The sequence below is a fragment of the Streptomyces sp. NPDC045701 genome (genome assembly GCF_056432045.1).
This window is the reverse complement of the sequence record NZ_JBWKJV010000017.1, coordinates 90950-147955: the sequence shown is the minus strand read 5'-3', so window position 1 is coordinate 147955 and position 57006 is coordinate 90950. Positions and strand designations below refer to the sequence as shown.

General features: G+C 73.1%; 36 protein-coding genes (1 of these 36 running past the window's edge). 11 read left to right on the top strand and 25 right to left on the bottom strand.

The genetic code is table 11. The features are described 5' to 3' along the window. The first annotated feature begins 127 nt into the window (after window positions 1-127). From AC07DW_RS19730 to AC07DW_RS19720, 3 genes are read left to right on the top strand one after another with little or no spacing between them, the layout of a single operon-like run. Window positions 128-1693, top strand: a complete 1566-nt coding sequence (locus tag AC07DW_RS19730) for an AMP-binding protein (protein ID WP_478858939.1) — start codon at window positions 128-130, stop codon at window positions 1691-1693. Continuing rightward, complete coding sequence (locus tag AC07DW_RS19725; protein WP_478858938.1) at window positions 1690-3387, top strand: ABC transporter transmembrane domain-containing protein; 1698 nt, start codon at window positions 1690-1692, stop codon at window positions 3385-3387. Before AC07DW_RS19730 ends, AC07DW_RS19725 begins: the two co-directional genes overlap by 4 nt. Then, a complete protein-coding gene (locus AC07DW_RS19720) occupies window positions 3384-5267 on the top strand; it encodes an ABC transporter ATP-binding protein (protein ID WP_478858937.1) in 1884 nt (627 codons plus the stop codon). Before AC07DW_RS19725 ends, AC07DW_RS19720 begins: the two co-directional genes overlap by 4 nt. 167 nt (window positions 5268-5434) lie before the next feature. Here the strand turns inward: AC07DW_RS19720 and sbnB are convergent, their stop codons facing one another. The 12 genes from sbnB to sbnA form a co-directional block, all read right to left on the bottom strand. After that, window positions 5435-6460 carry a 2,3-diaminopropionate biosynthesis protein SbnB gene (gene sbnB, locus AC07DW_RS19715; protein ID WP_478858936.1) on the bottom strand — a complete coding sequence of 342 codons (1026 nt, stop codon included), beginning with the start codon at window positions 6458-6460 and terminating at the stop codon, window positions 5435-5437. Between the two features lie 43 nt (window positions 6461-6503). Beyond that, window positions 6504-7871, bottom strand: a complete 1368-nt coding sequence (locus tag AC07DW_RS19710) for a M20/M25/M40 family metallo-hydrolase (protein ID WP_478858935.1) — start codon at window positions 7869-7871, stop codon at window positions 6504-6506. Continuing rightward, on the bottom strand, window positions 7868-9178 hold the full coding sequence (locus AC07DW_RS19705) for an ATP-grasp domain-containing protein (protein WP_478858934.1): 1311 nt from the start codon (window positions 9176-9178) through the stop codon (window positions 7868-7870). The genes AC07DW_RS19710 and AC07DW_RS19705 overlap by 4 nt, the downstream gene beginning before the upstream one ends. After that, on the bottom strand, window positions 9175-10443 hold the full coding sequence (locus tag AC07DW_RS19700) for a hypothetical protein (RefSeq protein WP_478858933.1): 1269 nt from the start codon (window positions 10441-10443) through the stop codon (window positions 9175-9177). Before AC07DW_RS19700 ends, AC07DW_RS19705 begins: the two co-directional genes overlap by 4 nt. Window positions 10444-10493: 50 nt before the next feature. Beyond that, on the bottom strand, window positions 10494-12758 hold the full coding sequence (locus AC07DW_RS19695; protein WP_478858932.1) for a pyridoxal-phosphate dependent enzyme: 2265 nt from the start codon (window positions 12756-12758) through the stop codon (window positions 10494-10496). Between the two features lie 23 nt (window positions 12759-12781). Then, complete coding sequence (locus AC07DW_RS19690; protein ID WP_478858931.1) at window positions 12782-13702, bottom strand: GHMP family kinase ATP-binding protein; 921 nt, start codon at window positions 13700-13702, stop codon at window positions 12782-12784. Continuing rightward, complete coding sequence (locus AC07DW_RS19685; protein ID WP_478858930.1) at window positions 13699-15249, bottom strand: lyase family protein; 1551 nt, start codon at window positions 15247-15249, stop codon at window positions 13699-13701. Before AC07DW_RS19685 ends, AC07DW_RS19690 begins: the two co-directional genes overlap by 4 nt. Window positions 15250-15436: 187 nt before the next feature. Then, window positions 15437-21985 (bottom strand): amino acid adenylation domain-containing protein, encoded by a 6549-nt coding sequence (locus AC07DW_RS19680; protein WP_478858929.1) that lies wholly within the window; start codon window positions 21983-21985, stop codon window positions 15437-15439. Window positions 21986-22081: 96 nt separating this feature from the next. After that, window positions 22082-22858 carry an AzlC family ABC transporter permease gene (locus tag AC07DW_RS19675; protein WP_478858928.1) on the bottom strand — a complete coding sequence of 259 codons (777 nt, stop codon included), beginning with the start codon at window positions 22856-22858 and terminating at the stop codon, window positions 22082-22084. A gap of 35 nt (window positions 22859-22893) precedes the next feature. Beyond that, window positions 22894-23208: an AzlD domain-containing protein gene (locus tag AC07DW_RS19670; RefSeq protein WP_478858927.1), complete on the bottom strand. Its 315-nt coding sequence runs from the start codon at window positions 23206-23208 to the stop codon at window positions 22894-22896. Window positions 23209-23225: 17 nt separating this feature from the next. Further along, on the bottom strand, window positions 23226-26336 hold the full coding sequence (locus AC07DW_RS19665) for an amino acid adenylation domain-containing protein (RefSeq protein ID WP_478858926.1): 3111 nt from the start codon (window positions 26334-26336) through the stop codon (window positions 23226-23228). Window positions 26337-26350: 14 nt separating this feature from the next. Then, a complete protein-coding gene (sbnA, locus tag AC07DW_RS19660) occupies window positions 26351-27391 on the bottom strand; it encodes a 2,3-diaminopropionate biosynthesis protein SbnA (RefSeq protein ID WP_478858925.1) in 1041 nt (346 codons plus the stop codon). Between the two features lie 632 nt (window positions 27392-28023). On the opposite strand from sbnA, the gene AC07DW_RS19655 reads away from it, so the two are divergent. Further along, window positions 28024-28962, top strand: coding sequence for a hydroxyacid dehydrogenase (locus tag AC07DW_RS19655; RefSeq protein WP_478858924.1), 939 nt, complete (start codon window positions 28024-28026; stop codon window positions 28960-28962). A gap of 752 nt (window positions 28963-29714) precedes the next feature. Here AC07DW_RS19655 and AC07DW_RS19650 read toward each other — a convergent pair. Next, a complete protein-coding gene (locus tag AC07DW_RS19650; protein WP_478858923.1) occupies window positions 29715-30425 on the bottom strand; it encodes a hemerythrin domain-containing protein in 711 nt (236 codons plus the stop codon). 115 nt (window positions 30426-30540) lie between these two features. Here AC07DW_RS19650 and AC07DW_RS19645 point away from each other — a divergent pair, with 115 nt between their 5' ends. Beyond that, the gene (locus tag AC07DW_RS19645) at window positions 30541-31494 is read left to right on the top strand and encodes a Rieske (2Fe-2S) protein (protein ID WP_478858922.1); all 954 of its coding nucleotides are present in this window, start codon (window positions 30541-30543) and stop codon (window positions 31492-31494) included. Window positions 31495-31626: 132 nt separating this feature from the next. Continuing rightward, a complete protein-coding gene (locus tag AC07DW_RS19640) occupies window positions 31627-33042 on the top strand; it encodes an amidase (RefSeq protein WP_478858921.1) in 1416 nt (471 codons plus the stop codon). Between the two features lie 13 nt (window positions 33043-33055). Here AC07DW_RS19640 and AC07DW_RS19635 read toward each other — a convergent pair whose 3' ends face one another. Together AC07DW_RS19635 and AC07DW_RS19630 are read right to left on the bottom strand one after the other, a co-directional pair. After that, the gene (locus tag AC07DW_RS19635) at window positions 33056-37363 is read right to left on the bottom strand and encodes an nSTAND1 domain-containing NTPase (protein WP_478858920.1); all 4308 of its coding nucleotides are present in this window, start codon (window positions 37361-37363) and stop codon (window positions 33056-33058) included. Window positions 37364-37375: 12 nt separating this feature from the next. Beyond that, a complete protein-coding gene (locus AC07DW_RS19630; protein WP_478858919.1) occupies window positions 37376-37747 on the bottom strand; it encodes a CU044_2847 family protein in 372 nt (123 codons plus the stop codon). 190 nt (window positions 37748-37937) lie between these two features. Between AC07DW_RS19630 and AC07DW_RS19625 the strand changes: the two genes are divergently transcribed. Next, a complete protein-coding gene (locus tag AC07DW_RS19625) occupies window positions 37938-38963 on the top strand; it encodes a LacI family DNA-binding transcriptional regulator (protein ID WP_478858918.1) in 1026 nt (341 codons plus the stop codon). Window positions 38964-38998: 35 nt separating this feature from the next. On the opposite strand, the gene AC07DW_RS19620 is transcribed toward AC07DW_RS19625, so the two are convergent. From AC07DW_RS19620 to AC07DW_RS19610, 3 genes are all read right to left on the bottom strand, one after another. Then, a complete protein-coding gene (locus tag AC07DW_RS19620; protein ID WP_478858917.1) occupies window positions 38999-39901 on the bottom strand; it encodes a carbohydrate ABC transporter permease in 903 nt (300 codons plus the stop codon). Then, entirely contained in the window at window positions 39898-40899 is a 1002-nt protein-coding gene (locus AC07DW_RS19615) for a carbohydrate ABC transporter permease (protein WP_478858916.1), read from the bottom strand. The genes AC07DW_RS19620 and AC07DW_RS19615 overlap by 4 nt, the downstream gene beginning before the upstream one ends. A 79-nt stretch (window positions 40900-40978) precedes the next feature. Beyond that, entirely contained in the window at window positions 40979-42298 is a 1320-nt protein-coding gene (locus AC07DW_RS19610) for an ABC transporter substrate-binding protein (RefSeq protein WP_478858915.1), read from the bottom strand. 281 nt (window positions 42299-42579) lie between these two features. Between AC07DW_RS19610 and AC07DW_RS19605 the strand changes: the two genes are divergently transcribed. Further along, a complete protein-coding gene (locus tag AC07DW_RS19605) occupies window positions 42580-44979 on the top strand; it encodes a glycoside hydrolase family 2 protein (RefSeq protein ID WP_478858914.1) in 2400 nt (799 codons plus the stop codon). Continuing rightward, complete coding sequence (locus tag AC07DW_RS19600; RefSeq protein ID WP_478858913.1) at window positions 44976-46004, top strand: LacI family DNA-binding transcriptional regulator; 1029 nt, start codon at window positions 44976-44978, stop codon at window positions 46002-46004. The genes AC07DW_RS19605 and AC07DW_RS19600 overlap by 4 nt, the downstream gene beginning before the upstream one ends. Window positions 46005-46328: 324 nt before the next feature. Here AC07DW_RS19600 and AC07DW_RS19595 read toward each other — a convergent pair whose 3' ends face one another. From AC07DW_RS19595 to AC07DW_RS19585, 3 genes are all read right to left on the bottom strand, one after another. Further along, a complete protein-coding gene (locus AC07DW_RS19595; protein ID WP_478858912.1) occupies window positions 46329-47954 on the bottom strand; it encodes a cellulase family glycosylhydrolase in 1626 nt (541 codons plus the stop codon). Window positions 47955-48302: 348 nt separating this feature from the next. Next, on the bottom strand, window positions 48303-49520 hold the full coding sequence (gene manA / locus AC07DW_RS19590) for a mannose-6-phosphate isomerase, class I (protein WP_478858911.1): 1218 nt from the start codon (window positions 49518-49520) through the stop codon (window positions 48303-48305). Between the two features lie 56 nt (window positions 49521-49576). Beyond that, the gene (locus AC07DW_RS19585; protein WP_478858910.1) at window positions 49577-50548 is read right to left on the bottom strand and encodes an ROK family protein; all 972 of its coding nucleotides are present in this window, start codon (window positions 50546-50548) and stop codon (window positions 49577-49579) included. A 208-nt stretch (window positions 50549-50756) separates the two neighbouring features. Here AC07DW_RS19585 and AC07DW_RS19580 point away from each other — a divergent pair, with 208 nt between their 5' ends. Continuing rightward, window positions 50757-52154 carry a GH1 family beta-glucosidase gene (locus tag AC07DW_RS19580; RefSeq protein ID WP_478858909.1) on the top strand — a complete coding sequence of 466 codons (1398 nt, stop codon included), beginning with the start codon at window positions 50757-50759 and terminating at the stop codon, window positions 52152-52154. A gap of 37 nt (window positions 52155-52191) precedes the next feature. Here the strand turns inward: AC07DW_RS19580 and AC07DW_RS19575 are convergent, their stop codons facing one another. Beyond that, window positions 52192-53175 (bottom strand): LuxR family transcriptional regulator, encoded by a 984-nt coding sequence (locus AC07DW_RS19575; RefSeq protein WP_478858908.1) that lies wholly within the window; start codon window positions 53173-53175, stop codon window positions 52192-52194. Window positions 53176-53325: 150 nt separating this feature from the next. On the opposite strand from AC07DW_RS19575, the gene AC07DW_RS19570 reads away from it, so the two are divergent. Beyond that, window positions 53326-54735 (top strand): aminopeptidase P family protein, encoded by a 1410-nt coding sequence (locus AC07DW_RS19570; RefSeq protein ID WP_478858907.1) that lies wholly within the window; start codon window positions 53326-53328, stop codon window positions 54733-54735. Window positions 54736-54848: 113 nt separating this feature from the next. On the opposite strand, the gene AC07DW_RS19565 is transcribed toward AC07DW_RS19570, so the two are convergent. The 3 genes from AC07DW_RS19565 to AC07DW_RS19555 all read right to left on the bottom strand — a co-directional run. Then, the gene (locus AC07DW_RS19565; RefSeq protein WP_478858906.1) at window positions 54849-55805 is read right to left on the bottom strand and encodes a quinone oxidoreductase family protein; all 957 of its coding nucleotides are present in this window, start codon (window positions 55803-55805) and stop codon (window positions 54849-54851) included. Between the two features lie 119 nt (window positions 55806-55924). Then, a complete protein-coding gene (locus AC07DW_RS19560; RefSeq protein WP_478858905.1) occupies window positions 55925-56788 on the bottom strand; it encodes a phosphatase PAP2 family protein in 864 nt (287 codons plus the stop codon). Window positions 56789-56819: 31 nt separating this feature from the next. After that, window positions 56820-57006, bottom strand: partial view of a YihY/virulence factor BrkB family protein gene (locus AC07DW_RS19555; protein ID WP_478858904.1) — the 3' end only. It continues 719 nt past the right edge of the window; 187 of the gene's 906 nt are visible here — the last part of the coding sequence; its start codon lies beyond the right edge, outside the window — the gene reads right to left on this strand; its stop codon occupies window positions 56820-56822.

Sequence of the window (57006 nt, the reverse complement as noted above, 5' to 3'; positions counted from 1 at the left end):
TCCTCCGACAACACCAGCTCGGCCATCGGCCGCCCCATCTTCGCCATGGAGACAGCTTACTAATTCAACGAATTCCCGGCGCAGGACACTAGACACCTCACGGACGGACAAGAGAAGACGCCCTGCCATGACCCTGCCCAGCGTGCTCGACCCCTTCTTCGCCGTCGCCCGCTCGCACCCCGAGCGGCCGGCGGTCATCGACAACGGAATGACCGTCGGATACGGCCAACTGGCCGCCTGGGCAGGGGTGGTGGCCGACCTGGTCACCACCCGCGCACCGGGGCCGCACCCGCCCGTGGCCGTCGTCGCCCACCACAGCGTCCGTGACATCGCCGCGATCCTCGGCACCCTCGCGGCCGGCCGCGGCTATGTGGTGGTGCCCGGCGAGGCCGGCGACCGCGCGGGCGAGGCGCTGCGCGCCCTGGGCTGCCGGGAGCTGATCGTCACCGCCGAGACCGGCCGGCTGCCCGCCGTCGACCGTGTCCTGCGTCCCCACTGGGGCCCCTCCCGCGCCCCGGTCCGGGACGGCGGCCGGCCCGTCCGCGCCGACGACCCCGCCTACGTGCTGTTCACCTCGGGCTCCACCGGCACCCCCAAGGCCGTGGCGGTGCCGCACGGCGCGCTGCACGCCGTACTGCCCCCGCTGCGCGAGCTGTACGGGGTCGGCCCCGACACCGTGTCGCTGAACTTCACCCGCGCGGACGGCGACACCAGCCTGGAGGAGATCCTGCCGCCGCTGCTGGCGGGCGGGCTGGTCGTCCTCGACGGGGACGCCGAGGCGGATCTCGACCGGGTGTTGACCGAGCACGAGGTCACCCTGGTCAACCTGCCCGTCGACTACTGGCACCTCTATACCGCCCACCTGCTGGAGACCGGCCGGAAGCTCCCCGGCGGCCTGGACACCGTCGTCATCGGCGGAGAGGCGGTCCGCGCGGACATGCTGGAGCGCTGGCACCGGCTCGGCGCCGACGACGTCCGGCTGCTCAACACGTACGGGTCCACCGAGACCGCGCTGGTCACCCACAGCGCCGTCCTCGCCGGCCCGGGCACCGGGGCCGACGGCACCGAACCCCCGGGCCCCGGCGGCCCGTTCCCCGAGGGCGTCCCGATCGGCCGCCCGCTGCCGTCCGTACGGCAGGCCGTCGTACCCCGCCCCGAGGCGCCCGACGGTCCCGGCGAACTGCTCGTGGCCGGCCCCCAGCTCGCCACCGGATACCTCGACGACCCCGGCCGCACCGCCGCCCGCTTCATCGAGGCGGACCTCGGCGGCGGCGCCACCCGCTGGTACCGCACCGGTGATCTCGTCCACGAGGCCGCCGACGGCACCCTCGTCTTCCACGGCCGCGTCGACCACCAGGTCAAGATCCGCGGGTACAGGGTGGACCTGCTGGACGTCGAGGAGGCCATCGGCCGGCTCCCGGGCGTCACCGCGGTCGCCGCCGCCCCCCACGCCAAGGGCGAGCACACCGCCCTGGTCGCCTTCGTGGTCGCCGCCCCGGAGGGCGGCTCCGTGCCGGACGCCGACCCCGCCTTCGACGGCGGCCCCGCCCCCGGGCCGGGCGAGCTGCGGGCGCGGTTGCGTGCCACGCTGCCGGCCCACCTCGTCCCCGACCGGATCGTCGCCGTCCCCGAGCTGGTGCACACCCGCACGGGCAAGGTCGACCGCACGGCCACCCGGGACCGGTACCTGTGACCAACCGGCTCTTCGACCGCTCGGTGGCCCCCGCCGCCCTGCCCGAGGCGGACGTCCGGGGGCCGTGGCGCTACCTGTGGTGGCTGGTACGGGTGCGGCCCTGGCCGCCGGTCCTCGGCGCCGTGCTCGGCACCCTCTGGATGGTCCCGCTCGCCCTGGTCCCGCTCCTCATCGGACGGGCCATCGACGAGGCCGGCCGGCCCGGCGGCGACCAGGCAGGACTCTACCTCTGGTCGCTGCTCGCGCTCGGCCTCGGCGTCCTCCAGGCACTCGCCGGCGCCGGCCTGATCCAGGCCGCCGTGGGCGCCGAGGCGCACGCCCTCTCGTACACCCACCGCGTCCTGATGCGGCACGTGGTCCGGCTCGGCGCCACCCTGCGCGACAAGGCCCGCTCCGGTGACGTGGCCGCCTCGGCCGCCGCCGACGTCGAGAGCATCGGCAACGCCTTCGAGGTCGTCGGCCGCACCGTCGGCGCGGTGGTCGCCGCCGTACTCGTGGCCGTGGCCCTCACCGCCACCTCGCCCGTCCTCGGCCTCGCCGTGCTCATCGGCGTACCGGCCGCCGTCCTCGGGATCGGGCCGCTGCTGCGGCCGTTGCAGGAACGCGACGAGGCCCAGCGCGAGCACATGGGCATCGCCACCTCCCAGGCGGGCGACATCGTCGCCGGTCTGCGCATCCTGCGCGGCATCGGCGGCGAGGCCGGCTTCGCCGAACGCTTCCGCCGCACCAGCCAGGACGTCCGGCGCGCGGGCGAGTCCGCCGGCCGGATGGAGGCGTGGCTCCAGGCGGCGGGCGTCCTCCTGCCCGGTCTCGTCACCGTCGGCATCGTGTGGCTCGGCGCGCGCCTCGCCCTCCAGGGCACCATCACCGCCGGTGAACTGGTCGCGTTCTACGGCGCGTCCGCCTTCCTGACCCTGCCCGTGAGCACCGCGACCGAGGCCGCGGAGACGCTGAGCCTGGCCAAGGTCGCCGCCGGCCGGGTCTGCGCCCTGCTGCGCCTCACCCCGGACGACACCCAGCCCGTGCACCCGGTACCGCTGCCGGGCGGACCGCTGTGTCTGGCGGACCCGCACACCGGCGTCACCGCCGACGCCGGACGGCTCACCGTGGTCGTCGCCCCCGCCGACCGCGCCGGGGACCTCGCCGACCGGCTGACCCGCCCCGGCGGGCCCCGCGACGGCACCCCGGCCGTCCTGCTCGGCGGCGTCCCGCTGGACCGGGTCGACCTGGCCGAACTGCGCTCCCGGGTACTGCGGTCCGGGCCGGCCGACACCCTGTTCAGCGGGACGCTGCGGGAGGAACTGGCCGCGCGGGCCGCCCGCTCCCCCCAGGAGCTGGACCGCGCCCTGTTCGCCGCCGACGCCGCCGACGTGGTCGAAACCCTGCCCGCCGGCCTCGACACCCACGTGGACGAGGGCGGCCGGGCCCTGTCGGGCGGTCAGCGCCAGCGGCTCGTCCTCGCGCGGGCCCTGCTCGCGGCCCCCGACGTCCTGGTACTGGAGGACCCGACCTCCTCCGTGGACGCCCACACCGAGGCCCGGATCGTCGAACGGGTGGCCGCGCTGCGTGCCGGGCGGACCACCGTCGTGTTCAGCGACAGCCCCCTGTGGCGCGGCGTCGCCGACCGGGAGGTCCGCCCCGGCCGGGACCGCGCCCCCGGCAGCCTCCACCGCTCCGCGGGAGTGCCCTCATGACGACGACCCCCACCCAGGCCTCCACCACCGCCGGGGCACCCCCGGCCCCGCCGGCCGCCCCGGCACCCGACGGTGCCCCCGGCCGGCCCGGGCGGCTGCCCCTCGCCGACCGGGCCGACGTCCGCGCCTGGACCGGCGCCTTCCTCCGGGCCGAGGCGCCCCGGCTGATCCTCGCCTTCACCCTGTTCGCCGCCGCCCTGGTGGCGGGCCTCGTCGGCCCCCGGCTCCTCGGCCACCTGGTCGAGTCCGTCAAGGCCGGCACCACCACCGGCCGGGTGGACCGGCTCGCCCTGGCCTTCGTCGCGATCCTCCTCGGCCACGCCCTGCTCGCCCGGGCCGCCCGCACCCAGGCCACCCTGCTCGGCGAGCGGGTCCTGGCCCGTACCCGCGAGAACTTCGTCCGCCGGGTCCTCGGGCTGCCGCTGTCGGAGGTGGAGAGCGTCGGCACCGGCGACCTCCTCAGCCGGGCCACCACCGACGCCGACCGGCTCAACGAGAGCATCCGGCAGGCCGTCCCCCGTATCGCGCTGGCCGCCGTCACCCTGGTGTTCACCTTCGCGGCGATCCTGCTGACATCGCCGCTCCTCGCGCTCGGGCTGCTGGCCGGCGTACCGTTCGCCGTCCTGTCGACCTGGTGGTACCGGCCGCGCGCCACGCGCGCGTACGAACGGCTGCTCGCCCAGGAGGCCGACGTCCTCGCCGTCACGCACGAGACGGCCCGGGGCGCCGCCACCGTCGAGGCCCTCGGGCTCGGCCCCCGTCAGGTGCGGCGCCACGGCGCGGCCGTGGACCAGGTCGTCCGCACCCGGCAGCGCACGACGTGGCTCCAGACGATCTGGTTCCCCAGCCTGGACCTCGCCACCATGGTGCCGATGGCGCTGACCCTGCTGATCGGCGGCCTCGCCTACCAGCGCGGGGCGGTGGGGCTGGGCGAGCTGACCGCCGTGGTGCTGTACGTGCAGGCGCTCGGAGAACCCCTCAACGACCTGCTGACCTGGACCGACGAACTCCAGATCGGCAACGCGGCGCTGCGCCGGATCCTGGGTGTGGACCGGCTGCCGCACGAGGAGCCGCGGCCGCCCGCGGTCACCGAGGGCCACGCCATCCGGCTGGAGGGCGTCGGCTTCGGCTACGGCCCCGGCCGGGAGGTGCTGTCCGGCATCGACCTCGACATCGCCCCCGGCGAGCGCCTGGTCGTGGTCGGCGCCTCCGGCGCGGGCAAGTCCACCCTCGGCAAGCTGCTGGCGGGCGTGCACCATCCGACCCGGGGGACCGTGCGCATCGGCGGCGCCGCGATCGGCACCCTGCCGGTGGGTCAACTGCGGCGCGAGATCGTCCTGGTGACGCAGGAGCAGCACGTGTTCACCGGCACCGTGAAGGACAACCTCACGCTGGCCCGCGACGAGGCTCCGCCGGACGAGCGTCTGTGGGAGGCGCTGGACACCGTCCTGCTGACGGACTGGGCGCGCGCGCTCCCCGACGGCCTGGACAGCGAGATCGGCCCGGGCGCCGCTCCGGTGTCCCCCTCGGAGGCCCAGCAGCTGGCCCTGGCCCGACTGCTGCTGTCCGACCCGCACGCGCTGGTCCTGGACGAGGCCACGGCGCTGCTCGACTCCACCGCCTCGCGGCGGGTCGAGCGGTCGCTCGCGGCGCTGATCGAGGGCCGGACGGTGGTCTCCATCGTGCACCGCCTCGACTCGGTGCGGGACGCCGACCGGATCGCCGTCATGGACCGGGGCCGGATCGTCGAGCTCGGCGGCCACGAGGACCTCCTCGCGGCGAACGGCGCGTACGCCGCCCTGTGGCGGTCCTGGCGGGCGGCCCGGCACCCGGGACCGGCGGCACGGGGCGAGCGCGGGAACGGCGCCCCGAAAGCATGACGGCGGACCCGCCGCGGGCGTGACGGCGGGCGCGCCCGGAAGCGCCGGAGGGCGGCACCCCCGTGGGCCGGGGGTGCCGCCCTCGACCGTGGGGCGCCCGGTGACCGCCCCGGCGCCGTGTCACACGGACCGCGACGGCCGGACGGGATGCCGTCCGGCCGCCGCCGTCACGCGTAACGGCTGAGGTCGTGGAAGAAGTTGTCGATCGGGGTGGCCAGTCCGCGCCGCAGCGCCTCGCGGTAGACCGTGGCGCCGACGGCGAGGTCGAGCACTCCCAGACCGAACGGGGAGAAGATCACCGGCCGGTCGGGGGACGGCTGTACCTTGCCGTTCATCACGTCGTACAGCGTGCCGTCGATGAAGTCACGATGGCCGCAGAGCTGTTCGGCCAGGTGCGGGGAGGTGTCGGCCTTCAGGCAGTGCTCCACGTCGTCCACGACGTTGGTGGAGTTGAGGATGATCTCCGGCGACAGGTCGCGCAGCGAGACGTGCAGGACCGTCGGGTTGTGACCGAACCAGTCGAGGTCGTGCACGTGCGGGGTGCCCGCCGTGGTCGCGAAGACGATCAGGTCGGAGGCGCGGACGGCCTCCTCGGCGCCCGGCGCCACCGTGATCTTCCCGGGACGGCCCAGGTCGGTCAGGTAGCCGCGGAAGGACTCGGCGTACTCGGCGCTGGTGTCGTGGATGGTGATCGTGTCGAACTCCCATCCCGTCGCGGTCAGGTACTTCTCGATGTACCGGGCGATCAGGCCGGTGCCCACGAAGGACACGCTGCGGGGCCTCTCGCGGCCGGTGTGCAACTGCGCGGCGGCCAACGCGGCCGAGGCGGCGGTCCGGGTGGCGCTGATGATGGAGCTCTCGAGGCACGCGAAGGGGTAGCCGGTCTCGTGGTCGTTGAGGATCAGCACGGCGGAGGCGCGGGGCAGGCCGCTGGCGATGTTCGCCGGGAAGCTGGAGATCCACTTGATCCCGTCGACCCCGAACTCCCCGCCCAGCGCCGCCGGCAGGGCGATGATCCGGGAGTCGGGGCGGTCGGGGAAGCGCAGGAAGTAGCTGGGCGGGTTGACGGTCTGCTGCTCGCCGTGGGTCAGGTAGGCGCGGCGTACGACGTCGACGACCGCCTGCGGGTCGCCGTCGAGGATCTCGCTCACCGTGGCTCCGCCGATGACGGAGAACCGGGGTGCTGAGGACATGGAAACTCCAGAACGTGGTGATGGGTGGGTCGGTGGTGGTCGGTCAGCCCGCGTGCCGTTCCGCGAGGCGCCGCAGGAACAGCGCTTCGGCGGTGGCCATGCGGGCCAGCAGAGCGGGGTCGACGCTCTCGTCGACGGAGTGGATGCGTGAGGCGGGGTCCTGCACGCCGAGCAGGAGGAACTCGGCCTCCGGATGGAGGGCCGCGAGGGTGACGCAGACGGGAATCGACCCGCCCTGGCCGGTGTGCGCGGGTTCCGTTCCGAAGACGTCCTTCATGGCGGCGCGCATGACGCGGTGGGCCGGCCCGCCGGTGGCCGCCTCGAACGGCTCCCACACGCCGAGCCGGTCGACGGTGACCTCCGCGCCGCAGGCGTCGGCCGTCTCCAGGTGGCGGGCCAGGGCCTCCTGGGCGTCGGCCGCCGGTGTGCCGGGCGGCACCCGCAGGCTCACCAGGGCCCGGGCCTGTGCCTGGACGGTGGAGGTGGCGCCGGCCACACCGGGGCAGTCGATGCCCAGGACGGTCGCGGCGGGCCGCGCCCACACCAGGTCGGCCGGCTCGCCGCCGCCGGTGAGCGGCACCGCCGGAAGCACCTCGGCGTCCTCCCGGAACCGGTCGGCCGGATAGGGGGCTCCGGCCCAGGCCCGGCGCGCGTCCAGCCCGTCGACGACGGTGCCGCCGTCCTTGTCGTACAGGCTGTCCAGCACCCGGACCAGCGCGACGAGCGCGTCCGGGGCCGCACCTCCGAAGCTGCCCGAGTGGACGTTCGCGGCGAGGGTGCGGGTGCGCACCTCGACCGTGACCATGCCGCGCAGCGACGTGGTGAGGGTCGGTGTGCCGACGGCCGTGTTGCCGGTGTCGGCGATCACCACGGCGTCCGCCGCCAGCAGTTCGGGATGCTGCTCGGCGTAGCGTTCGAGGCCCCCGGTGCCCTGCTCCTCGGATCCCTCGGCGATGAACTTCACACGCACCGGCGGCATGCCCCCGTGGCTGTCCACCAGCGCCCGCAGCGCCGTGAGGTGCATGAGGACGTTGCCCTTGCAGTCGGCGGCGCCGCGCCCGTACCAGCGTTCCCCGACCTCGGTGAGGTGGAACGGGTCCGTCGCCCAGGCGGCCTCGTCGAGCGGCGGCTGCACGTCGTAGTGCGCGTACAGCAGCACGGTCGGCGACCCGGCCGGTGCGGGGAGTTCGCCCCACACGGCCTTGCTGCCGTCCGGGGTCTCCAGCAGGGAGACACCGGTGAAGTCCAGGGCGGACAGCGCCTCCGCGATCCACCGGGCGGCGGCCTCGCACTCGCTCGCCGGGAAGAGCGAGGCGTCGGCCACCGAGCGGAACGCGACGAGTTCGGCCAGCTCCCGGCGGGCCCGGGGCATCAGGGCGCGCACGGCGTCGGCCAGGGCCCGCGGGCTCATGAGAAGTGGACGGCCGAGGCCGCCAGGGCGCGCAGTTCGGCCTCCTGCTCCGCCGAGTCGGCGGTGAAGACGACGTGCCCCAGTCGGCAGCGCAGGTCGCGGGCCTCCGGTACGGGATCTCCCGGCCCGAGGTACATGCGCACCTCGGTCACCCGGGGGTGGCGCGCGAGCGCGTCCACCCCCTCGACCCGGCCGAGCGCGGTGAGGCCGGGGGCGGTGAAGAAGTGCACCGCGGCGTACGGCGCGACGGGCAGCGCCCGGGGCCAGGCCGCCTCGGGGTCCAGGCCGACGTGCGAGGCGACCATGACGTGGCGCAGCGAGACGCCCGTGGCGAGGTGGATCAGCTCGGCGATGCGGTCGCCGGCGAGGCGGGCACCCACCTCGATCAGGACGGGCCCCTCGTCGGTGAGGCGGAGCTCCGCGTGGAAGGGTCCCAGGGCGACGCCCAGGCACGTGACGACGGCCGAGGTGTACTCCTCGATCGCCTCCCGGACCTCCGGGGCGAGGTCGGCCCGCACCACGTGGCCCAGCTCCACGAAGTAGGGTTCGGCGCCCAGCAGTTTGCGGGTGACGGAGACGATGGTCACCCGGCCCCGGTGCACGTACCCCTCGACGGAGAACTCCGGGCCCACGAGGTACTGCTCCACCAGGGCGCGGCCGTCCTCCGGCTGGTCGAAGACGAAGTCGGCGTGGTCGGCCAGGGTGCGGTAGGCCAACTCCAGCCCGGCGCGGTCCTCGACCCGGCTGACCTGGATGGACCCGGATCCGGCCGCGGGCTTCAGGACGCAGGGGAAGCCGACGGTGCGGGCCGCGGCGTCGAGGTCGTCGGCGGTGAGCACCTCGGCGTACCGGGGCACGCGGATACCCGCCTTGGCCAGCACCGCGCGCATCAGGGTCTTGTCCCGGACGGCCTCGGCAGTCTCGACGGGCTGACCGGGCAGGCCCAGCAGGTGGGCCAGCCGGGCGGCGGCGTCCACGTAGAACTCGGAGCCCGACACCACTCCGTCCAGCGGGGTCCGCGCGTGCACCGCGACGGCGGCCTCGGCCAGCGCGTCCGGGTCGTTGGTGTCCACGACCACGAAGGTGTCGATCTCGTCCCGGGCCGCGGCGGGCACCACGCGGTCGGCGGCGTCGTGGGAGAAGACCACGGTCTCCAGACCGAGGTCGCGGGCCGCGCCGAGCAGGGTCAGCCCCGAGGACATGGGCTCGATCACCAGCAGCCGCCGGGGTGCGGCCGGTGAGGTGTGGGGCATGGGTGTCTCCTTGTGCTGGTGACGCATGAGGAAGGTGAGCTGCCGGAGGCTCATCCGGCCTCCCGCGCGGGAACGTCCCGGACGGAAGTGCCCCGAGGGGGTGAGTCTTTCGCGGAGGAGCCCTTCGCCGCGGCGTCCTGCGCCGCCGGCCCCCGAGCGGCGGGGGAGGAGGCTGCCAGCGGCGAGAGACTGATACCACCCAGAACGTACTCCACCGCCTCGCCGATGGTGAGTTCGCGCTGGTCCATACGGCTCTCGTGCGCCGCGTCGATGTGCGCCTGCCGGTGCCAGAACGCGAAGTGCCAGGCGTGGTCGGCCGGGACGACATGGTGCAGGTCGTGCGCCGGCAGGTCCGAGACCAGGACCCCGAACCGGGCGGGAGTCTGGACGAACAGCATCCTGGCCAGCCACCGGGCCCAGCCCAGCGCGCTCCGGGCGGCCGGGAGCCCGCGCGCGGGCAGCGGCTCCAGACAGAACCGGGCCCAGCAGCGCGCGACGTAGTCGGCGCGGCCGGCCGGGGCCCCGTCGAACGCCATCCACGGGTGCTCGGAGATCGTCTGGAACAGGGCCGCCCAGTGGAACAGGACCAGCCAGGGCACGAGGAAGGCGACCGAGAACTCCACGCCGTCCATCAGCACGCCCAGCAGCACCAGGAACGCCACCCAGACGGTCGAGGCGACGCGTCTGGTCCAGGTCGCGGTGAGGAAGTTGGTACGGATCCGGAAGGTGACGAAGGGCAGGTGCAGCCGGGGTGAGAACGGCGTGCGGTACAGCGTCCGGCGCAGCTCGGCCATGGGCGTGCCGGGCCGGAAGCCGAGGTACATCAGGAACCCCGAGTCCGGGTCCTTGATCGTGGTGAAGACCTTGCGGTTGTGGTGGTTGCGGATGTGGTCCTCGAAGATGTCCTCGTAGTTCGAGGTGAGGCTGATGGCGCTGGAGACCACCTGGACCACCTTGTCGATCCGCTTGTTCCCCGACACCTCCTTGTGGACGGCGTGGTGGCTCCACGTCACCTGGAGCTTGCGGACCGCGTTGACCGTCACCAGCCAGGTGACCGGCAGGACGGCGGCCGCGTACCAGCCCAGGAGCCGCACGGCGTACACACTGCCCACCACGGCGGCCACCAGCTGGAGGAGCGTCAGGAACCAGTTGACCAGCGGCGGGGTGATCCACGCCGGAGCCTTCTGCCCGGGCGCGGCCTTGCCGGAGAAGATCGTGATCAGCTGCTGGGTCCAGCCCGGGAACCGTTCGGCGTACTCCCGTCTCAACTGCTCCATGGAGGCCGATATGCCGACGGGGGTGGGCGTTTCCTGGGCCACGGATCTCCTCGGGAATCGATGGGTCTCGGGTCCGTGTCCGCTTCCGGCGGTCATGACCCGGACACCCGCACGGCCAGCAGCCGTCCGGCCTCGTCCAGGCTCTTGACCACGCTGTCCTGCGTGTCGCCCGCGGCGATCACGTGCCCGAGCCGGTCGTAGGCGTTCCGCGGCGCCCGCACCGCGCGGCCCGCCGCCGCGGTGACCCGGAGCTGCTCGACGCCGGGCACCCGCCGGGCTTCGTCGACGCCGTCGACCGAGGCGAGGACCCCCTCCGTGTCGGCGGCCAGGAACCGGATGCCTGCGGCGGCGTCCCGTACGGCGTCCAGCTCCGGAGCGAGCCCGCACGCCGCGCGCAGTTGCTGCTCCAGCAGCTCCACGCCGGTCGCGAGCCGGATCAGCTCGGGGATCATCCCGCCGGCCAGACGGGGGTTGACCTCCACGACGAGCGGTCCGCGCGCCGACAGCCGTACCTCGGTGTGCGTGGGGCCGGTCTCGATGCCCAGCGCGGCGAGGGCGGCCGCGGTGGTCGCGCGCAGCGCGGTCGCGTCCTCCTCGGCGAGCGGGGCGGGGAAGACGTGCTGCCGCTCGACGAAGTGGGGGCCCTGCGAAACCGTCTTGGCGGTGATGCCCACGCACACCGGCACCCCGCCGGTGCTGAACATCTCCACGCTGTACTCGGGACCCTCGACGTACTCCTCCAGCAGGGCGGTACGCGCGGTCGGCAGGCCCCGGACGTTGACCTCGACGGCCAGCACGCGCTCCACGTGCGCCAGCACCTCCGCGCGGGACCGGCACAGCAGCACGTCGTTGGAGCCGGAGTCGTCGGCGGGCTTGACCACGCAGGGCAGGCCGACCCGGTCGACCGCCTCCGGGACCCGCTCGGCGGAGCGGACGGCGGCGTACCTGGGCTGCCCCACGCCCGCGGCTTCCAGCAGCCCGCGGGTCGCCGCCTTGTTGCGGGCGGCGGCCGTGGCCCGCGGCGGGTTGCCGGGCAGGCCCAGCCACTCGGCCAGGCGGGACACCACCGGGACGTAGAAGTCACTGGTCGTGGTGATGCCGGCGATCCGGTCGCGCGGGAAGCGCCCGCCGATCGCCTCCCGGAGCCCGCGCTCCGTCGACGTGTCGCACACCACGATCTCGCACCCGGTCTCCGGCGCGCCCGCGTACCGTTCGGGCGAGTCGGTCAGCAGGACCGGCTCCAGGTCCAGCCGCCGGGCCAGTTCGAGCGCGAGGACGCCGGTGCCGGAGGTGTTGGCCTCCACGAACAGGAGGGTGCGCGGCCCCGGCGCGGTGGGCCGCTGGGCGGCGTAGGACCAGGTGACCACCTCCGTACCGGGGGAGACCTCGGCCGGTACGGCCGCCACGGGCAGCGCGGCCAGGGAGCGTTCCGCCCAGTACGCGTCGCTGTAGACGTTGTCGGCGTACCGGTCGCCCCGGTCGGGGAAGATGCCGACGATACGGGTGCCGGGGGCCGCCCGGCGGGCCACGTCGTGCAGGACCCGGTAGACCGAGCCGGAGGTGTTCCCGGCGAATATCTGCTGTTCGCGGGCGAGGGCGCGGGTGGCCTCGAACGCCTCGCGGTCGTTGAGCCAGTGGATCTCGTCGACGAGACCACGGTCCAGGTTCGCCGGGACCAGGCTGTTGCCCAGACCGCCCTGGAGCCGGCCGGGGTTGTCGGGCTGTCCGAAGACCACGCTGCCCACGCAGTCGACGGCGACCACGCGCAGGCCGGGCAGGGACCGGCGCAGGGCGCGCGCCGACCCGGACAGCGACCCCCCGCTGCCGACCGCCCCGACGAGGACGTCCACGGAGCCCAGGTCGGCGAGGATCTCGTCGGCCAGGAAACGGTAGGCGCCCGGGTTGTCCGGGTTGCTGTACTGGCGGGGCCAGAAGGCGCCCGGCAGCTCGCGGATGAGCTCCTCGAGCCGTTCCAGCCGCGCGCTCTGCCAGCCCGCACCGGTCATGGCCTCGACCACGTGCACCCGGCACCCCAGCGCCCGCAGCTTGGCGTGCGTGGTGGGGTCGATGCGGGGGTCGGTGACGATGTGCACGGGGTGGCCCAGGCGCGCGCCGACCAGGGCGACCCCCAGGGCCATCGTGCCCGACGAGCTCTCGATGATGGGAGCGCCCTCGGCGAGTTCGCCGGTCCTGCGGGCCTCGAGGATGGCGTGCCGGGCGACCCGGTCCTTCATCCCGTACAGGTTCTGCAACTCCAGTTTGGCGTAGACCTCGACCGAGTCGGGGAGGCCGGGGTCCATCACGAGTCTGACCAGCGGGGTGTGGCCGATCGCGTCGACGATGCTCTGGTAGGGCATGTTCACATCCGGTGTGGGGAGGGTCAGGAGGCGGGCTGACGGCAGGAGTGGTACAGCGTGGCGGCGCCGGCCAGCCGGGTGGCACGGTCACGGGCCTCGGACGTCTTGCGCGTGTACTCGGGGTCGGACCGCGCGATCAGCACGCCCAGCGCGGTGCCGCTGTGCGCGACCGCGACGCCGAGCGCGTCGATGTCGCGGGAGATGCCGATCATTTGCTCCAGCAGCCTCTTGGGCCGGAGCCGCTCGTTCATCACCGCACTGCGGGTCGCCACCTCACCCACCTCCGCCAGGTCACCATCGCGCACGGCGTGGGTGACGCGGGCGAGGAGTTCCTCGTACTCGAGGCGCTCGGCCCGGGAGAAGTCCTTGGGCCGCCGGTTGAACTCGATGGTGTCGACCACGCCTCCCTCCTCCACCCCGACGATGGTGAGCGGCGGCAGGGTGCCGATGCGTTCCCTCAGCCGCACTTCGCGGTGGTAGTAGGAGACGATCCCGGGGTACATCACGCCGTCGGTCGGTTCGATCCGCCGCAGGAAGTGCTCGACCGTCTCGGGCCCGGCGTGCAGGCCCAGCGCGTGGGCCACCGCGCGGGCGGTGGCGGTGAGGTCGGCGGAGGAACTGGCCAGGCCCTTGCCCTCGGGGAGTTCCCCGCACAGGCGCAGGTGCCCGCCGCCGGTGAACCCGTACTCGCACAGCATCAGTTCGGCGAGGTGCCGGGCCCGGTGCTTGTGCGGCGGGAAGACCGAGACGTCGCCGCGGTCGCGGTCCGCGGTGAAGACCGCCGTGGCGCCGCGGTCGATCGGCAGCGTGACCAGGAAGTCGAGCGGCTCGTGGGCGATGGCCCCCTGGAGCAGCTCGCCGAAGGTTCCCGGCGCGCTGCCGGTGCCGGTCGTCGAGGGACCGGCCTGCGGGGCGATCACCCCCACGCCGTCGGCGGGTCTCATACGGTGGCCCCCCGCCCGCCGCCCGCCCCGCCGTCCAGGCCGAGCAGCGCGTCGATCCGGCCCAGGCCGGCTTCGGCGCCCTCCCGGCGTGCGGACCACTCGGCGCGCAGGTCCCGGTACTCGGCGCCCTGCTCGTCGAGCAGTTCGCGTACCCGGTCGGGGTGGGCCGAGCCGGCGCTCCGCTTCTCGTACAGTTCGCCGGCGCCCCGGAAGGCGGTGGCGAGCGGGGTCTCGGGGTCCGCCAGGGTGATGCCGTGCTCGGCCGCCGCGGTACGCAGGAGGTCGGGCGCGACCCGTTGCGGTGGCAGGCCCGCGGCGTGGGCGGCGAGGATGTACCGCCCGGCGATGACCTGGGCCGTGCGCCACGGCACCGACTCGCGCAGGGTCAGCTGGTTGGCGAGGGTGAAGCCGCCGAGGAACTCCCGGTCGACGGCGTCCCGCATGCGGTCCTCGTCGAAGCTCAGGTTCTCGACCACCGCGGTGAACAGCCTCATGGTCGTGTGCAGGGTGGTGAACATCGGCAGCAGGTTCGCCCCGGCCTCCTTGGACACTTCCACCATGTTGGTGAAGGGCGTGGCCCGCTGGGCGAGGAGCATGTCGAGGTAGTAGGCGCTCAGGTGCGCCGACTTGCCCCGGATCCGTTCCAGGATCGGGTAGTTCTTCTTCTGCGGCATCGCCGAGGAGATGCCGGACAGTTCGTCGGGCAGGGCGAGGTAGCCGTAGGGACCGCTGCCCCAGGTCATCACGTCGCTGACGAACCGGCTCAGGGAGGACCCCAGGAGCGACAGCTCGGCGGCGATCTCCAGCACCCACGCCCGCGAGGCCACACCGGTCAGGGCGTGCGGCTGGGGGCCGCGGCAGCCGAGGAGCGCGGCCATGGCGTCACGGTCCCAGAGGAGGTCCTGGCCGGTCATGGCGCCGGACCCGAGCGGGCTGAGGTTGATCCCGTCGTGGGTCGTCAGCAGCCGGCGCAGGGTGTGCGCCATCTGCTGGGAGACTGCCGCGAAGTAGTAGCCGGGGGTGATGGTCTGGGCGGCCTGCAGATGCGTCTGGCCCACCATGGGGAGGTCCGTGGTGAGCGCGGCCAGGCGGTGCGCGGCCAGCCCGAACTCCAGGACCGACTCGGCGCCTTCGAGAAGCAGTTGGCGGCCGAAGAGGAGCTGGGCGGTCGACTGCATGTCGTTGCGGCTGCGGTCGACGTGCCAGGCGGTGACGGGCTCGCTCAGGCCACGCTCGACGTACTGCTCCAGGGCGAAGGCGATGTCGGACATGTTGGCCTGCGGATCGGCCGTGATGCCGTCCCGCGCCGCGTCGTGGAGCAGCCGTCCGATCTCCGCCGCCTGAGACGCGGTGATCAGGCCCATCCGCCGGTACTCGATCGCGAAGACCTTCTCGACGGCGGTGTACCACGGCAACAGGTGGGCGGCCTCGTAGCGGAACTGGGGTTCCAGGACTTCGTCGTGCAGGAGGCGGCTGGGGGTGCTGCGGATTCTTCCCGTGAGGCGGCCGGCCTCTCCGACCGGCGACCGGTCTGGGGAAGGACTCATTTCTCACTCCGGTTTCTGGGAGGGGATTTCCGCTCGGGCGGGCACGGACGGGACTGCGGGCGCGGACGACGGGCGGGCACCGCCGGCCGGACGGTGGAGAGGTGCGGCGGACGGGGCCCGGTGGAGCGGTACTGCGGCGGGCGGCGGGCGGCGGGCGGCGGCCGGTGGGGCCGCCGCCCGCCGGTGCTCAGCCGGTGGAGCCGGCGGTGTGCGGAGCGCCGAGGTCCTCGCGGACCGCCTCGGCCAGCAGCTCGGGCCGGGTGGTGTTGAGGTAGTGACCGCCGTGGTCGGTGACCACCACGCGGCACTGCGGCACGAACCGCTCCCAGTTGCCCACGCTGGAGCCGTGGTCGGTCATCAGCACGTCGTCGGTGGCGAGGACCACCGTGGCGGGCGTCCGCAGGGCGGCGCGGGCGGTGTCGGACAGCGCCAGGTGGAAGCCGTGCGTGGCCTCGACGGTGTCGTAGCGGAACGACCGCGCGAGGTCCTTGCGCTCGTCCGCGGAGAGCCGGTGCACCTCGTCCAGACCGGTGTTGTCGGCCATCCAGTCCATGATCTCCTGCTCGCTCATGTGCACGACCTCGTTGGCGGCGTGGTCGGCCGGGTCCATGGACCTGAGCAGCTTCGCCACGATCACCAGGCGGCCGACGCTCAGTCCCCGCTGCTCCAGGGCGCGGACCACATGGATCGCCAGCGACGCTCCGGCGCAGTGGCCGAGGACCACCACCCGGCGGCCCGCCGCCTCCCGGGCGACCTCGTCGGACAGCTGCTCCGCCAGGACGTCCACGGCGACCATCGGACGGTCGTCGCGCAGCGTCCGGCCCGGCAGTTCCGTACCCATGACGCGCACCGCGGCACCCGCGTCCGCGAGCTGCCTCGCGAGCGGGACGTAGCTGACGGCGCTCCCGCCGGCGAAGGGGATGCACACGAGCAGGGTGTCGGGCTCGTCCACCCGTGCCCCGGACGCCGCGGTGAGGTCCACCAGCAGGTCGCGCCGGGCGCCGTCTCGCTGGGCGAAGCTCGCCGCGACCAGCCGGGCGGTCGGCCTGACCAGCAGGTCCCGCAGCATGATGCGGCCCTGCGAGGTGGCCGCGACCTTCATCGCCGCGATCGAGTGGCCGCCGATCTCGAAGAAGTTGTCGGTCACGCCGATCTCGGTGGGCGGCACGTCGAGCACGGCGGCGAACAGGTCGCGCACGAACTCCTCGTCCGGGGTGGCCGGCTGCTCGCGCTCGGCGTCGTCGACGGCTCGCAGGGGGTGCGCCGCGAGCACCTTGCGGTCGGTCTTGCCGTTGGAGTTGAGCGGGAAGGCGTCGAGGCGGACGAGGATCTCCGGGTGCATGTAGTCCGGGATGATCTCGGCGAGCTGCCGCTTGAACTCGTTGCGGTCGGGCTCCGCCGTCCCGGTGTAGAACGTCACCAGCCGCTTCTCGCCGGTCACGTCACGGGCCAGTGTCACCGCGGTCTCCACCCCGGCCAGCCGGTTGACCGCGCCGTCCACCTCCGACAGCTCGATGCGGTATCCGCGGATCTTGACCTGGCCGTCCCGCCGGCCCGCGCAGTCGAGCAGCCCGTCCGGCAGCCAGCGGCCGATGTCCCCGGTGCGGTACAGCATGTCGGAGCGGTCGTCCAGGGAGTTGGGGGCGAACGCCGCGGCGGTGCGCTCCTCGTCGTTGATGTAGCCGAGCCCGACGCCCGCCCCGGTGACGCAGATCTCCCCGTAGCTGCCGATCGGACGCGGCCGTCCGTCCGTCCCGACCACGTGCAGGCTGGTGTTGACGATCGGGCGGCCGATCGGCACCCTGACGCCCTCGTGGGCGACGTCCATGAAGTGGTGCGTCACGTCGTCCGAGCACTCGGTGGGGCCGTACGCGTTGATCACCGGGATGGCGGGGTAGGTGGCGAACCAGCGCCGGGTCAGGGCCGGGGGCAGCGGCTCGCCATTGATCATGTTGTAGCGGAGGGCCGGCAGCGGTGCCGGGCGCTGCTCGACCTCGGTCAGCAGCGCGTCGGTGTAGGAGGGCACCGTTTCGAGGATGGTGATGCCGTCCCGGGCCAGCGCCGTGAGGAAGGCGGGCAGGTCGACGACCGTGTCGTGGTCGTAGATGACGGTGCGCCCGCCGGCCAGCCAGGCGACCAGCAGCTGCCAGACGGAGATGTCGAAGCACTGGGTGCTGATCTGCGCGACCCGGTCGTCGGACGTCAGCTTGAGGTCGACCACCTTGGAGAACAGGTGGTTGAGCATGCCCGAGTGACGGACCGTCGCGCCCTTCGGGTCGCCGGTCGACCCCGAGGTGAAGATGATGTAGGCGGTGTCGGCCGGCCGCGGCCGGGCCGGCAGCTCGACGGACGCCTCCGCGTCGGCGCCGCTGTCCGCCCCGGTGTCGCGCAGCGTCACCACGGTGAGGTCCGGGACCCGCTCGCGCAGGGCAGCCCCGCACAGCTCCGCGTCCTCCTCCTCGGCCACCAGGAATCGGGAACCGCTGCGCCGCAGCACGGCCGCGATCCGCTCCACCGGGAAGCCGCGGTCCTGCGGCAGGTAGACCGCGCCGATCTTCAGCAGCGCGAGCATGGTCAGCGACCAGCGGACACCCCGGGGCAGCACCGTGGTGACGACGTCCCCGGCCGTGACGCCCGCCGCGAGCAGCTGCGCCGCGACGCGGTCCGAGGCGAGGTCCAGGGCGGCGTAGTCGAGCCGCTCGGCGCCGTGCTCCAGGGCGACCGCCCCGGGGGTGCGGCGCACCTGCTCGGCGAACAGGTCCAGGAAGGTCGCGTCGGGCAGGGGGTGCTCGGGTCCCGCGGACATCGACCGCAGGAGGTCGCGCTCCTCGTCGCCGAGGAGCGGGGTCCCGGTCCGCTTCGCCGCCGGGTCGGTGACGAGCGCCCGCAGGGCGGCGAGGTAGTAGCCGCCGACCCGCTCCACCTGGTCGATCCCGTAGACGGAGTGGTGGAAGTGCAGGCTCAGCATCACCTCGTCGCTGACCGCGTCCTGGGAGAACTCGGCGCGGAAGGGGAACTCGCTCTGCACGTTGACGATCGAGCGGATCAGCTCGAAGCCGTGGCGGGCGGTGAGGTCCTTCAGGACGTGGAAGTGGGTGAAGTTGAAGACGGTCTCGAAGAGCGTCTCGCGGCTTCCCACGGCGCGCTTGATCTCCGCCATGGGGAAGCGCCGGTGCGGCAGCAGGTCCACCTCGGCCCCGTACACGGCGTGCACCAGGTCCTCCCAGCTCTCACCGAGGTCTCGGACACGGAACGGCAGGGTGTTGAGGAAGAGCCCGGCGATGTCCTGCCCGCCCTCGATCTCCGGCCGCCCGGAGTGCTCGTAGCCGGTGATGACGTCCGTGGTGTCGGCCACGAAGGCCAGGGCGCCGACGTGGGCGGCCAGCAGCACGGCCTTGACCGGCACGCGAAGCCGCCGCGCGGTCTCCACGATGGAGGCGGACAGCCCCTCGGGGAAGACCACGTCGTGGATGCCCACGCCGGTGCGCTGCGGGTCGGGCTCGGTGTACGGGGTGATCCGGGTGCTCTCGGCTCCCTCCATGACGCCCAGCCAGTACGCGCGCTGCTCGGGCGAGGCCACGGCCGCCTGCTCCAGCGCCACGAACTGCCGGTGGGACATCACCTGCCGGGAACCGCCGTGCGGCTCGTTCCCGTCCAGAAGGGCGAAGTAGGCCGAGAAGATGTCGCGGTGCAGGGTGTTGACGCTCCACCCGTCCAGCGCGGCGTCGTGGTAGCTCAGCGAGTACTGGTACTCCTCGTCGCCCAGCAGGTGCAGGTGGACGCGTACGAGGTCGGTGCTGCCGTAGCGGAAGCCGCCGCGCAGCTCCAGCTCGGCGAACCGGCGCAGGTCCTCCTCCTGCTCGTCGGCCGTGCGGCCCCGCAGGTCGAAGACCCGCAGCGGCGACGGGGCGCTCTCGTGCACCAGCTGGAGCGGCACGCTGAAGCCGTTGAGGTGGAACGAGGTGCGCAGCAGCGCGTGCCGCTCCACCACCGACGCGACGGCCCGCCCGAACAGGCCGGTGTCGACGGCGCTGTGGATGCGGTAGCTGAGGATGTCGTGGTACATGCCCTCGGTGCCGCCCCGCTGGGCCTCGTAGATCAGGCCGACCTGGAGCTGGGACATCGGGTAGGCGTCGGCGATCCCGGGGGGCAGCGCCGCCCGGTCCGCCTCCGTGAGCAGTGCGAAGGGCTCGTCCTCGTCGCCGGGCACGTCCCCCTCCTCGGCGACCACGACATGGGCGGCCAGTTCCGCGACGGTCGGGTGGCCGAAGAGGTCCTGGAAGCTGAAGTCCAGGCCGGCCGCCCGGGAGCGGGCCAGCACGGTGATGAACTTGATGGAGTCCCCGCCGAGGGAGAAGAAGTTGTCGTCCACTCCGACGGAGTCCAGACCGAGGACCCCGGCCCAGATGTCGGCGAGCCGGCGCTCGACCGGGGTCCGCGGCGCCCGGTGGGCGGTGCGCGGAGCGGCGTCCTGGAGGGGGAGCGGCAGACCGGAGACGTCCCGCTTGCCGTTGTGGCTGGTGGGGATGGCGGGAACTTCGACGATGTGCTGCGGCACCATGTACGAGGGCAGCTCGGCTTCGAGTGCGGCCCGCAGCTGCGCCGGGTCGAAGCCGTCCCCGGCGACCACGTAGGCCACGAGGGCGTTGTCGCCGGACTCGGTGGGCCGGGCGACGACCGCGCTCTGGCGGACTCCCGGGCTCTGCTGGGCGACGTGCTCGATCTCGCCGAGTTCGATGCGGTATCCGCGGATCTTCACCTGGGTGTCCAGGCGGCCCAGGTACTCCACGGTGCCGTCGGGCAGCCAGCGCGCCAGGTCGCCCGTGCGGTAGCGGCGCTCGCCGTCCGCTCCCGTGACGAACCGTTCCTCGGTCAGCTCGGGGGCGTGCAGGTAGCCGCGTGCCAGGCCCGTGCCGGCGATGCACAGCTCACCGGGGGTACCGATCGGCGCGAGCTCCCCGGAACGGGTGCGTACGCTCAGCCGGATGTTGTGGATCGGGCGGCCGATCGGGACCGAGCGGCTCGTGTCCAGGCCGGCGCAGGGCTGGTGGGTGACGTCGACGGCGGCCTCGGTGGGGCCGTAGAGGTTGACGAGTTCGCGGCTGTCGCCCAGGAGGGCCTCGAACTGCCGCACCTGGTCGACGGCGAGGGCCTCGCCGCTCGCGAAGACCCGGCGGACGGTGGAGAGCCTGTCCCGCTCACCCGTGGCGTCGACGAAGCCGAGGAACGCGTGCAGCATCGAGGGGACGAAGTGCAGGGTGGTGGCCCCGCTGTCCTCGATGCGGCGGATGATCTTCTCGGGGTCGCGCTCCTCGCCGTTGGGGAGGGTGGCCACCGACGCCCCCGCGAGGGACCACCAGAAGATCTCCCACACCGACACGTCGAAGGTGAAGGGCGTCTTGTGCAGGATCACGTCGCCGGCGTGCAGCGGATAGGCGGCCTGCATCCACCACAGGCGGTTCACGATGGCCCGGTGCTCGACCATCACCCCCTTCGGGCGGCCGGTGGATCCCGAGGTGTAGATGATGTACGCGACGTCCGAGGGACCGGTCACCGGCTCCAGGTCGCCGTCGGGCTGCGCGGCGACGCCCGGGTCGTCGAGCAGCAGGACGCGGCGGTCCCCGGCGACGGCCGCGGTGGCGCCGGTGGCCACCACCGTGCTCGCTCGGCTGTGCTCCAGCAGGTAGGCGATGCGGTTGGCGGGCAGCGTCGGGTCGATCGGCAGGTAGGCGCCGCCCGCCTTGAGCACGGCGTAGATGGCCACGAGCAGGTCGGTGGAGCGCGGGACGCACACGGCGACCGGGTCGCCCGCGCCCACGCCGGCCTCCCTCAGGGTGCGGGCCAGACGGTTGGCCGCCGCGTTGAGCTCCCCGTAGGTGGTCCCCCCGTCGACGACGGCGACCCGGTCCGGCTCGGCCGCGGCGCGCTCCTCGAGGAAGCTGTGGAGCAGACGCTCCTGGGGGAAGGGCGCGGCGGTGTCGTTGAACGCCACCAGGGACGCCAGTTCGTCCTCCGCCGGGGCCAGCAGCGGGCCGACCGGGAGGGACGGGTCGGCGACCAGGCCGCCGAGGATGCGGGCGTAGGCGGAGGCGAGCCGCTGCGCGGTGGCGGGGTCGAACAGCGCCTCGGCGTACCCGAGGACGATCCGGGGCTCCGCGCCGTCGGCGAGGCGGAGGTCGAAGAGCAGCGTGCAGCCGGCCGACCGGGCGTCGTCCCGGGTGAGCCCGCCGTCCAGCGAGAACATCAGGTCGCTGGGCCTGGCGTCCAGCTGGTCGAGCAGGTACCGCACCGGCACGTCCAGGTTGGCCGAGGCGTCCAGGCAGGCGGCGCGCACCGTGGTGAGCAGCTCGCGGCCGGGCTCCTGGCCGCCGATCCCGACGCTCACCGGGACGGCCCGGTCCCGGTCGGCGCCCCGGCCCTGCTCCTGGTCCTGGCCCTGGTCGACGGGCGCGAAGAGCGTGACCGTGGGGAGGTCGGTGCTGCGGACGGCGAGCAGCGCGAGGGCGGTCGTGCCGATGACGGTCCGCAGGAAGGCGTCACCCCCGGCGATGCGGTCGACGTGCCCCACGGTGGCGGCGTCGAGAGGCACCGTGACGTGTCCGGTGGCGGCGTCCGGGTGGTGGGCGTGGTCGCGTATGAGCACGGTGGGTTCGCTCCACGCGCTCTGCTGTGCGTCCCAGAAGGACGCCTGGGCGGGGTGGGCCGCGCGGGCCTGCTGGAGGTGGAAGATGCTCATCTCGGGATTCCGGTCTGTCGGCGGGAGGGCATGGCGAGGCCGCCCGTCTACCGCGGAGGGCGAGGTGGGTGGCTCGGTGGTGTGCTGGCGGTGGACTCAGGCGGAGGTGGTGGTGCTGTCCGTCCGTTCGTCGTCCTCGGACCGCTCGGTGTCCGGTGGCCGTTCGGCGACGTTCGCCCTGCTCTCCAGGAACGCCGCGATCGAGGTGCCGACGAGGGTGGCGATGAACAGACCGCTTTGGTATGGAAGATGGCTGAGCAGCAGGCCGCCCGCCCCGGTGATGAGCCCGATGGCCACGGCTCGCCGGGTGGTGAAGGAGGAGACGACCAGGCCGATGTAGGAGGCGTAGACGGCGAAGTCGAGGCCCCAGGAGCTGAGGTCGGCGAGCGTCTGGCCGAAGACCCAGCCGCCCAGCGTGCTGAGGTTCCACGCGAGGTAGATCACGATCGCGTTGCTCAGCACGTACCAGCGCCGGTTGTCCTCCTCGGGCGCGGGCGCGTTGAACCGCTTGGCCGCCAGGGCGTAGACGGCGTCGGTCATGCCGAACGCGATCGAGGCGCGCCAGACGAAGGGCATGGGCCGTACGTGGGGGGCGAGAGCGGCCGAGTAGAAGACGTGCCGCAGGTTGACCAGCAGGACGGTCATCACCGTCAGCGGCCAGACCGCTCCGGATGTGATCATGCCGAGGCCGATCATCTGCGCGGACCCGGAGTTGACCAGCAGGCTCAGCAGCATGGTGTTCATCAGGCTCAGGTGCTGCGTCTCGGCCAGCGCGCCGAACAGCAGGCCGAACGGCACCGCGCCGATGATGACGGGGACGGCGGCCAGGGCTCCCTGCAGTGCCTCACCTCCACGACTGTGGCGGAGGAACATCAATACAACCTCGTTCCGGAAGGGATGGAAACGGCTCAGAGCGCGAACTTGGTGAGGATGAAGCCGGCCATGGCGACCGCGAACACCAGAAAGAAGGCGTCCTTCTTGAAGGCACCGACCCCGAACCCGCACACGGCTCCCACCAGGTAGGGCGCGGCCGCCTTCAGGTCGCCGTCCTCGGCCGGCAGCAGTACGGCCGGCACGATGATCGCCATCAGGACGGCCGGCATGACGTACGGCAGCGTGCTGCGGATGCGCGTGGGCAGGTGTTCGGGTCCGATCGGCCCGAAGAGGGCGTAGCGGACCGCGAACGTCACCACTCCGCACAGGAGGATGGTCAAGGGGATCATGGGTGTCTCGCCTCGGGTCAGAAGGTGAACTCGGCTGCCTGCCGGGCGACCACCGACCGCTCGGCCGGCTTCGGCAGGACCGGGGAGTCCGGGTCGAGCGCCAGTTCACGGAGCGTCGCCGCGACTCCGTCCAGGAGGAAGGCGGCGGAGGAGCGTTCGAACAGCGCTGTCGAGTATTCCAGCTCCAGGGTGAAGCGGTCGGTTTTCTGCCACGCCTGCAGGTTGAGGTCGAAGCGGCAGGTGCCCGGGTGCCGCAGGGTCACGGTCACGTGCCGTCCGTGCTTGCGGAAGCTGTGGAAGTCCACGTTCTGCAGGGCGAAGAAGGTGTCGAACAGCGGGTTGCGGCTCAGGTCCCGGGCCGGCCCCAGCCGCTCGACGAGCCGGGTGAACGGGTACTCCTGGTGGTCCAGCGCCGCACTGTGCTCCTCGCCCAGGTGGCGGAGCAGATCACCCAGGCCCGCGTCCTCGGGGATCCGGGCCCGCAGGACCACGGTGTTGACGAACATCCCCACCACGGCTTCGAGGTCGGGGTGCGGCCGCCCGCTCATGGGGCTGCCCACCGCGAGGTCCCGCTGCCCGCAGAGCCGGGCCAGGGTGGCCGTCCAGGCGGTCAGCAGCACCGTGTACGGCGTCAGGGACTCCCGCGCGGCCACGGCCCACACGTGGCCCGTCTCCTCGGAATCCAGTTCCCGCACCGCGACGTCGCCCCGCGTGGAGCGCAGCGCGGGCCGGGGCCGGTCCGTCGGCAGTTCCAGAGGCGGTACGGGCTCGGCGAAACGCGCCAGCCAGTACCGCTCGGCCCGGTCCAGCTCCGGTCCCGAGCGCCGCGCCTCCGCCCACTCGGCGGCGGCGGCGTAGTCCACCGCCGGGGCGTCGGGGGTGAACCCCGCGTACAGCTCGAACAGCTCGTCGACGAGGATGCGCAGCGACACGCCGTCGAAGACGATGTGGTGGACGTCCAGGTGGAGGACGTCCTCACCCGAGGGGTGCCGTTCGAGAACGGCCCGGATCAGGGGGAGTTCGGCCAGGTCGAAAGGCTGGATCCAGTCGGTCGCGGTGCCCTCCACGACCGTCAGGTCGACCGGGGCGCTCGCCGCCACCTCCCGCCGTACGTCGTCGTCGGTGGTCGTGAAGCGGGTGCGCAGGGCGTCGTGGCGGTCGATCAGGCGGGCGAGTGCGGAGCGCAGCCGGCCGGGGTCGAGCGCGCCGCCGGCCCGCACGGTGACGGGGATGTTGTAGACGAGGCTCTTGGGGTCCAGTTGCCACAGCGCGTAGAGCGCCCGCTGCTGCGGGTGCGGCACACCGCTGCCGGTGGCCGCCGGGATCGGGCGCACCCGGGAGGTGGCGGCACGGGCCACCGCTTCCGCCATGGCGCCGAGGGTCCGCGCCGCGAACAGGTCACCGAAGCTCAGCTCCACCCCGGGGTCCCGGGCGAGCCGGCCGATGAGGACGCCGGTGGTGAGGGAGGTACCGCCCAGCTCGAAGAAGTCGTCGTCCAGGCCGATGCCGTCGGCGTCCAGGCCCAGTACGCCGGCCCACTGGCGGGCGAGCAGCTCCTCCAGGGGCGTCCCGGGCGGCGCGCCGGTGCCGCGCCGGGCGGGCGGCGGGGGCAGTTGCGCGCGGTCCACCTTGCCGTTGGCGTTGAGCGGCAGGCGCTCCACCGGTATCAGGTGGGCGGGGCACATGTACGAGGGGAGCCGCTTGCGCAGCAGGTCCAGGACGTCCTGCGCGCGGTGTCCCGGCGCCAGGACCACGTGGCTGACCAGCTGCCCGCCACCCGAGTCCCGCCGTACCACGTGGGTGTGGCTGTCGGTCAGGCCGTCGATCTCCAGCAGGGCGTTGTCGACGTCGCCCAGTTCGATCCGGTGTCCGCGGATCTTGACCTGGTTGTCCGTACGGCCGTGGAAGGAGAGGACGCCGTCCGGGTCGCTGCTGACGAGGTCCCCGGTGCGGTAGTGCCGTACGCCGTCGACGAGGACGAACTTCTCGGCCGTCAGCTCCGGGTTGTTCAGGTAGCCGCGGGCCAGGCCCGCCCCAGCCGTGTACAGCTCCCCGATCTCCCCGGCGGGCACGGGCGCGCCGTCGGCGTCGAGGACCGCGACGGTGGTCCCGCGGATCGGCCGGCCGATCGGGATGGACGCCTCGTACGGCCGGTCGATGCGGAAGGTGGTGGTGAAGGTGGTGTTCTCGGTGGGGCCGTACCCGTTCAGCACGGTCAGTCGCGGACACGCCTCGCGGACGAGGTTGACGTGGCGGCAGGACAGCACGTCGCCGCCGACGAGGAGGGTCCGCAGGCCGGAGAAGAGGGAGACGTCCTCGTCGACCATCTGGTTGAACAGCGGGGCGGTGAGCCACAGGACGGTGATGTCCGCGCCGTGCAGTGCCCGCTTCAGGAGCGCGGGGGTCACCAGCGTCTCCTGGTCGACGATGTGCAGGGTGGCTCCGTTGAGCAGCGCTCCCCAGATCTCGAACGTGGCCGCGTCGAACTCCAACGCGCCGGTCTGGAGGAAGCGTTCACCGTCCGAGAAGGAGAAGTAGTCCGCGTCGCGGACGAGCCGCACCACACCGGCGTGTTCCACCATGACGCCCTTGGGCCGGCCGGTACTGCCGGAGGTGTACATCACGTAGGCGAGGGGGGAACCGGTGGTGGTGGCCCGGTGCGGCGTTCCGGACACCGGGAGTCGATCGTCGTCGTCCGGCAGGCCGGCCGCGTCGGGCAGGAGCGCGCCGAGTTCGAGGACCCGCGTGCCCTCGGGCGCGGCGTCCGTGACGAGCGGCGCGATGCCGTCGCCGCACAGCACGAGGGGGGCGCGGGAGTCGCCGAGTATCCGCGCGATGCGTTCCCTCGGGTAGGACGGGCTCACCGGCACGTAAGCGGCTCCGGCCAGCACGGTGCCCAGCATGGCCACCACGGCGTCGGCCGAGCGCTCGAAGGCGATGCCGACGAGGGTCTCCTCGCGGGCGCCGAGGGCGGTGAGGCTCCGGGCCAACGCGACCGCGCGGACGTGCAGTTCGCGGTAGCTCAGGCGCCGCGTGCCGTGGACGAGGGCGGTGGCGTCAGGCGTGCGCCGCGCCTGGGCGGTGAACAGTTCGTCGAGCCGGACGTCGGCGGACGCGTGGGTCGGCATGGTGGTCGCTTCCCTCATCCCTGGACGTACTCGGCCATGGGCGCGGCCAGTTCTCGCAGCGGGTCGATCCGCCCGATGTCCCCGAAGTGCAGGCGCACCCAGTCCTCGTCGTAGATCGTGTCGAGGTACCGCTCGCCGAAGTCGGGCGACACGGCGACGGCGCGGGCGTCGGGGCGTTCGTCCAGCAGGCGCTTCCACGCGGCGTGCAGCACGGTGCCGGTCGATCCGCCGAAGAGGAAACCGCGGCGGGCCAGGTACAGGCACATCCGGATGGTGTCGGCCTCCTCGACCATCACCACCTCGTCGATGCCGCGCTGGTCGGGGAAGGCCGGCGGCCGGCTGGACCCCAGTCCGGGGATGAGCCGGCGTCCCGGCGGCCCGCCGAAGGTGACGGATCCGGCGGTGTCGACGGCGACGACCCGGGCCGGGTGGCCGATCTCCTTGAGGTAGCGGGCGCAGCCCAGCAGGGTCCCGGTGGTTCCGGCCCCCACGAACAGGTACTCCAGGTCGGGGAAGTTCCGGACGATGGAGGGAGCGGTGGTGCGGTAGTGGGCGCGCCAGTTGTTCTCGTTGGCGTACTGGTTCAGCCAGACGAGTTCCGGATCCGCGGCACAGGCGGCTTCCACGTAACGGATCCGGCTGCCCAGGAACCCACCGTTCTCGTCGGGCTCCGAGATGAGGACCACCTCCGCGCCGAGGGAGCGCATGAGCCTGATGTTGCGCTCGTTGCACCGGACGTCGGTGACGCAGACGAAGCGGTACCCCCGGTCCGCGGCGATCGCGCTGACCGCGATGCCCAGGCTGCCGGAGGACGATTCGATGATCGTCGAACCCGGCTTCAGCCTGCCCGACTCCTCTGCCGCGGAAATCATCGCGACGGCGGCCTTGGCTTTGACCGAACCGAAGAAGTTGAACCCTTCGCATTTCAGCGAAAGGCTGCGTCCCAGTGCCGGTTGAAGGTCGACGAATATTTCATCCAGGATGAGGTCCTGCGGGGCTCTCACAGGAGCCTTCCCCTCGTGTCTCGAATGGCGGATTTGGGCGTGGGAAACCATTTAGCGATTCCTAAAGATATCCGCCGACATAAGTCGCCGGGCGGCCGTCCTGCGGAATTCTGGAAGAACGTTGGCTAAATCTCGGGCGGTACGGTCGAGGCGCCACCCAGCGGTGCGGTGTGAGCCACTCACTCCAGGACGGTAGCCGACGAAAGATCTGGATGCCAGGGGCACGTTCTCGTGTCTTCCTCCCCTTGACAAATCGCACGTGCGTCGGACTGGGAAGCCGATATAGATCGGTTCTGTCCCTTATGTACACGTGCATGGGGATGGCGAGTGGGCGGGATCGCCGCCCGGGGGCGGGGGTGGCGCCGGCGGGGACCCCCGCCCTGCCGACCACAATCGGAATGGAAAATTCCTCCAAAAACCTCCCGCTCGGTAACGGTGCCGGGCTGTTGTCCCAGGGTGTGATGGCAGTCACTCTACGCGAGTAGTTGAGGCATGGAGAAGTTGCGAAATCTAGACAAATCGCCCTTCGTCGCGCGGAGTGATGTTGCGGCTGATCGATCAGTCCGCGAGGATTCAGCCAGTGCCGCCACGGGGACTGACCCACCCTTCTGGACGGCCGCCCGAAATCCATGATCGGGCCGTCTGCCGAATCCCCACCGGGTCCCGCAGAGAATTGGACCGACGTGGCGCAGCCCGTAGTTCTCATCGCCGACCCTCTCGACGCCGAAGCCCTCGACGGTTTCGGCGCGGACTTCGACGTACGTCACTGCGACGGCTCGGACCGCGGCCGGCTGCTGGCCGCCCTGCCGGCCGCCGAGGCCCTCATCATCCGCAGCGCGACCAGGGTCGACCGGGAGGCGCTCGCCGCCGCGCCCCGGCTGAGGATCGTGGCCAGGGCCGGTGTCGGCCTGGACAACGTCGACCTCGCCGCGGCCCGGGAGGCCGGCGTGGAGGTCGTCAACGCCCCCGACTCCAACACGACCAGCGTCGCGGAGCTGACGGTGGGGCTGATCCTCGCCCTGCTGCGGCACATCCCCGCGGCCGGCGCCTCGGTGCGGGCAGGGGAGTGGAACCGTTCCGCCTTCCAGGGCGAGGAGTTGAGCGGCAAGACGGTCGGCATCCTCGGTTTCGGCAGGATCGGCAGGCTCGTGGCCCGCCGGCTGGCGGCCTTCGACGCGCGTCTGCTGACCCACGACCCCCACGTGCCGGGCGGCGTCGCGGAGGAACTCGGCGTCGAGCCGGTGCCGTTCGACGCGCTCATGCGGCGCTCGGACGTCCTGACCATCCACCTGCCGCGCACACCGGCGACGACCGGGATCATCGACGCCGCCGCTCTGGCGATGGTCAAGCCCACCCTCCGCCTCGTCAACACCTCACGCGGCGGCATCGTCGACGAGTTCGCGCTGGAAACGGCACTCAAGGACAAGCGCGTCGCCGGCGCCGCCCTCGACGTCTTCGCCGTGGAGCCGGCCACCCACAACAGTCTCCTGGCCTACGACAACGTGCTCCCCACCCCGCACATCGGCGCCGGCACCCGCGACGCGCAGTACCGCGCGGGACGCGAGGCGGTGTCGGCGGTCCGTCGCGCGCTGAAGCCCGCGAGCGGCCCGGCGAGGCCCTGACCCGTCACCCAAGGCTGCACCGGAGTAAGGTGGTTCGGGAACCGTTCCGCCACCGGTGGACCGCCGGGGCAACGAGAAAGCCCCGCCCGCCCCTCCATGATCAAGAATCAGCGCGCAGGGGGACTTGCGGCAAGACCCGGATGACGGCGCAGTCGCCGACCTGAGCCGGACACCCGGTGCTCCGTGCATCACCGGGGCAACGGGGGGTGGCGAAATGCGTGCGGTGTTGTCGGCAATTGGGGCAAGCGGAAGTGCGGGACCGATGGTGGCGCTCGCGGTGCGGCTGCGCCAACTCGGCGCGCACGTAACGGTGTGCGTCCCGCCGAGCGAGGAATTCGCGGAGCTTTCGGCCGTCGGCGTCCCGGTGATACCGGTCGGCGACCCGGTGCGCCCGCTGGTGCCCACGGTGGCGCCGGGGTCGGCGGCGGGCCCGGCGCAGCGCGCGGCGGACCGCCGCGCGTCTGCCGCTCGACGCCGCCGGACGAGGAGGGGTGCCAGGGTCCGCGTGAGCCCGGCCCGCCACGGCACCCGATACGGGCCCGGGCCGCCGTCGAGGGCCGGGGCCTGGCTCCGGGGAGTGGCCCACCGGACCGCGCGGCCGTCCGGGGCCTTCGGGGACGGATCGGATGCCGGTGTGGCGACCCGCTCCACGCCCCTCGCCCGGGTGGCCACCGCGGTCGCCACTCCGGACGACGGCGACGCGCGCCGTCTCCCCGCGCCGACCGGTGCGCCGGGGGCCCGGGGTGCGGGGGTCAGCGGCGCCTGCGGAGGCCCCTCCCGATCAGCCAGGCCGCACCGACGCAGGCACCCGCCGCGGCGAACGTCCTGCCGCGCCCCGGGTGGGGGCCGCCCGGCAGGACGTCCCTGAGCCGGTCGACGGCGCTCAGCGGTACACCGAGGACGGCGTTGGCGGGTGGCCTGCGAGGCACCGCGGGATGCGGACGCGTGGGCGCGGTGCGGCGCACGATCTCCCACGCCGACCCCAGCCTCCGCAGGCGCGAGGTGTCCAGGGCCTCCTGCAGCCGGGGCAGCAGCAGGTCCTCCTCGTCGCGGATGTCCTGCCTGATCAGCGCGAACACCTCCGCGGCGAGCTCCTCGTGCCGGGGATCGGCCGACCCGATCCGCTCCATCTCGCCCACGAGGTCGTTGATCCGCTGGTGCTCGCCCTCGACCCTCGACGTCAGCTCCTCGGCGTCGGAGAGCTCGCCCGCGGCGGCCAGACGGCGCAGCGCGGGCCACAGGACGGTCTCCTCGGCGAAGGCGTGGCTGAACGTGAGCTGCACGATGTCCCGGAGGATTCGCTGTCGTTCCGCCGACGCCGGTCCCGACGCCGACGACCCTCGGGCCGACTCGTACGACCGCATGAGGCGGTCCAGCTCCGCGTGGTCCCGGCGCTGCCTGGCCAGGATGCTGGCGTGGCCGCCGAGCTGCTCGATGCTCTGTTCCGCGATGGACGGGGTCATTCTCGCCCTCCTTGGTCGACGTACGGCCCGCGGCACGACGCCGACTACCCCGCCCGAGCCCCTCCAGGCACGCACGCGCCGGTTTTCGCCCGGCCGGAACGGCTACTCGTGCCGCATGGATGCTTCTTTCACGAGTCGTCGTACGGCAACAGCACTGCGGCGGCTGCTGCCGTCGCCGGAGGGGCCCGGGCGGGTCCTGCGGGCGGTGGACCGGCTGGAGCGGTGGCCGGGAGCCGACCGGCTGATCGACGCCGTACGGGCCGCCGTACGGGCGGCGCCCCTGGGGGACGCGCGCGACGCGCTGCACGGGCGCTGGCTCGGCCACCCCGTGCACCCCCTCATGGTGCAGGTGCCGATCGGGACGTGGCTGTCGGCGGCGGTGCTCGACGCGCTGCCGGGACAGCGCCGGGGCGCGCTGGCCCTGGTGGGTGTCGGTCTCGCCACCGCCGGGCCGGCGGCCGTCGCCGGGTGGACGGACTGGGCCGAGCTGCCCAAGGAGCAGCAGCGCGTCGGCCTGGTGCACGCGGCCGGCAACATCACCGCCGTGGCCCTGTACGCCGCCTCCTTCGCCGCCAGGTGCCGGGGCCGGGAGGCGCGGGGCAAGGCGCTGGGGCTGGCCGGACTGACCGCGGTGGCCGTGGGCGGTGCGCTGGGCGGCCACCTCGCCTACCGCCAGGCGTCCGGGGCGAACCACGCCGAGGAGGTGCCGCACCTGGTCGAACCCGGCTGGCACGTGGTCGACGACCTCGCCGGCCTGCCCGTCGGCAGGGCGGTGCGGCGCCATGTGGGGGAGGTGGCGGTCATGGTGGTCCGCGGGCAGGGCGACACCGTCCATGTCCTGGCCGACCGGTGCAGTCACATGGCCGGGCCGCTGTCGGAGGGCGAGATCGCCGACGGGTGCGTGCGTTGTCCCTGGCACGGCAGTGTGTTCCGGCTGGAGGACGGCTGGAACGTGCGGGGACCCGCGACGGCGCCCCAGCCGGCCTTCGACACCCGTGTCGTCCAAGGACGGCTGGAGGTACGGCTCCGGCACCTCGGCGGGACCACCGACGCCTCCGACGCGGCGTAACGGTCCCGGACGCGCGGCGAACCTCCGCCCCGGCCCGACGCGCCCCGCCCGATCCGGCGTACCCCCTCGCGTGTTACTTGCTGGTACGCCATGATGGCGGCGACCATCCACACGGCCGGGGCTGAGGTAGCGGTGACGACTTTCGAGGAACGGACCACGGTGCACGCCTTCCGGGACGACGCCCTGGGCGAGCACGACGCCGTGGGACTGGCCCGGGCGATCCGGCGGGGTGAGGTCGGCGCCGCCGAGGCCGCCCGGGACGCGGCCGAGCGGGTACGGGCGGTCGAGGCGCGGCTCAACGCGGTCCAGGTGCACCTCGACGCTCCGGCGCACGCCGCCGGGACGGGCGGGGCCTTCGCCGGGGTGCCGACCTTCGTGAAGGACAACATCGACTACCGGGGACTGCCCACCGGCCACGGCAGCGCGGCCTTCACCCCGAGGGCCGCGCGGCGGCACGCGCCGTTCGCCCGGCAGTTCCTGAGCAGCGGGGTCACGGTGCTGGGCAAGACCCGGCTGCCCGAGTTCGGGTTCAGCCCCACCACGGAGTACGAGGGCGCCGACCCGGTCCGCAACCCCTGGGACACGGGGCGTTCCGCGGGCGGTTCGTCGGGCGGCAGCGCGGCGCTCGTCGCCGCCGGGGCGGTGCCGATCGCCCACGCCAACGACGGCGCCGGGTCGATCCGGATCCCCGCCGCCTGCTGCGGGCTCGTCGGCCTCAAGCCGACCCGGGGCCGGGTCGTGCCCAACGCCCAGAGCCGTCAGCTGCCGATCGACATCGTCTCCGACGGCGTGGTGAGCCGTTCGGTGCGGGACACCGCCGCGTTCCTCGCCGCGGCCGAGACGTACTGGCGCAACCCCAAGCTGCCGCCCGTGGGCCTGGTCGAAGGGCCCTCGGAGCGGCGGCTGCGCATCGGGTTCCTGCTGGACTCGCCGAACGGTGTCCGCTGCGACACCGCGACCCGGGCGGCCGTCACGGACACGGTGGCCACCCTCGAACGTCTCGGCCACACCGTGGAACCGGTGGAACTGGCGATCGACCCCCGCTTCACCGACGACTTCCTCACCTACTGGGGGATGCTGTCGTTCCTCCTCGGCGTCACGGGCCGGACCCTCGGCGCGGACTTCGACCGGCGCCGTATGGACGGCCTCAGCCGAGGGCTGCGCGAGTCCTACCTCGGCAGCTGGCGGCGCACCCCCGGCGTACTGCGGAGGCTGAAGCGCACCAGGGAGGCGTACGCGGCGGCGTTCCGCGGGCTCGACCTCGTGCTGTCCCCCGTGCTCGCCCGGACCACGCCGCCGCTCGGCCACCTCAGTCCGGCCGTCCCCTACGAGGAACTGATCGAGCGGATCCTCGCGTACGTCGCGTTCACCCCGCTCAACAACGTCGTCGGCACACCGTCGATCTCCGTACCGGCCGCCCGTACGACGCCGGAAGGGCTGCCCATCGGCGTCATGTTCTCCGGCCGGCCGGGCAGCGAACGGACGCTCCTCGACGTGGCGTTCGCCCTGGAGGCGGACCGGCCCTTCCGGCGCGTCCAGGACGTCTGACCGGCGGGCGGGTTCAGGCCGGGCAGATGCGGGGCGGCAGCCCCTGGTACACGCCCCGGCGCTCGTCCTCGTCGAGGTCGCGGCCCATGACCTCGCACACGTGCCGCTTCCACAGCGCGGGGTCGAGGCGGAGCATGTCCACCCGCCCGCCGCGCTGCGACCGGAGCAGTGTCCTGCCGCCCCTGGCCGCGGCGAGGAAGTACTGCTCCTCGGCGAAGTCGTACGACTCGCTGCGCTTCAGGTCCGTCAGCCTCAGGAACCGCACGGTCGTCCCGGCGGCCAGGAAGAAGTCGGAGCTCTCCCCCACGAAGCCCGCCTGGTACAGATCGGGCTTGAGCGGCCCGATCGGCCCGACGACGCGCTCCGGCCTCCCCTTCCCGGTCGGGGGCACCGACCACAGCTCCAGCATCTCGCCCTTCGTCTTGGCCGCCGCGTACCGCCCGCTCGCATCGAGCACGGCGTTGACGACGTCCGAGCCGAGCCGCAGGCGCCGCTCCCGGTTCTCGCGTCCCGTCCGCAGGTCGACGGCGTAGAGGGTCGGATCCCCGTCGATCATGATGCGGACGTGGCCCGGTTCGGGGTGCCCGTCCAGGAAGAACCGCGGGGACCTCCTCGTGCTGAGCCCGAGGTCGTTCACGTCGAAGGGCTTCGACCGGCGCTCGCCGGTGCGGGCGTCCCAGTGCTCGATCCGCGTACCGGAGACCGTCACCAGCTCGTCGTCGGCGGGGAACATGAACTCCACCGACTCCTTCGGCCTCCCCTTGCCGTCGAGGGGCGGCATGGCCGTGGTGACCTCCGCGACCAGGCGCAGGGACGGCAGCTCCCGGACGGCGACCCGGTCGCGGGCGACGAGGTCGGCGACGAGCGTCTCGGCTCGGTTGACGATGAGGTCCCGGCTGTCCTCCGGCGCCGTGGCCATGTCCCTCTTCACGGACGCGAGAATCCTCAACTCCCCGGTCCGGTCGTCCCCCAGGCTCTCGCTCGAGTCGACGACGGCCAGCCGCTCGCCGCGCTCGCCGAGGTGGACCAGCGTGCGGGTGCCGCGGGCGAGCAGTACCGGAGGGCTGTCGACCTTGTTGGGCGGGCCGACGGCGAGCGGATAGCCGGTCACCGCGGTCTCGTCCCAGGCGACCATGGTCGGCGTGCGGGGGTCCCCGATGAGGGGCAGGTCGGACAGGAGCGTGGTCCTGGGGCCGAAGAAGGGCTGCGCCTTGTGCCCGGGCCGCCTGTCGATCAGGTGCCAGTCGCCCGCCGCGCGCACCGCGTAGTGCTCACCCGTCGCGCTGATCGCTATGGTGTTGCAGCTCGCTTCCACGTCGAAGCGGTGCAGTTGGCGGCCGTCGGCCACGCGAAGGAGGCGGTAGGTGGCCTCGCTCGGGGTCGATCCACGCACGCACACGGCGAGGCTGGTCCCGTCGCCGGACATTCCCAACTGCGCGACACCGGATTCCCTGTACACCCCGTCCGCGAGCGCACGCGTCCGGCCGGTGCGGGTGTCGACCGCGACCATCGAGGACGTGGTGTCCCGGACCGTCCGTCTGCGCTGGGCCACGACCGTGTCCGTGTCCGGGCCGTACCACACCCTCTCGACGACCGGCCCGGCCACCGGCACTTCCCGCCGTTCCCGCTTCACCAGGTCCCACACCCACAACCGCTTGTCCGGCCTGTCCTCGTCGTCCCTGACCACGTGGACCGCGGCCACCCGGGTGCCGTCCGGGGAGAGGGCGGCGATGCTGCCCGGGTCGGTCATGGCCGTGCCGGGGGAGTTCAGGGCGGGCCCGCGGATCGTGTCGGCCCGGCCCAGCACGTCCTTGGCGTCCTTCGCTCCCGGACGCACCTCGCGCCAGGCGACCTGGCCGTCCGCCACGTAGGCGATGCGCCGGCCGTCCGCACTGACCATCGGGGCAGTGGCCTTCGCCGGGAGCCGCAGGGGCACGCGCAGCACCTCGCCCCCGTCGCGGAGGAAGAGCGTCGCTCGCCCCTCCTCGGTCGTCACCAGCGTCACCGCGCCGTCCGCGCTCATGGCGACCGCGTCGATCTCCCCCTCGGTGCCGGTCAGCACCCACTCCGCGTCCTTGAACCGGTCGTACCTGCGCATCAGGGCGCTGCGGGCCTCCTGGGTGGGCGCCACGTCGTACGCCGCCACCGCGGCCAGCGCCGCCTGCCCCGGGTCCCTGGCCGCCATCTCCTCGGAGAGGCCGGCCAGCGCCCGTGACCGCGACTCCGCCGCCCGCTGCTCGTTGACCTCCGCCTGCTGCACGAGGAAGGTGCCGAGCCCCGCGATCAGCGCGAACACCCCGGCCACCGCCGTCCACGCGGCCCGCAGGCGCGCCCGGCGCGTACGGTGCCGCCGGCGCGCGAGAGCGAGGAAGCTCCGTTCGTCCTCGGTCAGCTCCTCCTCGCGGCCGGCCGACCACCGCTCGACAGCGGCCAGTTGCGACCGGCCGGGCAGCAGGTCGGGGGAGCGGCCCCCGCGCTCCCACCGTTCGCGGTCGTGCCCCAGTTCCCCCCGGCCGGCCAGGAACACGCCGTCGGACTTCACCTGTCGCACGAGCGCGGGCCAGGCGCTGATGAGGGCCTCGTGGGCCAGCTCGGCGGTCTCGGGCTCGTTCTCGCCGCCGCGCAGCACGAGCAGGCGCCGCTCGGCGAACGACTGGGCGATCCTCCACCGGCTCTCGCCGGCCTCGGCACGGGTGAGGCGGCGGCGCAGCGGGGTCTCGCTGCCGGGGAGCATCCGTACGAGGCCGGTGAGCAACCGCAGTGCCTCGGTCTCCGCCGCCTCCGCTCCGCCGACGCACTCGTCCCAGGCCCGTTCGGCGTGCAGCTCCAGCGCTCCGGTGACGCCCCTCAGGTCCTCGTACGTCGTCGCCCGCAGCCGCCCGTCGGCCCGCTGCTCCCACAACTGCTCCAGGACGAAGCCGAGGAGCGGCAGGACTCCTGGCTCGCCGCCCGCGTCGTCGAGGATGCGCCGCTCCAGACCGGCGTCGTACACCACGCCCGGAACCCGTTCCAGCGGCCGCGCGACCACCTGCGCGAGCTGGTTCCGGGACATGGGCGTCAGCGGGAGCTGCCGGCCTCCGCCCATCGTGGACCCGAGCCGGGGATGGCGCAGGACCGCGTCGACGAAGTCCGCGCGGAGCGTGGCCAGCACGCGCACGCCGTCCGGAAGGCGGTCGGGGAAGAGCAGGTCGGTCGCCTGGGCGACCTCGGCATCGGTGCGGTCCAGGAGTGCTTCGGCCTGGTCGAGGACGACGAGTAGCCTGGCGGAGGTCGAGCGGCGCAACCGGTGGAAGGTGTCCGTGAGGCCCTTCGCCGTGAGCCACCTCTCGACGGTGTCGGCGTCCGGCGCCTGTGGCGGCAGCCCGTACCGCCCCGTCCGGGCGGCTTCGTACAGCTCGGTGGCGAGCGCGGAGCGCGGGGAGGAGACCTGCCCGGCGTTCACCACCAGGACGTCGTACCCCGCCCGCCGCATCCGGGGCACCACTCCGGCCAGCGCCAGCGACGACTTGCCCGAGCCGGACGGACCGTACAGGGTGACGGCCCGGCGGGCGTCCCGCAGCACGCCGGCCACCTGCTCGATCTCGTCGTCCCGGCCGAAGAAGACGTCCGCGTCGCCCTCCTGGAAGGTGGCCAGTCCCCGGAAGGGGGACGCCGGGAGGAGGATCCGTCCGAGCTGCTCCAGCTCCGCGGCCATGGTGCCGGTGCGCAGGACGAAGGCCTGCTGGCCCTCGCGCTCGGGCTGGGCCGCCACCACCAGTCCGACGGCCGCCCCGATGTCGTTGTCCCAGACGGGACTGCCGCTGAAACCCGGCCTGATGTGCGCCGTCTGTCCGTCGGCGCGGGACAGCTGGACCCAGCCCTCGCCGGTGTTCCCGCTCAGCTTCCCCCGGAACCACATCTCGCCCGGCTCGCCGCCGGTGAAGCCCACGACCCGCGCCCCGTGGTCCCAGACGCTCGCGGGGTTGGCCATCGGCAGCGGGCGCACACCGGGCACGGCGTCGCGCAGCCGCAGGACGGCCATGTCACCGGTGCGGTCCGCCCGGGTGGGCACCCAGTGCTCGACCTCCCCGATCCGGCGCAGCGGCCCGGCGTGCCCGGCCGGGCGGCCGGCCAGCGGGAACTCGACCGTGACGCCGGTCCCCTCCGGCACCGGCTCGTGCCGGGGCCGGCCCAGGGCGTCCGACACCACATGAGCGCAGGTCAGTACCAGGTCGGGGGCGATGAGCGCGCCCGCACCGGCGACCTCGCCGTCCGGCCCCGCCAGCCGGGCGACCGTCGAGGCCAGCGTCTCGTCCGCGCTGCGCTGCTCCGCCCCCGTCACCGGGCCGTCCGGTCACGCCCCCTGCGGATTATCGCCAGCCGTGTCGCGGGCGTCACTCCTGTTCCAAGTCAGACTTACGGTGAAATTCGCCGAAGTCGCGGTGCTGGCGATGACGACGTCCGCCTGGGCGGACAGGGACACGCCGAACTCCAGCGTGATCTCGTCCGGCGCGTTCGCCAGGCCGCTGAACCGGTTGACGAAGCTCTCCGCCACCGGCCGGACGGTGTCCAGCATCTGGCCGAAGGTCCGCTCGGCACGTGCCACGGCACGCTCCCCGCGACCCACCCGGACGAGGTCGTCGTCGCGTTCCCGTACCTGGACACGGATCGTTTCGCCGCTGCCGTCGCCCAGGGGCACGTCGACGTGGACGAGGCGTTCACTCATGTTGTTCCTCCAGCGGCCGGGGCGGGGCTGGCGATCATAACGAAGCGAAGCCCCCTTAGGGCAGCGGGAGTTGCCACGAGCGCCCCGCCGCGGCCGGTACCCGGCTCCTCGCCGGACCCGACCGGCGGCGGCGGTGGCCGGTAGAGTCGTGGGCGACACGAAGGTCCTGCTCAGGCACAGGGGGTGGCGCGTGAAGCGTCCGACGATGGCGGACATCGCGCGTCGCGCGGGCGTCTCCAAGGTCGCCGTGTCGTACGCCCTCAACGACCAGCCCGGCGTGTCCGAGGGGACCAGGGCGTCCATCAAGGCCATCGCGGAGGAACTCGGCTGGCGGCCCCACAGCGCCGCCAGGGCCCTCAGCGGGGCGCGGGCCCAGGCCGTCGGGCTGGTCGTGCGCCGGCCGGCGCGGACGCTGGGTGTCGAGCAGTTCTTCATGGAGTTCGTCAGCGGCATCGAGGGCGTGCTTTCCGGGCGGTCGTACGCGCTGATGCTGCAGATGGTCGAGACCCACCAGCAGGAGACCGCGGTCCACCGGCGCTGGTGGGGCGAGGGCCGGGTGGACGGGGTGTTCCTGGTGGACCTGCACTCCGCGGACACCCGCGTAAGCGCCGTCGAGGAGCTGGGACTGCCGGCCGTGGTCGTCGGCCCGCCCGGCACCTCGGGCTCCCTGCCCTCGGTGTGGTCCGACGACGGCGAGAGCGTACGCGAGATCGTGCGCTACCTGGCCACGCTCGGCCACCGGCGCGTCGCCCGGGTCGCCGGCCCCGTCGAGCTGGCCCACACCGCCGAGCGCGACGCCGTGATGCTCGACGCCTGCCGCGAGGCGGGCCTGCCCGAACCGGCCGTCGTCCACACCGACTACACGGGCGACGACGGGGCGCGGGCTGCCCGCCGGCTGCTCATCGGGCCGGACCGCCCCACCGCGATGGTCTTCGACAACGACATCATGGCGGTGGCCGCCCTGTCGGTGGCCCAGGAGCTGCGTCTCGACGTCCCGGCCGACCTGTCCATCGTCGCCTGGGACGAGTCGCCCCTCACCCGGGTCGTCCGTCCCGCCCTCTCCGCGATGTCCCGCGACATCCCGGCCTACGGAGCCCGCGCGGCCGAGGCGTTGCTGGCCCTCGTCGCCGGCGAGCGCGTCGCCGATGTGCGCGAGGGACACGCCCGGCTCGTACCGCGGGGGAGCACCTCCCCGCCGCGCGCCGGCACCGGCTGAACCGCCCGGACCACCGAACCGGCCCGGCCGGCCCCCTACTTGGTGGCGCCCTGCGCGAAACCGTTGTAGATCCACCGCTGGAGGAGCAGGAAGACCACCAGGGTGGGGACGATCACCAGGATCGCGCCCGCGGAAATGGCCTCCCAGTGCGCTCCGAAGGGGCCCTTGAAGCGGAACAGCGCGGTGGAGATGGTGCCGAGGTCCTCCGAGTGCAGGTACAGGAACGGGATGTAGAAGTCGTTGTAGGTGGTGATCCCCTTGATGATCACCACGGTCGCGACAGCGGGCTTGAGCAGCGGGAAGATGATCTTTCGGTAGATGGTGAACGTGTTGGCGCCGTCGAGCCGGGCCGCCTCGTCCAGCGACACCGGGATGCCCCGGATGAACTGCAGGAAGATGTAGACGGAGACGATGTCCGTGCCCATGTAGAGCAGGATGGGTGCCCAGCGGGTGTCGACCAGCTCGAAGCCGTTGATGAGCTGGAAGGTCGCGACCTGCGTCGTCACGCCCGGTACGAGGGTCGCGACCAGGAACAGCGCCATCACGAGGCCCTTGGCGCGGAACTCGAAGCGGTCGATCGCGTAGGCCGTCATCGAGCCGATGAGCACGGTGCCGCCGATCGAGAAGAACAGGATGAACGCGGTGTTGCCGAAGGCGGCCAGCATGTGGCCGTCGGTGAAGGCGGTGACGTAGTTGTCCAGGTTCAGCCAGTTGCCGGGCAGGGAGAGCGCGCCTCCCTCGGACACCTCCTCGGACGTCTTGAGGGACGTGAGGAGGACGACGGCCAGCGGCAGCAGGACCACCCCCGTGGCGACCAGCAGCGACAGGTAGGTCAGGGCGGTCCCCACCGGGAGGCGGCGCCGGGCGGCCGGAGTGGCCGGGGCACTCGGTGCGGCGGGCGCGGCCGGGTCAGGGTTGGCGGTCAGGTCCGGGGTCATACGAGGTCCACCTTGTCGTCGGGCACGAGGCGGCGCTGGATCCAGGTGATCAGGAGGATGATCGCGAGCAGCACCACGGCGGCGGCCGAGGCCAGGCCGGTCTTGTTGAACTGGAAGGCGAGCTTGACCGTCTGGATGACGAAGGTCGACGTGCCGGTCGCGCCGCCGGTCATGATGTAAGGGATCTCGAACACCGACAGGGAGCCGGAGATCGCCAGGATGATGCTCAGGCTGAGCACCGGTTTGATGCTCGGGGCGATGATGTGCCGGAACCGCTGCCACTTCCCCGCGCCGTCCAGCTCGGCCGCCTCGTAGAGCTCACCGGGAATGGACTGGATGGCGCCGAGGAAGAGCACGAAGTTCAGTCCGGTGAAACGCCATACGGACACACCGGCGAGCGAGACGTTGGCCGAGGTGGGGTCGCCGAGCCAGGCGTGGTCGGTCCGCACGCCCAGCCAGGACAGCACGGAGTCGAGCGTGCCGCCGTCCTGGAAGAAGTACAGGAAGACGAAGCCGATCGCGACGCCGTTGATGAGGTAGGGGAAGAAGAGAATGCCCTTGAAGAAGTTGCGGAACCGGAGGTTGAAGCTGAGGACCGTCGCGAAGTAGAGGGCGACGCCGATCTGGAAGACGGAGGCGGCCAGGTAGTAGCCGCTGACGAAGAAGACCCGGAAGAGTTCGGGACGGCTGAAGATCTGTACGTAGTTGTCGACGCCCGTGAGGTTCCGGTCGGGGCTGACCCCGTCCCAGTCGGTGAAGCTGTAGGCGATCATGTTCGCCACCGGGACGTAGGTGAACGTGATCAGCAGGGCGAGCGGCGCTGCCAGGAACAGCCAGGGGGTGACCCGCTGGAGCGGGGAGTGACGCCAGGAGCGCCCCTGGGGCGTCCGGCCACCCGGGTGCCGCGGCGCCCCGCGCCCCGTCCGACGGACTGTGCGGGGCGAACGCCGCGAGCCCGTGAGGGGGGCCCGGGGTGCGGTGTCGGTCGTCTCGGTCATGTCGGCCTTTCGTGTCCGCGGGTGCGGGAGGGCGTGGGCCCCGGCCGGGTGGAACGCGCCGGGGCCCGGGGCCGCCGGGTCAGGAGCCGGCGGTCCTCGCCGCCTCGTCCCACTTCTTGTCGAGGTCGGAGAAGTAGTCCTGGAGGCTGCCCTTCTGCGCACCGCGGGCGATGTCGATCAGCTTCTGGCGGTAGTCGTGCTTGTTCAGGCCCAGTTCGGCGGCGTTGTCGATCGCGTTGACCGCGCCGGTCTGCGCCTCGGACCGCTCCAGCAGGGTGACATCGTTGTCAACAAAGTCCTTGAGCGTGGCCGGCAGGGGAGCGGACTTGAGGGCCGGCACCGCCCCCTCCTTCTCCGAGTAACCGGACTTCCCGGTGAACCAGTCGATCCACGCGCGGGCCGCCGACTTGTGCTCGGAGTGGATGCTGACGGCCTGCTGGTAGTCGGAGACGAGCGTGGCGCAGAACTTCCCGTCCTTCTGGACGGGGAAGGGCAGGAAGCCGATGTCGTCCGGGGAGCCGCCGGCGTCCTGCGCCGCCGCCCGCATCTGTGTGATCGCCCAGGAGCCCAGCATCATGGAGCCGATCTCACCCTTGCCGAGGAGTCCCTTGGAGGTCTCCCAGTTGGTGGTCGTCGGGTCCTTCTCCGACAGCCCCCGCTTCACGATGTCGTGCAGCAGCGAGTCGATCGTGTGCAGTTCACCGCCCGCCTTCCAGGGCGAGACGGCGCCGGAGAGCTTGTCCGCGGCCTTCGGGTCGCAGGTCACCGAGCCGATGTTGGAGGTCCACTGGACGAGGGGCCAGCCGTCCTTGAAGTTGGTGTAATAGGGGACCGCTCCGGTCCTCTTCTTGACGGCCTCCAGCGCGGACATGAACTCCTGAGGGGTCCTGGGCCACTGGGTGACGCCGGCCTGCTTCCACAGCGCCTTGTTGTAGACGAAGCCGTTCGCCGTGCCGAACTGGGCTATGCCGTAGACCTTCCCGCCGACATCGGTCTTGTCGCTGAAGCGGTAGGTGCCCGACAACTCGGACGTGGATCCGAGGGGGGCGAAGAACTTCGGGTAGTCGTTCTTGGCGATCGACGCGGGGATCATCAGAACGTCGCCGTACGCCTTGGTGTTCATACGGATCTTGACCTCCCCCTCGTAGTCGGTGATGCCCTCGAAGCCCACCTTCACCTTGGGGTAGGTCTTGTTGAACTCGGCGGCGTACCGCTTCATCGCCCCGTTCTGGACGAGGTCGGTGCGGTGCGTCAGGACCTTGATCTCGCCCGAGACGGCCCCCGGGTCGGCAGGGGCGGCCGCCGTCTCGCCGGAGGTGCCGCCTCCACCGCCGCATCCGGTCACGGTCAGCATCGTGACGGTGAGAAGCGCGCCCGCGAGCGTCGTGGTCTTCCCCATGTGCCCAACTCCTTCAGGGTTACGGCTCAGGTCTACGGGTGGGATGTCGGCACTATGTCAGGCCCAGATGAACCGGTAAAGTGCTGGTTTCCGGCGCGATGCCCAATCGTTACCGAGACCCCCCTCCAAGGCGCCAACAGGCGGCAAAAGCAGCGGTTCCGCATGCGCATCCCGTCACTGAACCGAGCTTTACCGGTTCATGGACACGGCGAGGTGATCCGGTTAGGTTGACCCGCGTCGCACCCGCACCCCGCCCCGTCAGGCGATTGGAGCCGCACACCATGAAGGACGTCACCCAGCTGAACGACGGCTGGAGCCTGCGCCACGACGAACGACTGCTCCCGGCTCGCGTGCCCGGCTGCGTTCACACCGACCTGCTGGCGGCCGGGGTCATACCCGATCCGTACGTGGGGCAGAACGAGAACGAGATCGCGTGGGTGGGCCGGCGGGCCTGGTCGTACCTCACGGACCTGGCCCACGACAGCGCGCACGAGCGGACCGACCTGGTCTTCGACGGCCTGGACACGGCCGCCACGATCACCCTCGCCGGCGAGACCCTGGGCACGACGCGCAACATGCACCGGCGTCACCGCTTCGACGTCACCGGACGCACCGGCGCCCTGGAGGTGCGCTTCACCTCCGCGTACGACGAGGCCGACGCCGTCCGGGCCATGACCGGGGAGCGGCCGAACGTCTACCCCGAGCCGTTCCAGTACATCCGCAAGATGGCCTGCGGCTTCGGATGGGACTGGGGTCCGACCGTGGTGACCGCCGGCATGTGGCGCCCCGTGCGGCTCGAGCACTGGTCGACGGCACGGATCGACCACGTCCGCCCGCTGGTCACCGTCGACGACGGGACGGGCCACGTGGAGGTGAGACTGCGCGTGGAGCGCTCGGAGCGCGGCGCCGGGCGCCCGCTCACCGCCCGCGCCACCGTGGAGGGGGACGCGGCGGAGGCCACCTTCACCGGCGACGAGGCCGTCCTGCGCCTGCGGGTCCCCGAGCCCCGGCTGTGGTGGCCGCGCGGCTACGGCGACCAGCCGCTGTACGACCTGGACGTCACGCTGCTCGACGACGGGGGCGCGCTCGACACCTGGCACCGGCGGATCGGCTTCCGGACGGTCGCCGTCGACCGGTCCGCCGACGCGCACGGCACCGGATTCACCTTCGTCGTCAACGGCGTGCGGATCTTCGCCCGCGGCGTCAACTGGATCCCCGACGACGTCCTGCCCTCCCGCGTCACCCCCGAGCGGTACCGGGCGCGGCTGTTCCAGGCCGCGCAGGCCAACATCGACCTCGTGCGTGTGTGGGGCGGCGGCATCTACGAGGACGACGCCTTCTACGACGCCTGCGACGAACTCGGCCTGATGGTGTGGCAGGACTTCCTCTTCGCCTGCGCCGCCTACCCGGAGGAGCAGCCGCTGCGCGGCGAGGTCGGGGCCGAGGCCCGCGACAACGTTGTCCGGCTGATGCCCCACCCCAGCCTGGTGCTGTGGAACGGCAACAACGAGAACCTGTGGGGCTTCCGCGACTGGGACTGGGAGCCGGACCTCGCGGGCGACTCCTGGGGCGAGGGCTACTACCTCGGGCTCCTCCCGCGGATCGTCGCCGAACTCGACCCCACCCGCCCCTACACGGCCGGCAGTCCCTGGTCGGGCACCTGGGACCACCACCCCAACGACCCCCGGCACGGCACCCACCACTCCTGGGAGGTGTGGAACCGCCAGGACTACGCCGAGTACCGGGCGAGCGTCCCCCGGTTCGTGGCGGAGTTCGGCTGGCAGGCGCCGCCCGCCGTGGCGACGCTGCGGCGCGCCCTGCCCGGCGAGGACCTCGCCCCGGACTCGCCGGGGATGCTGCACCACCAGAAGGCCGAGGACGGCAACGGCAAGCTGAACCGGGGCATCGCCCGCCACTTCGCCCTCCCCGAGGACGACTTCGACCGGTGGCACTACCTGGCCCAGGTCGTCCAGGCCCGCGCCGTGGCGGCGGGCATCGAGCACTGGCGGGCGCACTGGCCGGTGTGCGCGGGCACGGTCGTCTGGCAGCTCAACGACTGCTGGCCGGTCAGCTCGTGGGCCGCCGTCGACGGCGACGGCCGGCTCAAGCCGCTCCACCACGAGCTGCGCCGGGTCTACGCCGACCGCCTGCTGACCCTCCTGCCGGGCGAGGACGGCCCGGTGCTCGCTGTCGACAACCAGTCCGCCGAGCCCTGGAGCGCGGCCGTGACCCTGCGGCTGCTCGACGCGGACGGCGGGGTGGTCCGGGAGACCGTCGCCGAGGTGGCGGCCGGGCCCCGGTCGGTGGCGAGGACGGTGATCCCGGCCGATGTCCGCCCCGCCCCCGGGTCGTCCAAGGAGTTCCTGGTGGCCGACGCGGACGGCCTGCGCGCCGTCCACTTCCCCGTACCGGACCGGGAGTTCGCCTATCCGCCGGCCCGGTACGACGTCCGCACCGAGGCCGTGGCGGGGGAGACCGGCGCGGTGGACGTCGTGGTCACGGCGCACACCCTGGTCCGGGACCTCCTGCTCCAGGCCGACCGGCTCGCTCCCGGGGCGGTCGCGGACCGGGGTCTGCTGACCCTGCTCCCGGGCGAGGAGGCCCGCGTCCGGGTGACCGGCTGCGGCGACGTGGAGCCCGCGGCCGCCCGCGCCGCGCTGTTCAGCGTGGACCCCGCGTGAACCCGGCTCCCCCACGCGTCACCATCAACGACGTCGCCGCACGCGCCGGCGTCTCCAAGGGCGCCGTCTCCATGGCGTTCAACAACCGGCCCGGGGTCTCCCAGGCCACCCGGCAGCGGATCTTCGACGTCGCCCGCGAACTCGGCTGGTCCCCGCACCAGACCGCGCGCAGCCTGTCCCGGCGGCGGGTCGACATCGTCGGACTGGCGATCTGCCGCCCGGCGAGGCTGCTCGGTCTCGAACCGTTCTACATGGAGTTCATCTCCGGCATAGAGAGCGTCCTGGCCGAGCGCTCCTGCTCGCTCCTGCTCCGCCTGGTGCGTGACCTGCGCGAGGAGATCACCCTGTACGAGGGGTGGTGGCGCGGCAAGATGATCGGCGGCGCCATCCTGGTCGACTTCCACGACGACGATCCCCGGGTGCCCGCGCTCAGGGCCATCGGGCTCCCCGCGGTCGCGGTGGGCCACCCGTCGCTGACGGGCGGCTTCCCCGCCGTGTGGACGGACGACGCGACGGCCGTGGCCGAGGCGGTGCGCTACCTGGCGGCGCTGGGTCACCGGCGCATCGCGCGCGTGGGCGGCCCGGCCGGACTCGGGCACAGCGGCATCCGCGGTGCGGCGTTCGAGACGGCGATGGCCGAACTGGGCCTGGACGGCCGCCGGCAGGTGGCCACCGGCTTCGCCGGCGAGGAGGGCGCCCGGGCGACCCGTGGCCTGCTGCTGACACCGGACCGGCCCACGGCCATCGTGTACGACAACGACATCATGGCCGTCGCGGGCGCGGCGGTGGCCGCCGAGATGGGGCTGACCGTGCCGGACGACGTGTCGCTCCTCGCCTGGGACGACTCCCAGCTGTGCCGGCTCACGCACCCGCCGCTGTCGGCGATGAGCCACGACGTGCACCACTTCGGCCGGGAGGTCGCCCGCGCCCTGTTCGGGGTGATCGACGGTTCGCGTGGCGGGTCGCTGCAGGTGCCGACGCCGTCCCTGACGCCACGGGGGTCCACCGGGCCACCACGGCGGTAGCGGGCCGAAGGGCCGGGGCCGTACCTCCTCACCCGGAGGTACGGCCCCGCTTCACGCCGCCCGCCGCGCGGAGGGCGCCAGACCGCGCTCGCGTAGCCGGCGCGGGTGCTCGACGCCGGTGGCGCTCCGCCCGCCGCCGTGGTCGGCGAAGGGCCACTCCCGGAGGGTTCCGCGCACGTGGCCGGGTGGCCCACGGGCGGGTCGGTGTACGGCATGGTCGCGGTTCCTTCGTGCGGGTGGGCGCTGCCGCCGCCGGGGTCGGGCACCGGCGGCGGCGTGTGCGGGATCGGCGCCCAAGGTGCCGCGGTCCGAGGTGGTACGACATCAACTCCTGGCGCAGGAAGCGCCGTTGAGCGCAAAGGCGGCGGGGACGCCGTCGCCGCCGGTGGAGTTGCCGTTGATGCCGAAGCTCACCGTTCCGCCCGCGGGGATGGTGGCGGTCCACGGTTCGGGAGTGGCGCGGACCTGGCTGCCCTGCTGGACGACCTTGGCGTTCCACGCGGAGTTGACGGTCTGCCCGCCGGGGAAGGCGAAGTCGAGCCGCCAGCCCGTGAGGTCACGGCCGCCGGTGTTGCGGACGGTCACGTCGGCGTTGAAGCCGCCGCCCCACTCGTTCAGGCGGTAGGAGACGGCGCAGGCGCCGGCTGCGGGCTCGCCGGTGGTGGTGAAGGTGACCTTGGCGGAGCGGGGGGAGCGGTTGCCGGCGGCGTCGCGGGCGTAGACGGCGAAGGTGTGGGCGGTGGCCGGGGCGAGGCCGGTCACGGAGGCGCCGGTGGTGGCGGTGGAGGTGACGGGCGTCTCCCGGGTGCCGTCGACGGCTACGACGTCATAGGCGGTGACACCGGTGTCGTCCGTGGCCGCCGCCCACGACAGCCGGGCTCCGGTGGAGGTCACGTCGGAGGCGGTGGGCGCGCCCGGGGCGGTGGGGGCCCGGGTGTCGCCCCCGGTGCCGGTGGCGTACACGCTCGCCTCCCGCGAGGTCTGCCTGATGCCGTCGGGGCCCTCGAAGAGGCGCCTGCCCCAACCGGTCAGCCGGCTCGCGTCGAAGCCGGTGGCCAGGTCGAGGTACTCGACGCCGCCGCCGTTCCCGCTCCAGGACCAGCCGAGGTAGCCGAGGTCCAGCCGGCGGGAGGTCGCCATGATGGCGTCCTCGTCGGGGTTGCCGTCCGAGTGGGCGTCCCCGAACTCGCCCACCACGACGGGGAGCCGGCGCGCCACGAACCGGTCGAGGTAGTCCTCGACCTCCGCGGCGGTGTCGAACACGCCGTACATGTGGACGGAGAAGACGGTGTTGCGCTGCGGGTCGGCGGCGAAGACGGCCGGCGCGTCGTTCCGCATGGTGAAGGACCAGTCCTGGCCCCAGTTGGGGGCGTCCGCCATGAGGGTGTGCGTGAATCCGGCGGCCCGCATGCGCGTGATGGCGTTGGTGGTGTCCGCGGTCCAGGCCGAGTGGCCGACGTTGCCGTGCGGTTCGTTGCCGAGGTTCAGGATGACGTACTTCTCCTGCCCCTTGAGGGCGCTCTGGACCTCGATCCAGTAGTCGACCGCCCTGGTCAGCGGGACCGCTCCGCTCTGTTCCCCGTATCCGGTGGTGTCCTGGGCCTCCAGGACGCAGACGAGTCGGTTGGCCCTGCACTGGCCGACGACCTTCGCGACGTCGGCCGGGTCGTTCTTGGTCCAGCGGTCCCCGGTACTGAGCACGATCCGCGCCGAGTTGGCCCCGAGCGCCTTCGTGTCGGAGAGCGCCTGGCCCGTCCTGGCGGCGTACCAGGCGTGGGCGTGGTTGACGCCCCGGAGGACGAAGTCGTTGCCGTTCGCGTCGAGGAGCCGGCCGTCACGTATGTGGAAGCCGGCGGCCGGCTCGGCGGCCCGTGCGGCGGGGGGTCCGGTGAACAAGGTGGCGGTGAGGGCCAGCAGCGCTCCCGCCGCGGTGGCCAGTTTCCTGCTCATGGGTGCTCCCGGTTCGTGGCGCGTACACCGCGGCTGAAGCGTTCCCGCGGCGTACGGCTTTCCTGATGTGGAGGGTGCGGTGCGGTCGGCCCGACGGAAATCCCCGGGCTGCCGGGGTTTTCCCGGAGGCGTCGGGGAGGTGCGCGTACAGGCGTCGGAGCCGAGCGGTGTCCCGCTGCCCGGTGCGGTTGTGCGGCTCTCACCGGGCAGCGGGGGGAATGGCGCCGGACCGGTCGCGCCTTTTCGCGCGACCCGGTGCTCGCAACGGTCGGAACAACGGCCGTCCGGGCGACTGGAAATGAGGCTAGGGCTGGGCGGCGGCCGAAACAATAGAAAGAACGGAACCGGTTAAGTTCGGTGATCGGCGCTGCTCCGCCGCTCGCCGGGCACGGCGACCGTCGCGCGGAAGACGGTGCCCTCGCCCGACAGGGCGACGCGTTCCCACGCGGGTACGTAGACGGCCTGGCCCGGACCGATGGTCAAGGAGCCGTCTGCGGAGGCGACATGGGCCTCGCCATGGGTGCACAGGACGATCTGCGGGGCACCGGGGCCGAGCGGCCGGGGGCGCGCCCGGGCGGTGACCGCGATGCGGGAGAGCCGGAAGTCGTCGACGGGCGCGGGATAGACGTGCTCGTCGCCTTCCGCCCCGGGGGCCAGGGCGGGGGTGGGCAGCGCGCTGAAGCGGACCACCTTCAGCAACTCGTCGCGGTCGACGTGCTTGCTCGTCAGACCGCACCGCAGGACGTTGTCGGAGCTCGCCATGATCTCCACCCCGAGGCCGGAGAGGTACGCGTGCGGGACGCCCGCGCCGAGGTGGAGCGCCTCTCCCGGGGCGAGCCGCACGTACCGCAGCATCAGAGCGGCGAGCAGCCCCGGATCGCCGGGGTGTGCGCGGGCGACCGCCAGATAGGCGCCGAAGTCCGCCTGGTGGGGCCCGTCGCGGTCCGCCTCGCGCGCGACCGCGTCGGTGACCCGGCCGAGCAGGCCGGCGCGCGGCGACAGGAACGCGGTGAACACCTCCCTCAGCGCGGCCCCGTCCCCGCCCCCGCGCAGCGTCCCGATGAAGGGACGCAGGTCGGGCACGTCCAGCCGGTCCAGCAGATCGGCGCACCGGCGGGGCGGCCGGAATCCGCACAGACCGTCGAACGGTGTGAGGGCGACGATCATCTCCGGCTTGTGGTGACCGTCCCGGTAGTTGCGGTGCGGGGCGTCCAGGGGCACGCCCATGGCGTTCTCCAGCGCGAAGCCCGCGGCGGCCTGGGCGAGATCCGGGTGGACCTGGAGGGAGAGCGGGGCGTCGGCGGCGAGCAGCTTCAGCAGGAAGGGCAGCCGGGGCCCGAACCGCCGCAGTGCGGGCGCACCCAGTTCGCGCGCGGGGTCGGCGGCGATGACCCGGTCGAGCGGCAGCGTGCCGCCGTCGCGCTCGACCCGGGACGGCGCGGCGGGATGGGCGCCCATCCACAGCTCGGCCTGGGGCTCTCCCGTGGGCGCCGTGCTCATGAGGGCGGGCAGCGCGGTGGTGGAGCCCCAGGCGTAGGGCTGGACGGCGTTGACGAGAAGGTCCATGAGGTGTGCGTTCCGTGGGTGGGGGAGTGGGGCCTGTCTGGTGGGCCGGACACGACCTAGGTCTGGACCGCCGGCCGGCCGGGAGCGCCGCGCTCCGCCCCCGGCAGGGCGCCGGCGGCGGCGGCCGCGCCGATCAGGCCGGCGTCCAGGGCGAGCCGCGCCGGGACGACCGGCACTCCGCGGGCGAAGTCGAGGACCGCGTAGCCGTCGAGGTGGCGGCGGAGCGGGCCGAAGAGGATCTCGCCGGCCTGGGCGACGCCCCCGCCGATCACCACCAGGTCGAGCTCCACCAGGGCGATCGTCGCGGCGATGCCCGCCGCCAGCGCCTTGGCGGCGCGGTCGTAGGCGGCCAGCGCCCTGGTGTCGCCCTCGCGGGCCGCGGCGGCGACGGCGGCAGCCGTCGGGTCCGTACCCGCCGGGGGCGCCCATCCGGACTCCAGCGCGTGGGCGGCGATGGCCGTACCGCTGGCGAAGCGCTCCACACAGCCGCGCGCCCCACACGGGCACAGCGGGCCGTTCTGGTCCACGGTGATGTGCCCGATGTGGCCGGCGTTGCCCGAACCGCCCGCGTGCAGCGCGCCGTTGAGGACCAGCCCGCCGCCCACCCCGGTGGAGACCACCATGCACAGGGCGTTGTCCACGCCTCGCGCGGCGCCCGTCCAGTGCTCGGCCGCCGCCATCGCGACCGCGTCACCGACCAGCACGGGCCGGATGCCGGCGGGCACACGCGCGTGGGCCCCGACCCGCTGCACGAGCGGGAACCCGCGCCAGGAGGGGATGTTCACCGGGCTGACCGCCCCGGCGGCCGTGTCGACGGGGCCCGCGCAGCCGATGCCCAGACAGGAGAGGCCGGCCCACTCGCGGCGCGCCGCGAGTTCGTCCAGTACGGCGTCGACCGCCGCCATGAGCTCCTCCGCCGAACCCTGGGCCGGGGTGGCGCACTGGCTCCGGGCCACCAGGCGGCCGTCGGAGTCGATGAGCGCGCCGGCGATCTTCGTACCGCCGATGTCGAGTGCTCCGTACACCATCGCTTGGGACCTTTCCTCACAGTGGGGCTCAGCGTGCGCCCGCCACTGTGCCGGGCTCTGACAACGTTGTCCAGTAAACCAGTTCAGTTAAGCCCGGGTTTAGTAAAACCCCTGCTCCATTCCCCGGCCCGGCTGGACCGCGGGCCCCGGACCCGTTCAGGATCGTCCCACTCCTCCGACCCGTCCCCACGCAAAGGCCAGCCGCTCCATGAATCAATTCCCCTCGTTCCCACCGGAATTCGAATTCGGCGCGGCGACTTCCGCCTACCAGATCGAGGGAGCCGTGTCGGAGGACGGACGCGGGCCGTCGATCTGGGACACCTTCTGCCGCCGTCCCGGCGCCGTCCTCGACGGCGGCAACGGCGACACGGCGTGCGACCACTACCACCGCCACCGGGAGGACGTCTCCCTCCTCGCGGACCTCGGGGTGCGCTCGTACCGGTTCTCCGTGGCCTGGCCCCGCGTCCAGCCCACGGGCGCGGGACCGGCGAACCCCAGGGGCATCGACTTCTACTCACGGCTCGTGGACGACCTGCTGCACGCCGGCATCACCCCGGCCGTCACGCTCTACCACTGGGACCTGCCGCAGGCGCTCGAGGAGGCGGGCGGCTGGCGCTCCCGGGACACGGCCGCCCGCTTCGCCGAGTACACCGCCCTGGTCGCCGACGCCCTGGGCGACCGCGTCCCCCGCTGGATCACGCTCAACGAGCCCTGGTGCAGCGCCTTCCTCGGGTACGCCAACGGGGAGCACGCGCCGGGCGCGCGGGAGGGCACACCCGCCCTGGCGGCGGCCCACCACCTGCTGGTGGGCCAAGGCCTGTCCCTGCGCGCCCTGCGCGCCGCCGGAGTGCGCGAGGCGGGCATCGCCCTCAACCTCACCCATGTGTCACCGGCCGGCGCGCACCCCGAGGACCGGGCGGCAGCCCTCCGCGCCGAGACCCAGCGCAACCTGCTGTGGACCGAACCGCTCCTGAAGGGCCGCTACCCCGCCGCCGAGACCGACACCTGGGAGGAGCTGATCGAGCGCCAGGACTTCCGCCGCGCCGGCGACCTCGCCGTCATCTCCGCGCCGATGGACTTCCTCGGCATCAACTACTACACGCCGTCCACCGTCCGGGCGGCCCCCTACCAGGAGCCGGACCCCGGCCGCCGGCAGGCGATGGACAACCGCTTCGAGGAGGTCCCCGTCCCCGGGGTCCGCCGCACGGCGATGGGCTGGCCCGTCGTCCCCGGCACCCTCCGCTCGCTCCTGACGTCCCTGCGCGAGCGGTACGGCGCCGCCCTCCCACCGGTCCACATCACGGAGAACGGCTCCGCCGAGCACGACACCCCGGCGGCGGACGGAGCGGTGCGCGACACCGACCGGGTCGCCTACCTCCGGGACCACCTCGGCGCCGTCGCGGACGCGATGGCCGAGGGAGTGGACGTACGGGGCTACTACGTCTGGTCCCTGCTGGACAACTTCGAATGGTCCTACGGCCACAGCCGCCGGTTCGGCATCGTCCACGTGGACTACGCGACCCAGCGGCGTACCCCCAAGGCGAGTTACGAGTGGTACAGGCGGCTGATCGCGACGGCGGGGGCGCGCGCGACGCGGGTCCGGTGAACCGGTCCGTCCGCTCCCCGGACGCGCCTGCCGCCGGTCACAGCCATCCGTTGCGCTGCGCGTGCAGGGCCATCTGGAACCGGTTGGCGGCGCCGAGCCGGGCCATCAGGATCTGCAGGCGCCGGTAGAGCGTGCGGCGGCTGACACCCAGTTCGCGGGCGATGACGTCGTCACCCGCGCCGCCCGCGAGGAGCCACAGCAGGCGGCGGTCGGCCGGAGCCAGCCCGCCCGGGCGGGTGGTGCGGCCGTGGAACGGGAGGGCGTTCTGCCAGGACTGCTCGAACAGCGCGACGAGGGCCGAGAGCAGGCCGCACGGCTGCACCACGAGCATGGTGTTGTGCACGTCCGCCTCCTTGATGGACAACGACACCAGGGCGTACGCCTCGTCGATGACGACCAGCTTGACCGGCACCGACGGCAGCACCCTGGCCTGCTCACCGGCGGCGACGCACGGCTCGATGACCTCCTTCAGGTGGCCCGGGTGCTCCAGCGACTCCCGCGAGTACACGACCCGCTGGGTCACGCCGCGGGCGAGCGTGGCCAGCGCGTCGGCCGTGGCGCCGGGCAGGGGGAAGTACGGCGGTGACTCGAACTGCCGGATCTGCTCGCGCGCGCTCGCCCAGGCGTGACGAATCCGCGGGCCGATGGCCTCGCCGGTGACCACCTCGACGACATCGCCGTGGTACGCGGCGAGCCGCTGTCGCCGGAACGACTCGAACGCACCCCCCACGGCGATGCGCGACTCCTCGATCTCGGTCGCCCGGTGCCGGGCGAGGATTTCCAGACCGGCGGCCGGCGGGACCGGGGCCACCACGTCCCCGCCCTCCTCGGCGGCGCCGGCCAGCCCGGCGTCGACCAGGGTCGCGTACGCCGCGGCCAGTTCGGCGTCGTCCAGACCGGTCGCGGCGGCGACCGCGCGCAGCGGAGCGGGGGCCAGTTCGAGCAGCGCCAGGTAGACCCGGGCGGCCGTCGCGCCGATGCCCAGCAGCCGCAGGGCGTCGCCCAGTCTCGCGTTCGTCATACGCCGCATTATCGGCGGCCCGGCCTGCGCCGTGGCCGATCCGTGCCAGTGGCGCGGCCCGGCACCGGGCGGGTGCGGCGCCGGATAGCGTGCGCGAGCCGCCGAGGACCGGCGGCATCCAGAAGACCCACCGGGAAGAAGGTGCACGCCGTGGCGAAAGGCCGCAAGAACGGTCTCTACTCAGGCATCTCCGAGGAACTCTCCGCACTGATGCGGACGGGGTGGGCCGACACCGAGCGGCACGACCTGCGGCTCGATGAGCAGGCCCCGTACGCGGCCCGTCGCCGCGCCGGGCTCTCCGCCCGGTTCCCGGGCGAACGCCTGGTGATCCCCTCGGGCAACCTCACGGTCCGTTCGAACGACGACACGTACCCGTTCCGGCCGTACTCCGGCTATGCGCACATGACCGGGGACCGGGCCAGGGACGGGGCGCTCGTCCTGGAGCCCCGCGCGGGCGGCGGCCACGACGCCTACTGCTACCAGTTGCCGCGCGACGGCCGGGACACCGACGAGTTCTGGACCGGCGCCACGGCCGAGCTGTGGATGGGCAGGCGCCGTTCCCTCGCCGAGTCGGAGCTGGTGCTCGGACTGCCCTGCCGGGACGTCCGCACGGCTGCCGCCGACCTGGCCGCCTCCTCGGCACCGACCCGGATCGTCCGCGGCGTCGACCCCGCGCTGGAGGCCGCGGTCACCACCGACGAGGAGCGCGACGCCGAACTGGAGGAGGCGCTCAGCGACCTCCGCCTCGTCAAGGACGAGTGGGAGATCGCCGAACTCCGCAAGGCCGTGGACTCCACGGTGCGCGGGTTCACCGACGTGATCGGTGAGCTCTCCGGGGCGGTCGCGACGTCGGAGCGGTGGATCGAGGGCACGTTCTTCCGCCGCGCCCGCCTCGAAGGCAACTCCGTCGGCTACGGCTCGATCTGCGCCGCCGGCGAGCACGCCACGATCATGCACTGGACGGACAACGACGGCCCGGTCCGCCCGGGGGACCTGCTCCTGCTCGACGCCGGTGTGGAGACGCGCACCCTCTACACCGCCGACGTCACGCGCACGCTGCCGATCAGCGGCACCTTCACGCCCCTCCAGCGCACGGTCTACGACGCGGTGTACGAGGCGCAGGAAGCGGGCATGGCCGCCGTGAAGCCGGGAGCCGCTTACCGGGACTTCCACGAGGCGTCCCAGCGCCACCTGGCGGCCCGGCTGGTCGAGTGGGGATTCATCCCGGGCCCGGCGGAGCGCGCGTACGAGCTGGGCCTCCAGCGCCGTTTCACCATGGCGGGCACCGGCCACATGCTCGGCCTGGACGTCCACGACTGCGCGCACGCCCGGAACGAGGAGTACGTCGACGGCGTGCTGGCCCCGGGCATGGTGCTCACCGTCGAGCCCGGCCTGTACTTCCAGCCGGACGACCTCACCGTGCCCGAGGAGTGGCGCGGCATCGGGGTCCGGATCGAGGACGACCTCCTCGTGACCGACGACGGCCACGAGAACCTGTCGGCGGGTCTGCCGCGGTCGTCGGACGACGTGGAGGAGTGGATGGCCCGGTTCGCGGGCTGAGTATCCGCACGGGGGACCGGCACCGGGGGCGGTCCGCGGTACGGAAGGGGCGGGGCGGACCCCGGCCGTCGTCCGGGCCCGCACCCCGGGCCCGGACGACGGCGGACACGCCGTCAGCGGGACGTGTCGAGCACCAGCTTGCCGACGGTCCTGCGGGCGCGGAGGTCCTCGTGCGCGCGGACCGCCTCGCCCAGCGGGTAGACGCCGCCGACCCGCGGCGCCAGACGTCCGTCGCCGACCATCGCCAGCAGCTCGGCCATCGGCTCCCGGTACATGCCGGGACGTCCGATCGCGTGCATCAGCCAGAAGCCGACGACCGCCCGGGAACGCCCCATCAGCTGCGCGGCGTGCACGGGCTGGGGGGCCTGCCGGCCCGCCATGCCGTACGTGACGAGCCGGCCGAACGGCGCCAGCGCGGCGAGGGACTCCTCGAAGACCGGGCCACCGGTCATCTCGAGGACCACGTCCACCTTCCTGCCCCCGTTGGCCTCCGTCAGCCGGTCCTTCAGCCCTTCCGGGGCGGAGTCGACGGCGACGTCCGCGCCGAGGGACAGGGCGAGTTCGCGCTTCTCCGGGGTGGAGGCGGTGGCGATCACGCGCCCGGCCCCGAACGCCTTCGCCAGCTGCACGGCGAGCGACCCGGTGCCGCCCGCGGCGGCGTGCACGACGAGCGACTCGCCCTCGGCCACGCGCCCCGAGGTGCGCAACAGGTGCCAGGCGGTGAGGCCCTGCACGATCAGCGCCAGGGCCTCGCCGTCGCTCACCGCGTCGGGGACGTCGATCACCAGGTCCTCCCGGACCGACGCCTTCTCGGCGTAACCGCCGTACTCGTCCGCGAGGGCGACGACGCGTCGCCCGTCCTCGGTGCGGCCGACCACCTCGCCGCCCGGGATCATGGGCAACGTGGAACGGGACAGGTACGAGTCCTCGACCGCGTGCGTATCGGCGTAGTTGACGCCGGCCGCCGAGACGTCGATCAGCAGCCGGCCGGGCTCGGGCGCCGGGTCGGGCACCTCCACCAGCCGCAGCACTTCCGGTCCGCCGAACTCGGTGACGTGTACCGCACGCACAGTCGCTCCTCACTTCCCCAAGGCATGTCCTTCAGGGGGCGTGCCGTGGCGCCCCGGCGCCACGTTCCCATCAGACACCGGGGATTACCAACTGCTCAGTATGTGAGCTGCGCCACTCGCTATGCCCGTCCGGGCGGACGCCCGCGGCCCGGACGCGACCGGCCGCCTCCCCGCCGGCCCTTGCTCACCACCCCCACCGCGCGGGTCCCGCCGCCCCCGGCCGGGACCGGGGACCCGAGCTCCGCCGCCCCCGTCCCCGCGCCCCCGGGTGCCCGGCCCGGAGCCCGGTCCGCACACGGGTACGCGGGCCGACGTGGCGACAGCAGCGCGTGCGCCATGACGAGCAGCACACCCGCGCCGTTGACCAGCCCGCCGACCACGTCGCTCGGATGGTGCATGCCCCGGTACAGACGGGACACCGCCACGGCCGGCGGCACGACCAGCAGCAGACCGGCGGCGGCGTACCGCCACGGTCCCCGCAGCCGGGTGACCACGAGCGTGGCCAGCCCTCCGTACAGGGCGAGCGCCGCCCCCGCGTGGCCGGACGGGAAGCTCGACGTCGGCGGGGCGGCGTCGAGCCGCGGCACATCCGGGCGCGGCCGGTCCACGCACGCGGTGACCAGCAGGAAGAGGGCCGACTGCGCGGCGACCGCACCCACCAGGAACAGCGCGTCCGTCCACCGCGGGGCACGCGGCAGCACCAGCAGCGCGACGACGCAGACGAGCGAGACACCGATGACGCTCTCGGTGGAGGCGAGGTGTGTCAGCCACTCGGTGACGACCGTCGCCGTACCGCCGCGCCGCCCGGCGAACCAGGTGATGACGCCGTCCTCCGCCGACAGCGGCCACCACGCCGCCGCCGGGCCGGTGACGAGCAGACCCGCACCCACCAACAGCAGTCCCAGGAACGGCAACCACAGCAGCGAGCCGATCCGTCCGGCGGCCACGCCGCTCCCCGTCGTCATGGCCGTCTTGTTGCCCATGGCGCCCGCTTGAACCGTGACGGCGCGTGGCTCACGACGCCGGGGAGCAAGGATCGGGCCTCTCCACCCGCCCGTCCCGCACGAGTTCCGCGTTGAACTGGGCGCCGGCCAGCAGCACCACATGGGAAACCCACAGCCACACGAGGAACGCCACCACACCCGCCAGCGAGCCGTAGAGGCGGTCGTACGTCGCGACGTGCGCCGCGTAGAACGCGAAC

Bases quoted from the DNA above. Each gene is read 5' to 3' on its own strand.
- AC07DW_RS19730 (WP_478858939.1), top strand. From the start codon at position 128: ATGACCCTGCCCAGCGTGCTCGACCCCTTCTTCGCCGTCGCCCGCTCG.
- AC07DW_RS19720 (WP_478858937.1), top strand. From the start codon at position 3,384: ATGACGACGACCCCCACCCAGGCCTCCACCACCGCCGGGGCACCCCCG.
- sbnB (WP_478858936.1), bottom strand. From the start codon at position 6,460: ATGTCCTCAGCACCCCGGTTCTCCGTCATCGGCGGAGCCACGGTGAGC.
- AC07DW_RS19710 (WP_478858935.1), bottom strand. From the start codon at position 7,871: ATGAGCCCGCGGGCCCTGGCCGACGCCGTGCGCGCCCTGATGCCCCGG.
- AC07DW_RS19705 (WP_478858934.1), bottom strand. From the start codon at position 9,178: ATGAGCCTCCGGCAGCTCACCTTCCTCATGCGTCACCAGCACAAGGAG.
- AC07DW_RS19695 (WP_478858932.1), bottom strand. From the start codon at position 12,758: ATGCCCTACCAGAGCATCGTCGACGCGATCGGCCACACCCCGCTGGTC.
- AC07DW_RS19690 (WP_478858931.1), bottom strand. From the start codon at position 13,702: ATGAGACCCGCCGACGGCGTGGGGGTGATCGCCCCGCAGGCCGGTCCC.
- AC07DW_RS19685 (WP_478858930.1), bottom strand. From the start codon at position 15,249: ATGAGTCCTTCCCCAGACCGGTCGCCGGTCGGAGAGGCCGGCCGCCTC.
- AC07DW_RS19680 (WP_478858929.1), bottom strand. From the start codon at position 21,985: ATGAGCATCTTCCACCTCCAGCAGGCCCGCGCGGCCCACCCCGCCCAG.
- AC07DW_RS19675 (WP_478858928.1), bottom strand. From the start codon at position 22,858: ATGTTCCTCCGCCACAGTCGTGGAGGTGAGGCACTGCAGGGAGCCCTG.
- AC07DW_RS19670 (WP_478858927.1), bottom strand. From the start codon at position 23,208: ATGATCCCCTTGACCATCCTCCTGTGCGGAGTGGTGACGTTCGCGGTC.
- AC07DW_RS19665 (WP_478858926.1), bottom strand. From the start codon at position 26,336: ATGCCGACCCACGCGTCCGCCGACGTCCGGCTCGACGAACTGTTCACC.
- sbnA (WP_478858925.1), bottom strand. From the start codon at position 27,391: ATGGTTTCCCACGCCCAAATCCGCCATTCGAGACACGAGGGGAAGGCT.
- AC07DW_RS19650 (WP_478858923.1), bottom strand. From the start codon at position 30,425: ATGACCCCGTCCATCGCGGAACAGAGCATCGAGCAGCTCGGCGGCCAC.
- AC07DW_RS19645 (WP_478858922.1), top strand. From the start codon at position 30,541: ATGGATGCTTCTTTCACGAGTCGTCGTACGGCAACAGCACTGCGGCGG.
- AC07DW_RS19630 (WP_478858919.1), bottom strand. From the start codon at position 37,747: ATGAGTGAACGCCTCGTCCACGTCGACGTGCCCCTGGGCGACGGCAGC.
- AC07DW_RS19620 (WP_478858917.1), bottom strand. From the start codon at position 39,901: ATGACCCCGGACCTGACCGCCAACCCTGACCCGGCCGCGCCCGCCGCA.
- AC07DW_RS19615 (WP_478858916.1), bottom strand. From the start codon at position 40,899: ATGACCGAGACGACCGACACCGCACCCCGGGCCCCCCTCACGGGCTCG.
- AC07DW_RS19610 (WP_478858915.1), bottom strand. From the start codon at position 42,298: ATGGGGAAGACCACGACGCTCGCGGGCGCGCTTCTCACCGTCACGATG.
- AC07DW_RS19605 (WP_478858914.1), top strand. From the start codon at position 42,580: ATGAAGGACGTCACCCAGCTGAACGACGGCTGGAGCCTGCGCCACGAC.
- AC07DW_RS19595 (WP_478858912.1), bottom strand. From the start codon at position 47,954: ATGAGCAGGAAACTGGCCACCGCGGCGGGAGCGCTGCTGGCCCTCACC.
- manA (WP_478858911.1), bottom strand. From the start codon at position 49,520: ATGGACCTTCTCGTCAACGCCGTCCAGCCCTACGCCTGGGGCTCCACC.
- AC07DW_RS19585 (WP_478858910.1), bottom strand. From the start codon at position 50,548: ATGGTGTACGGAGCACTCGACATCGGCGGTACGAAGATCGCCGGCGCG.
- AC07DW_RS19580 (WP_478858909.1), top strand. From the start codon at position 50,757: ATGAATCAATTCCCCTCGTTCCCACCGGAATTCGAATTCGGCGCGGCG.
- AC07DW_RS19575 (WP_478858908.1), bottom strand. From the start codon at position 53,175: ATGACGAACGCGAGACTGGGCGACGCCCTGCGGCTGCTGGGCATCGGC.
- AC07DW_RS19560 (WP_478858905.1), bottom strand. From the start codon at position 56,788: ATGGGCAACAAGACGGCCATGACGACGGGGAGCGGCGTGGCCGCCGGA.